The following is a 43,480-nucleotide window of genomic DNA, read 5'->3' on the forward strand; positions in this document are numbered from 1 at the left end:
ATAATCCCCGATAAATCACGACCAATCGCCGGTCTCTTATTTAGTATGGTTAATATAGATCAATCTATATACAATTAAAAAAGGTACTCTACTTGATGAATGATAGGCAAAGGAGATTAAAAATGGCGAAAAGATATCTATTTCTAACCATGTTGTTTTCGATAGGAGTACTCATGGCTTGTAATGAACCGAGAAGGACTCCCGACGGGCATTTGATGGACCGGCCGAAAATGTCGGCGTATGGACCGGATGATATTACAAGGCATGATACGAAAGCATCCGATGCTGACAAGCCGGATGGGGATAAACAGTAATTTCATTGCGAGTGAAGCTGTAAGCTTGCATGGTAAAGCGCTATCGTATTTATTTTTTACCCAGCGCTTTTACCGCATCGAGCCGCGCTGCGCGATTGGCAGGGAAGAGACTGGCCAGAACACCGGTTGCCAGCGCGACCAATATACCTGCAACTGATGCCCAAGCGGGCGCCCATGCGGGAAGTTGCGGGAATGTTAATCGCAGTAACAGGCTGCCGAATTGACCAAGCAAGAATCCCAACACAGCGCCCACCAGCGATAGCCAAACCGCTTCAGCGAAGAACAACCGGCGGATGTCGCCGGAAGTCGCGCCGATAGCTTTCAGCAGACCGATCTCCGCAGTGCGCTGGTTGATTGCAATCAGCATGACATTCATTACCAGAATACCGGCGACGATCAGGCTGATTGCGGCGATACCGGCGACTGCCAAGGTTAATGCTTGCAGAATTTTATCAAAGGTTGCGAGAATCGCGTCCTGGGTGATCACGGTCGTATCTTCCTCGCCATCGTGACTTTGTTTCAGGGTTGCCAAGATCGCCCGCTTAGCGGGCTCGATGTCGCTGTGGTTTTTGGCCTCGATCAGAATTCGAAACAGCGATGTGGTGTTAAATAGGGTTTGCGCGAAATCGATGGGGATGATGACAATTTCATCGGTGTTGAAACCCATCGTTTCCCCTTGCGCGGTCAGGACGCCGGAAACCAGAAAACGGCTATCACCCAGGCGTACACGCTGTCCGATTGCCTGCGTATGGGGAAAGAATTCCCGTGCGATTTTAGCGCCCAAAACGATCTGAGCGTTGTTTTCGGTGCCGGGCGCCATAAAACTTCCTTGCGCCAGTTTCATATGACGAATCGGAATCAGATTGGCGTTGCTGCCGAGCACCGTCACCTCGCGTAAGCGGTTGGCTGCGGATAACTCCGCTTCACCGACATTGAGCGGCGCATAACGCCGCACGTACGGCAACCGGCCGATCAATTGCGCATCTTTCAATGTCAGGTCGCGTGGCGTTTGGCCGAGTACTGCGCCGAGAAACGAACCGGAGGTTTCCGCGCGTCCCGGCAACACCACCAGCAAATTGGTACCGATGGAAGAGAATTGGTTGATGACATAGTTACGCGCGCCGTCGCCGATCGCGGTCAATATCACCACGGCTGCAACGCCAAGCGCCATCGCCAGGATAATCAGCAGTGAGCGTATACGGTAGCTCACGACCGTTTTGAACGAAGTTTGCAGCGTATCAATGAGTGTCATTGTCTTGGTCCGTCAAAATCCGGCCATCGCGCATGCCGATCTGGCGATGCGCGCGTGCGCCCAATTCGCGATCATGCGTGACAACGATCAACGTGGTTCCGCGGTGGTGCAACGCTTCCAGAAGCAGCATGACCTCCGCGCCGATTTGATGGTCCAGGTTGCCGGTCGGTTCGTCGGCCAGAATCACGCTGGGTTGCATGATGGTGGCGCGTGCAATCGCCACGCGTTGACGCTGACCGCCGGAAAGTTCGGCGGGGCGATGGTGGGCGCGTTGCTGCAGTTCGAATGCCTGCAAAGCATCGTTAACGCGTATTTGCCGCTGCTCCGGCGGCATGCCGCTTAAAATAAGCGGCAATTCGATATTCTCCGCCGCGGTTAGACGTGGAATGAGATGAAACGATTGAAATACGAAACCGATTTTTTCCCGGCGGATTTGCGCCAGTTCGTCTTCGGATAAATCGGTAATCAACCGGTCATCCAGTTCGTAACGGCCGCTGTCGGGTTTATCCAGCAATCCGATGATATTGAGCAAGGTCGATTTTCCGGAACCGGAAGGCCCCATGACTGAAACGTACTCGCCGGAAGCAATACGCAAGTCGATATGGTTTAAAGCATGTACCGCTTGATCCCCCATCTGAAAAATCCGGTTAATGTCGGTCAGGCGAATCATGGTTGTTTGGGCTGCACCGCAACACCGGCTTTGATACCATCCTGATCGAATGAAATCAGCACATGATCGCCAGCCTGCAAGCCGCTGCGAATTTCGGTAAAACTCCAATTGCTAAGGCCGGTTTCCACCGATTGTTCAACCAGTTTGTTTTGCGCATCCACCCGCCAGACTTTGTTTTCTTGACGGATGGCTTGCGTCGGAATGCGCACTACATTGTCCTTGCGCTCAAGGATGACTTCCACGTCGGCGCTGTAACCGACCAACAATGGCGTATCGATTGGAATATGCTGAAAATCCACTTCGATGTCGACGGTGCGTGCTTGCTTCTCGATTTCCGTGACATACGGTGCAATGCGCCGGACTTTACCGGGAAAAATGGAATCGGGCATGGCATCCAGCATAATGCGCGCTTCCTGCCCCACTTTGATTTTAGGTGCATCCACTTCGTCCATCGGCGCGGTGACGTATAAGCAACGGTCGTCGATCAAGTCAATGGTCGGTGGAGTCGGAATGCCGGGGGGCGACGGCGTGGTAAACTCGCCCAATTCGCCGGAAATTTTACCGATGACGCCGGAAAATGGCGCGATAATGATGGTGCGATCAATTCCGGCTTGCGATACGTGAATTTGCGCTTCAGCGCGTTTGATGTCGGAAATGGCCGCTTCGCAACTGGCCTGGCGCGAACGGGCGTTCGCATTGGCGTCGTCGGCGCGTTGCGAGCTGACGAAGCCTTGCTCAACCAGTTGCTGCGTACGGTTCGATTCGCGCCGGGCATTCTCGGCCAGAATGCAGGTCTCGCGGCGGCGTTCTTGCGCCATGGTCAATTGCCGCTGCGCCAACTCGCGTTGTGCTTGCAAATCCTGATTCCACAGCTCCAGCAACACTTGATCTTTCTGCACGTGATCGCCTTCCTTTACCCAAATCTTCGCAATCTGCCCTCCGGTAATAGGCGCCAGATTGGAACGCTGACAGGATTTGATGGTGCCGGCGCGCGTATTGACCACCGTGGCCTCGACGTTGCCGATGGTGATGACGGCCAAGTCCACCATTAACGGTTTGGGGTGCGAGTAATGCCATGCAGCGCTGACAAGTCCGCCGGCAATAGCGATTACACCGATCGTACGGAGCGGTTTCTTTACGAATGGCATGATGAAGCGCGATGTATGAGATGAAAATGAGCAGGCATCGAGTTGTGTTTCATGACAAATATGCGTATTTTACACGTTCATCTGTACGGCTTGCCGGCGTATCACAATAAACCATTAACAAACGATTCCTATGATTGATATTTGGCGAAAAAAATTCATTTTGTCCGATTCCGATCGGCCTACAACCGTGGAAGATCTTCGTCCCAGCGAAGCGGATTACGAAGCGCTCGATCTTAAAACTTTCGATGCCATCGAGGCGGAAGCTTTGTTTCGTACCATTGACCGCACGCATACCGAAGCTGGCCGGTTGACATTGTATCGCTCGCTTGCGCGACCAACGCAAGACGCGGCAGTGTTGCAGCAAAAGGTAAATGCACTGCGGGAGATCGCGGAAAATCCAGCGCTGTTCGATGCCTTGGCGAAATATATCGACAGTGCGGCACCCCTGGAGAAATCCTTGAAACACTTACTGTACGGCGAATTTGCCGGGGGGCTGGCAACCGAGGAGCCGAGCAGCCGTGCCGATAAGCTGGAATTCGGTGGCTACGGTTACCGGCAATTTCAAGACGGTACGCAATTCGCAATCGAACTGGTTGAAGGTGCTGCGCAGATCCGCCAACCGCAATCCGCGTATTTACGCACCTTACTCGATGCGATCGGCGGCTTTGGTGAATCACGCATTTTTGCACTGATGAAAGGGCCGGTGTACTCGTCAGGCGGTAAGTTCAGAACTAAAAAAGAAAAAAAACCGTTTGATTTGTTTGCCCGCTTCCGGCCTACGTTGTTCAAGATTCTGCCGACGGTCCTGTTTTTTGCAGCGTCGTACGGCATATTGTTTTTCTTCGAGAATTTTATGCCGCAATTCAGTGCATCCTATATTGGTTACGGCATTCTGGCACTGACCGCACCGGTGTTCCCGATCATTCTGCTGGCAATGGGGGTATCCGACCGCGATTCGATCATTTATCCGTTGCGCAAACAGTTTCGCGAAAGTCCGGAGTTGGCGAAAGCGCTCGATGCGTTTGGCATGATTGATGAATTGCTGTCGTTTTGCCGCTACGGTCAGGCATTGTCCGGCGACAAAACATTGCCTGAAATTGTGGATCACAAAACCCACCATCTGATCGTTCGTAAAGCCAGAAATCCTTTATTGATCAACAATATTCCGGATTATGTGCCAAACGATATCGAGCTTGATGCGGCAGGGCGGGTGCTCATCATCACCGGACCGAATAGCGGCGGTAAAACGGCCTACTGCAAAACGATCGTGCAAATCCAATTACTCGGGCAAATCGGCTGCTATATTCCTGCGACAGAAGGGCGATTGGTGCCGGCGGAGCATCTCTATTATCAAGTGCCCGACCCGGGTCAACTCAGTGCGGCGATGGGGCGTTTCGGCCATGAACTGCAGCGCACCCGCGAAATTTTCTTCAATTCCACGCCACGCAGCCTGGTGGTCCTCGACGAGTTATCCGAAGGCACCACATTCGAGGAAAAAATGACGATTTCGGAATATATCCTGAAAGGTTTCCATAAACTCGGTGCCAGCACATTGTTGGTCACGCACAATCACGAACTGTGCGAACTGCTGCAGCAAGACGGCATTGGCCGCTATCTGCAAGTCGAATTCCTGCAAGGCCCGACGCACCGGCTGATCCCCGGTATTTCCAAAGTCAGCCATGCCGATCGTGTCGCCAGCGCAATTGGGTTTAGCCGCCAAGATGTGGAGGCGCATTTGGATAAGCAGGGGAATGGATTATGAAAACTGAATACGATTTGTCAAAAATGAAATCCCGCAAAAATCCGTGACGATGCGGTTGAGCGAGGATGTCATCGGTTATTTCAAGAAAATGGCTGAAGAGACGGGGGTGCTTTATCAGAGCCTGATTAATTTGTATTTGAGGGATTGCGTTTCCCAACATCGGAAAATCGATATTTCCTGGCAAGACAAATCACAAGTTTCTTGATTGTTTTTTCTGATCGCTAACAAAAAACTTCTCCGTCCGCATTGGTTGATGCGAGCGGAGAAGTTTGCGTTTGACGTAGTGAATCAGTGACGGATTTAATTCACGCGGATGCCGATGTAAGTGGCATTGTTGGTTTCGCTACGTTCGGCAAACGCGCCGTTGTAGTCGATGATTGCGCCGATCCAGTAATTCTGGCCGCTGACCAGGTCGGAAGGAATCACCAGGAAGGTGTTGTTGGTGGTATCCGGGAATCCGCGATACAACGTTACCGTGCCTTCACCAAGGAACCGGTCGCCGGTGCTGATGGTGTCATTGGTCGATAGGTAATAACCGACTTTAGCTGTCATCGGACTGGTTTTGCCGAGGTTTTCGTACGTCATTTCGAGCTTGATGGTTTGTCCTTTACTGACGCGGTATACCGGTTCAGCGGTACCGGCCACCTTCGTCAGTTCTACATTCGAAGTGTTGAAGATGCGGGTGCGGCCGTGCGTGCTGTATTCGCCGCTGCTGCCGATATATCGCCAATGCGATACCGCCAGATCATTCGGGCCGCCAGCCCACAAGCCATACACTGCGACCAAGCCGTTGTTGGCATCTTCGCCGCTGTAAGCTGTTGCGGTCGCGCCGTTGGCATGAATATGCGTCCAATCGGAACCCATGATGTTATATGTATTTGCCGTATGAGCAAGACCGGCGGCATGGCCGAATTCGTGCATGGCAGTGGTTTGGAACGGACGGCTGGCGCCACCGTAGGGCCATAAGCTGGCTTTGTTGGTGGTGTAATGATACGCCACGCTGTTGTTGAAAATAATATCCGCTTCTTTCAACGTACAATCACCTTTGAACCATACGTAAGTGACGGCCGGATAGGTGCCGATGTTCGGGCCGTTATTGGCTTCCCACCAGGCTTCGTTTTCGTTGTTGTTGGCAGCGACGCCGGGTTCATTCCAAACGACGCTGAAGCTTAAGTTGCTGGGATTGCCGTTCCAATGTGAGACCACGGAGGATAATGCATCGCGCCAGGAACCCACCGGAAAGCCGACGGATGAAGCGCGAACAGTGTAATTGTTGCCGCTCCATTTGGTGGCGTTGCCGCCGCATTTGATGGTGGTGTAAGCGAATGCGTGTTGCGTAACGGTTGCCAGAAACAATGTGGCGAGTAATTGGTTTAATCGCGAGAATTTCATTATAAGTCTCCTAATGATTGTTCATAACTTGAATGAGGGTTGCAATTGCAGTGTGAAAACGCGTTTTAGTCCTTGTGAATGGTCATTTCCACGTGAGGCGGCGCTTCCAGATCGAGTTTCTTGAGAACCGGTGCTACAGCCGGAGCGGCAACCGGTTGCGCTTTTCCTATTGCAAATTGTTCGTGCATTTGCACGCTTTGGGCAGGTTTGAGCGTACTGAGCGCCTGCGGGGTGTAGTGTTGATTAACGCTATCGCTGAGGAATTTACGGAATTGCACCGGGGTCAGCTTGGTCGCATCGGCGGGTGGCGTCCATTCGGCTTTGCTTTCGGTTTCAAAAGTGAATTCTTTGACGCCGATGCGAAGCGTTACGCTTTTCTTTTCTTCGTTAAAGTTTCCTTGGTCGATCTGGCCATTGCTGCGCAACCAGATTTCCTGCCAGGCATCGGAGTGTACGGCATCCTTGCCGATGCGGAAGCGGCCGAAATTACCGCCAACCACCGGTGAAATTTCCACACCATTGCCGCGCACGAACACGATATCCTGATCGCCGACTTGGAATAGCGGTACGCCCGGAATAATCAAGGTATTACCGGCGTCGTCAGGGCCGCCGCGGAAACGCAACGTGATCAATTTATCCTGACTTGAGCTGCCCTTGAAGTTCCGGGTGATTTCGTAGGTGACGTAGGTATGCGGCATAGCGACGTCATCCGCTTGCAGAATATCCGAGGTGCGATAGTCGACTTCGACGACTTTGCCTTCAAAAATCAAATCGGCTTTATGCACCAGATCCGAAGTGTTGGTGCCGTCCGAGTGCGATGCATATGTCTGCGGAATAGCGAATGCCAGACCCAAAGTTATAATTGCTGCGGCTAATGTTTTTACTTTCATCATATATCTCCTCTAACGTGGTGGATTACTACATTGATGCGCCGGATTTTCAATAAACCTGGCAAAATCAAAACTGCCGAGCAAAGATAATGTTTTTTGCATGATTGGTCTGTGATAAAACACACAGGACATAGCGCATTGATTCCGAGCGGTTTCAAATCTCATTGCTGCAAATAACAACCATGCAATCGTGCTGCGTGCCTGGATCGGCTGCATGGCGGATGCCGCAATGCTGGAGTTGGCGCATGATCAGCAGGTATTGCTGTCGCAAATGATGGAAATGCAGTGAAGCTTATAAAAGCTAAGTTGGGAAGCTTGGGTTCTTTTGTAAGCAAATCCTTTTCCAAGAACAACCCGACTCATTGTGATTCGGGCGGGATATTTTTCGATGGTGTGTTGTAATTTCTATTAGAGAACTTCTTTAGCAGTATTCGGTTTATAAATCTTCCTGTTACTGCTAATATCGCTCATCATTTAACCTTAGAGCGCACAGCGTGTGCTGATCAATTGCGGAGGCGATGTGACGGGGGAGCAGGGATACGATGTTTTTATCAGCTACGCGCACGCTGATAACGAAGTTCCTCATGGCTCCAAGGCTGAAATGGGTTGGATCGGCGTACTTGCGGCGAATCTGAATATCGGCCCGAACGTTCTCAAGAAACGAATTTTCATCGATTACCAGCTCAAACCGGGCGATGAATTCAGCGATACATTGATCAGCAAAGTCAGAAGCAGCGCACTCTTAGTCATTTTCCTGTCGCAAAATTACGCCAAGTCCGCATGGTGCGGTAAAGAACTGGAACATTTTATCCAGGCGCATTCCGCTAATCAGGAGAAACCGGTCGATGTTTTTGTCGTCGAGCTGTTTCCTTACGAAGAACTGACCGGTTTGCCGGAAAATATTCAGAATATCCGCAAGCACAACATTCATGCAAAATTCTGGTATCAACCCTTCGACAACAGTGACCCCATCCTGGCGGGTTACCCAACGCCCAACGACAACGATGACAAGGTCAGGATCCATTATTGGAACTCACTCAATGCATTGAGAAATGCAATGGATGCACATTTGACTGAGAAAGCGGATTTACCTGGAAATAGCGTATTTTCTGCATCGCCCGATAAACCGTCAGGCGTGGCTTCGCCATCAGTCCCGAAAAATTGGCCTTCTGCACCGCCTGATACCGGCAAAAAAACATCGACTTCCTGTACGGTATTACTAGCGGATGTCACCGACGACCTGGAGCCGAAGCGCAATGAAATCAAATTGGCGCTGGAAGCGGAAAAATTTCTGGTACTGCCGGATGGCGACTGCATTGGTTTGTCGATCGAGGAATTCAATAGCAATTTTCCTAGAGATCTCGAATGCAGTGAACTGTTTGTGCAATTGCTATCGCCAACGGTAGGGCGCAAAGCCAAAGGATATCCCGCGCCGCTGCCGCAACTGCAATTTCAGCTCGCACGCGAGGCCAACAAGCCGATCCTGCAATGGTGCGAGCAATTGCCGCCGGCTGGTCAAATTACCGATCCCGCGCATGCCAAGTTGTTTGAGACGGAATTTCTTCGCGTCACCAATCTAAACAATTTTAAAACTGAAATCATCGAGCGGTTACGGGCGGAAAGAATCAAGCGCGACAAAGCAATTGCGGCATCCAGTCAACCGACAAGGAGATGGAATAAAAAGATTGTTTTCGTTGATGATCTGGCCAGTACCGATGATTTGCGTAACGTATTGCGCACCACCATCAAACAACACCAATACGATATTCGCGCCATTCCTGAAGCAGCGCCGCTCGGTAATAATGGCCTTGATGTGAAAGAATTTTTACGTCCCTGTTTGGCGGGAATCACGGTGTATACCGATCCAAGCAAGTATATGACAGCCTACAGTCGTTTGGTCTTCTTCCTCAATCAAATCGCGGAAGCCGAACTTCCGCTAGTGCGCTGGGGTGTTTATTTGCTCGATGGTGATGTCGCGAGCGTTTTCGGTATCGATTCCGAGGATGTCGTACCGGTGTACGAGCAGGATTTGGCGTCATTTCTGCGAGGGCTGTCGCAGTGAAACGCATCACCCTTTCTTTATCTGCGCCTTATGTCGGTTTGCGGCCATTTGAGGAAGAAGAAGCCCTGCTGTTTTTTGGCCGCGAAACGCATGTGCACGATGTACTTGCGAAACTGGGCCATCAACAGCGTTTCATTGCGGTGATCGGCGCATCCGGATCGGGTAAATCGTCGTTGATACGCGCCGGGTTGATTCCCGCGTTGCATCGCGGATCATTGGCATCCGTCGGTTATCGTTGGCAAGTATGCATCACCAAACCCGGTGATGCGCCATTACAGCATTTGGTGGAAAAACTGACTGACGATGAACGTTGGATCGATGGCGGCGATCGTGCTGCTTCGATGGCATCGTTGCGTGCGCAATTCACCGTCAATCCGCTGGCGCTGGCCGAGCAATTCCAACGGCGCGCCGCATTGTTTGGCGGCGAAGCCTTATTGCTGGTGATCGACCAGTTCGAGGAAATTTTCCGTTATCGCCAGCAGAATATCGACGAAGCGGAAGCATTCATCAAGTTGCTGCTACGCTCGGCTTCCGAAGAAGACGTGCCGATTTATGTCGTGATCACCATGCGCTCCGATTTTCTGGGTAATTGCGTGACATTCTTCGGTCTGCCGGAAGCGATCAACGGCGGATTGTATCTGACGCCACGGCTGCGGCCGGAGCAACTGAAATCGATCATCGCGTCTCCGCTCGCGCTGATCGGCAGTGATATGGATCCGGTCTTGGTTAACCGATTGATCAACACGCTGGAAAGCGACGACGAACTGCCCATTCTCGAACATGCGTTGCTGCGCATGTGGAATCACGCCAAGGATAATGGGCGCAACCGCATCGAAGCACAAGACTTTGCGCTCATTTGCAAACCGCCGGCAACGGGCGAAGGCGAAGCAATGCCCAAACTGGCATTCGCTATCGACAACCATGCCTCGGAAATCTACAACCAACTCACGCCACAGCAACGGCAGATCGCGCAACAACTGTTTCCGGCATTGGTCGAACGCCGTGAAAGCCGCGATGTGCGGCGGCCTCAGACCCTGCAGCAGTTGATTGAGTTGACCGGTGAATCCAATAAAGATGACGTGCTGGCGGTCATCAATGCCTACCGTAAAGGAGGGACAGGGTTTCTGCTGCCGCCTATGGCCGAGAAAATCATGCAGAGCACGCTGATCGACATCAGTCACGAAAGCTTGTTCCGCCAATGGCGGTTATACCAGCAATGGCTCGAAGAAGAAACACTCGACGCCGCCGAGCTGAAGGAATGGTACTACCGCCTGGGACGGCATCAGCAAACCGGTGCCGGTTGGCTGGACGACAACGAATGCCATCGTGCATTGCAATGGTTGAACCGCATTAACAGATACCCTGCACCCCAGCGGTGGGCGACGCGCTATTTGGAACGGCTTGATTTTCAAGCGCTTAAACTCTTTATTCAAGAAAGCCAGCAACGCGTCCAAGAAAAGCAACAAGCCGAAACCAAGCGATTGGAAGCGGAAGCCGCACTGCAACGCCAATTGGCCGAACAGGCCGAGCAACAAAAGTTACAAGCGGAAATGTTTGCCCGCTCCAGCCGCAAGAAAAGTATTTGGGCGATAGGCGCAGCAATGATAGCCATGCTGTTTTCAATCATATCTTGGATGCTATGGAATCAGGCCGAGCAGGAAAAAAACCGTGCTGACCATGCCCGGAAGCACGCCGAGCAGCTGGCGCATGCTGCACATGCCAATGCCTTGATTGCTACGGCGGAAAATTTGGATCTTGTTACTTTGGATCAAAGTATTTTGCTTAGCCTGGCTGCATACCAAATCGACCCTAATGAAAAAGTCGAAAAGCAGTTGCGCAGTGTTTTTGCAGCCCTTACATTCCAAACCGGTTTACGGAATATCGATGGCACGCGATTTTCCCCTGACGGCAAAACAGTGTCGATTATCAGTGAAGGCAAAACTGTACACTTGTGGTCTCGTGATGTTTGCCGTCCGATTGACGAAATCGCCGCGGAATTAAAACGCCGCGTCGGGCGCGATTTGACGGATGAGGAGCGCCGCCGCTTCGGCGTGGCGGATCGCGTTGCGCAGGAGCAGTAATCGAACACATTCGGGAGGCATGGGATGACTGAAAACACAAACAATTTTACAACACCCGCCGGACGCCGCGATGTGCGGCCGGAAGCCAGTCCTATGCTCGATTGGAGTCCGGAGCAACGGCGAAGCTCCATGCATGCGGTTTACTTGCGTGCTGAAGATCATGCATTGAAGGCGATCAATTGGTATTTATGTTCCAAAGTAGACAAGAAAAAATGGGCGCAGCAATTGCGATTCAGTGTCATCGTATTAACCGCGATTGCCGGGTTGTGGCCCATTGTCAGTGAAATGACGAAAATTCCGGCGATATATGCGTCGATTGCGCTCGGATTGGCGGGAACATTGCTGGCCGTTGATAAGTTTTTTGGTTTTTCTTCCGCGTGGATGCGCTATATTGCCGCAGAGCACCAGATCCGCCAATGTCTGCACGAGTTTCAAGTGGATTACGAAATGGAATTGGCCGGATGGGATCATACCCAGCAACCGAGCGTGGAACAAATACAAAGCGCATTGAATCGCTGCAAAGCATTTCTGTTTCAGGTCGACGGCATTATCCGGCAGGAGACCGATAAATGGCTGGCTGAATTCCAGGATGCGATCAAGCAGATCGACAGCGCAGCCGCCGCTAAACCGGAACAGCGCGAGAGCGGCGGTATCAACGTGACATTGAGCAATGCCGGGCAATTTCCGCAAGGATGGAAAATCATTCTGGACGATGGTAACGCCATCGATTGCCGGGGGAAAATTGCCGCGATTCCTGGTTTATCCGCCGGTATCCATAAATTGCGCCTGGAGGCCGAATTGAATCAGCAACCGGTGCGATTAGAGCGTTTGGTCGCTGTAACGGGTGGTCAAATCGCGGAGTTGGCGGTTGAATTGGTTTAAAATCGCAGAATTGTAAACCAGTCATCAACGCGGAAATGTCGATCCCCAATTCTGAACCATCTCATCGGTGCAATCAAAACCCTAAAATCCGATTGTCGGCCAGGGAGATCGAGACCATCCGCGCGACGGTGCATCGTTTGCTGGGAGGTGATGCGCGGATTCGCATCTTCGGCTCCCGTGCGAAAGTGGATGAGAGGGGCGGGGATATTGATATTTTGATCGAAACGGAGCAGATACTGACCGATCGCGTTTCAACCGCATGCCGGTTAACCAGTCAACTGCAAATGCAGCTCGGTGACCAAAAAATAGATGTCATTCTCATTGATCCGGCGACACCGGCGCAGCCGATTCATCAAATAGCACGCCAAACCGGGGTGGTATTATGACAGCGGATATCCTTAAAATAGAATCAGTTCGATTACTGGCGTTACTGAAAATTGTCCGGCGTGAGGGTGTGTTGTTGAAAACGGACGCACGATTGTTCAAGGCGGAACTTGATGCAATTTGGGTGGAACGGCTGGAAAACGATGATGATCTGGCGGAACGTCTGGATGCCTTTGTGTCCCGCTTTGGGCGAATGCAGGATACGATGGGGGATAAATTGATACCCGCGCTGCTCAGGTCGATGGCGGAAAAGACCGGTAGTGCTTTGGATAATCTGAACCGGGCGGAGAAACTCGGCTTGCTGTCGTCCGTTGAGGAATGGTTGGATGCGCCAAATCTACGGAATAAGCTGGTGCACGAATATATGTCCGATTCTGCAGAATTTGCTGCAGCGTTGAACAAAGCGCATTCGATGGTTTCATTACTGGTGTCAGCCTACAATAGCATTAACCGCTATGCTCTTTCGCGCATTTCGGCGGCGGAGTGGCCGGAATTATTACCTTAGGGAGAAGTGAAGCTCATGAAAATCCACGAATACCAAGCCAAGGAAATTTTACGCCAATATGGCGTTGCGACGCCGCAAGGCATTGCGTGTTTCAGCGTTGACGAAGCGGTGAACGCAGCGAAGCAATTGGGCGGCGATGTTTGGGCGGTGAAAGCGCAGATTTATGCCGGCGGGCGCGGCAAGGGCGGCGGCGTGAAAGTGGCAAAGTCGCTGGATGAAGTGCGGCAGCGCGCCGGGGAGATTTTGGGGATGCGGCTGGTGACGCATCAAACCGGGCCGGAAGGACGGATCGTGCACCGCTTGTTCATCGAGCAGGGCGTGAAGATCGACAAAGAATATTACGCCGGCATGGTGGTCGACCGGCGGCAGCAGCGCGTGTGTTTGATGGCGAGTTCCGAAGGTGGCATGGACATCGAAAAAGTTGCTGCGGAGACGCCGGATAAAATTCACAAAGTGTTTATCGATCCGGTTGCGGGGTTGACGCCGCAGCAAGCGCAAGACGTCGCGCAGAAAATCGGCGTTCCACCGCAATGTGTGCCGCAAACGGTGAATTTGTTGCAAGGTTTGTACCGGGCATTCGACGAAACCGATGCATCGTTGCTGGAAATCAATCCGCTCGGATTAGTGAATGGCGATCAAGTGATGGCGTTGGATGCCAAAATGAATTTCGATGATAATGCGTTGTACCGGCATCCCGATATCGTGGCTTTGCGCGATTTGGACGAGGAAGACCCGATCGAGATCGAAGCGGCGAAGCATGAGTTGTCGTACATTCCGCTCGACGGCACGATCGGTTGTCTGGTGAACGGCGCCGGGCTGGCGATGGCGACGATGGATATCATCAAATTGTACGGCGGCAATCCGGCGAATTTTCTCGATGTCGGCGGTGGCGCGACCACCGAGAAAGTGACCGAAGCGTTCAAATTGATGCTGCGCAATCCCAAGTTGCAGGCGATTCTAGTCAATATTTTCGGCGGCATCATGAAATGCGACGTGATCGCCGAAGGGGTCGTCGCTGCGGCGCGCGAGGTGCAATTGAAGGTACCGCTGGTGGTGCGGCTGGAAGGCACCAACGTCGATCTCGGCAAGAAAATTCTGGCCGATTCCGGTTTACCGATCATTTCGGCAACGGATATGGCCGATGCGGCGCAAAAGGCAGTGAATGCGGCGCAATCGAAACCGTCTTCGTGCGGTTGTCAGAGTTAATCATTACAGGAGCGCACTATGTCTATTCTGATCAATCGCAACAGCCGTGTTCTCACCCAAGGCATCACCGGCAAGACCGGGCAATTTCATACCCGCATGTGCCGCGACTATGCCAACGGCAAAGAATGTTTCGTGGCCGGGGTTAATCCGCGCAAACCCGGTGAGGATTTCGAGGGTATTCCGGTGTTTGCCACCGTCAAGGAAGCGAAACAGCAAACCGGCGCGAATGTGTCGGTGATTTACGTGCCGCCGCCGTTCGCCGCCGCAGCGATCGACGAAGCGGTTGAAGCCGAACTGGATTTGGTGATTTGCATCACCGAAGGCATTCCGGTGCGCGACATGATTCGCACGCGTTACAAGATGCAGGGCAAAAAGACCCGGCTGATCGGCCCGAATTGCCCTGGCATTATCACCCCGGACGAACTCAAGATCGGCATCATGCCCGGCTATATCCATAAAAAAGGCCGCATCGGCGTGGTGTCGCGTTCCGGCACGTTGACCTATGAAGCGGTGGCGCAATTGATGGCGCTGGGTCTCGGACAATCGACCTGTATCGGGATCGGCGGTGATCCGGTGAATGGCTTGAAACACCTCGATGTGATGCAGTTATTCAACGACGACGACGAAACCGATGCGGTGCTGATGGTTGGCGAGATCGGCGGCAGCGACGAAGAGGATTGCGCGCGCTGGATCAGGGACAATATGCGCAAGCCGGTGGTTGGTTTTATCGCCGGTGTGACTGCACCACCGGGTAAGCGCATGGGACATGCCGGTGCGATTATTTCAGGCGGCAAGGGCACGGCGCAGGAAAAGCTCGAAGTCATGGAATCCTGCGGCATCAAAGTGACGCGTAATCCGGCGGAAATGGGAAAATTGCTGAAGTCGGTTTTGTAGTTTCTTCAATTATTCAAAGGTAATTTTTATGCGCTTTCGCTTATCGTTTGTCATTATTTCTCTCGCAATCATAGTTTCCGCGTGCAGCACCATACCTGGAAAACCGCTGCCACTACCCGGCAAGAAACCGGAGCGGCCCACCGGTCCGCTGCCGCAAAGCGCCAAGCCCAAATACAACCTGACCGGCTACCCGGCGGAGGTGCAACAAGGTTATATCGACGGTTGCGAAACCGCCAAAAACACCAGTTGGGCGTTCAAGGATCTCAATCGGTACGAGAAAGACGGGCAATACCGCATGGGGTGGGATGATGGTTTCATGATGTGCAAGGGTACGAAATAAATTCTTTCATTTCGATGATCGGTATGCGTCGGCGCTTTGGCTTGCTGATTTGGTTGATGGTATCCGCAATACCGGTTATCGCTGCTGAGTTGCCGCTTACCGTCAAACAAAAGCTGCAACAACTGGCGATTTCCGAGTCGGCGATCGGCGTTTATGTGCATGAGATCGGCGTGCGCGAACCGCTGTTAACAGTCAATGCTGATAGCGGCATGAATCCGGCATCGGTGATGAAATTGCTGACGACGTATGCCGGGTTGGAGTTATTGGGACCGGCGTACACCTGGCCGACGATACTATACGCCGGTGGTCCGATCATTGACGGTGTGCTGCACGGTGATTTGGTGATTAAAGGGTATGGCGATCCGAAGCTGGATCTGGAAAATTTCTGGTTGCTGATTCACCGCTTGCGCCAAACCGGGTTGCACGAGATCAAAGGAAATCTGGTGCTGGATAACAGTCATTATGCGATTCCGGACGACGATCCGGGCGATTTTGACGGCCAACCCTACCGCACGTACAACATTATTCCGGAAGCGTTGCTGGTCAATTACCGTACATCGACGCTTCATCTGTTTCCGCAGCCTGAGAAAAATGCCGTGCGGGTTGTCATCGATCCGCTGCCGGATTCGATTCAAGTGCAGAATCATTTAAAGCTGACTCAGGGTACCTGCGGCGACTGGCAGAATGCGTTGACCATTGATGTGTTGTCCGATAAAAGCCTGGATAATGATTTTACCGTGGTGCTGAAAGGCAATTTTTCCCGGCACTGCGGCAAGCAATCGTACATGCTGAGTTTGCAAAAGAGCGCGATTTACACGCGTGATTTGTTTAAGCGCTTATGGGCGCAGCAAGGCGGGTTGTTCCATGGCGATGTGATCGTGGGACGAGCGCCGTCCGGCTTAACGCAGCTAAAAATCTACCGGTCGCCGCCACTGGCGGAGATTGTTCGCGGCATCAACAAATTCAGTAATAACATTGCCGCGCGCCAGTTGTATTTGGCGCTAGGAACGGGCGATGCCGCGGAACTTAATTCTCCGGCGACACTGGCGAAATCGGATATGGCCATTCGTCAATGGCTGGTGCGAAAACAGTTGGATTTTCCAGAGCTTGTGATTGAAAACGGTTCCGGCTTGTCGCGCAAGGAACGCATCAGCGCCCGGCATATGGGGCAACTGCTCTTGGCTGCTTTCAATAGTCCGGTCATGCCGGAATTTATGTCGTCGATGCCGATTGCGGCGGTTGACGGCACCTTGAGAAACCGCTTTGCCGGCACGGCGGTGAAGGGGTTGGCGCATATGAAAACCGGCGCGCTCAATAATGTGCGGGCGTTGGCGGGGTATATGCTGGATAAATCCGGGCGGCGTCTTGTTATCGTGTTTTTCGTGAATCACGATCAGGCCGGGCAGTCGCGAGTCGCCATGGATGCTTTGGTGCAATGGTTGTATAGTCGGCCTTAAATTCCCTAAGGCGGATAGGTCTATTGATTCTGATTTCTTTTCGGCGTAGAGTGCGCATTCAAGGTAGGTGATCTATTTTGAATTCGGGTGGTTTCCTTCAGTTCTAATTTGAGGAGTACACAAAATGATGAATGAATATAAATCTCTGGCCGTACAATATCTATCCGGAACCGTCCATATTTCCCGTCCTCTGTCACCTAATCCGGTCACATTCGATTCCCCGGCAACGGAAGTGATGACTGATTTGCGGACAATTCAAGCAGCAGTGATCGCACCCAATGTTCCGATGGAAATAGCCAATACGTATATGATGCAGCGCGGTATTCGTACATTGCTGGTCATGCACAATGACAACACGCTCGCCGGGATTATTACCGCAACCGATGTTTTAGGTGAAAAGCCGATGCGTTTTATTCAGGAGCGGGGCATCAAACACAGTGAGATTTTGGTGATGGATATCATGACACCGCTGGATAAGCTGGAAGCCATTTCTCTGGAGGAAGTCATGCATTCCAGGGTTGGCAATGTTGTCGCCAGTTTGCGCGAAAGCGGACGATTGCATGCATTGGTGATCGATAATAACACGATCGGCCTACCGAGGATCTGTGGGATATTCTCCTGGACTCAAATTGAAAAGCAGCTTGGTGCGATGATTCCACAAAACAATGTGGCAAAAAGTTTTGCGGAAATCGAGTCAACATTGATAGCAAGTTGACGAAGAACATCGATCAATCGAATAGCCAGTTCATTGCTTGCGCGTTGGGCTGGTTTTTTTAAGATTACGATGCGGGCGATGGCAATTGCTAATCTTGTGCCACCATTCTAGATTTTACTGTCGAGACCTTTCTCAGCAAGCTCTGCAGCCCGCAAAACAGCTTTGGCTTTATTCTGTGTTTCAACCCACTCATTTTGCGGTACTGAATCGGCGACAATGCCTGCACCTGCTTGTACGTGCAGCATGCCGTCTTTGATGACACCGGTACGGATGGCGATTGCCAAGTCCATGTCGCCGTTAAATCCTAAATACCCCACGGCGCCGGCATAGACACCGCGTTTCGATACTTCCAGCTCATCGATGATCTCCATGGCGCGTACTTTAGGCGCGCCGCTGACGGTTCCCGCCGGGAACGTGGCGCGTAATACGTCAATGGCGCTAAGGCCGGGTTTTAATTTGCCTTCAACGTTCGATACGATGTGCATGACATGCGAGTAGTTTTCAATTTGCATTTTTTCCGTCACTTTCACGGTTCCGGTTTGCGCGACCCGTCCGATGTCGTTGCGGCCCAGGTCCATCAACATCACATGTTCGGCAATTTCTTTCGGATCGGCTAACAGATCGGCTGCCAATTCGGCGTCTTCCTGCGGATTTTTGCCGCGCGGCCGGGTTCCGGCAATCGGTCGCACCGTTACCGCATCACCCTCCAAGCGAACCAATATTTCGGGGGAAGCACCCACCACATGGAAGTCGTTGAAATGATAATAAAACATGTAAGGCGAGGGGTTGAGGCTGCGCAATGCCCGGTATAACGCCAGCGGAGAAGCGCTATAGGGCTTGCTGGTGCGCTGCGATAGGACCACTTGCATGATATCGCCGTCGTAAATGTAACGCTTGGCTCGCTCGACGGCAGCTTTGAAGTCCGCTTCCGGAAATTCGGAGGCCGCTGTTGCCGGTGTTGCAGTTTGTTCGGACGGAATGGCGACCGGTTGGCGCAACTGCGTCAGCAACGCTTTCAGCCGGTTACGGCCTGTTTGATAGGCATTTTCTTGCGCCGGATCGACATACACGATCAAATACAGTTTGCCGGAAAGATTGTCGACAACCGCCAATTCTTCCGATAGCAACAGCAACATATCCGGTGTATTCAAGCAATCCGGCTTGGCATGACCTTTAAGCTTGGATTCGATATAGCGGACGGTATCGTAAGAGAAATAACCGGCCAATCCGCCGCGAAAGCGTGATTTCCCGGCAGGGCATTGCGCCGCTTTGAACCGCGCCAAATACGATTCGACAAAAGCCAACGGATCGGTGGCCGTAACTGTTTCCGATAAATTTTGATGGATCGTGGTTATCAGTTTGTCACGGGCTTCGATACGGGTCGACGCCGGCAGGCCGATAATTGAAAAGCGACCGAACCGTTCGCCACCTTGCACCGACTCCAGCAGGTACGAATAAGGCTGATTGGCTAATTTCAGATAAATCGATAAAGGCGTATCGAGGTCTGCAAAAGTTTCAAGGATAACCGGAATACGGTTAAATCCTTGCTGCGCGAGTTCATCAAATTCTGCTTCGGTCATTTCTAGGATGGTTTTTTAATCAATTTCGCCGCATCCAGCAAGGATTCCACGATCGCGTCGCAATCCAGTTCGTAGACATTGCGTCCTTCATTGTAGCCATAAGTCACGCAGAACACATGGCAACCGGCTGCTCTGGCAGCAATCGCATCGTTCAACGAATCACCGATCAGCAGTGCTTCACTCGGCTGTACATCAAAATGCTTGCAAATATGTGTGAGCGGCATCGGATCGGGTTTTTTCTTGGGTAAGCTGTCGCCCGATAAAACGATTTCAAATTGTTCGTAGAGACCGGTTGCTCGCAATAGCGGAATCGTGAAGGTTTCCGCTTTATTGGTGATGCAAGCCAATCGAAAGCCCGCTTGCTGCAAGACTTTAATGCCTTCGACCACCCCTGGATAGGGGCGTGTACTCAAACTCAAATTGTCCGCATAATGTTTCTCATAGATCGGCAGCGCTTTGGCAAATAAGGCTGCATCCGGCTCACCGTCGAGCTCGCCGGTTAAGGTTCGCTTAACCAGCTTCTGTATGCCCTTACCGATATAAGAACGGATGGTTTCCGTCGATTGTTCCGGCATTCCCAGATCCTTGAGCATCAGATTGGCAGACAAAGCAAGATCGCCTGCGGTGTCCAGCAATGTGCCGTCCAGATCGATCATGATGACTCTGACGGCAATCGGAAAATCAATTTTTTTAGAGGAAGCCACAGTATTGGAAGAAAGACTCTGATTCATTAATGTGTAAATATTAAACAGGAGTGAAGGTTGCTTATACTTTTGCCAATTCGGCGCGGAATGCTGCGACAACGCTGTCGTAACGGTGGGGATCGGTATCTTTGCCGGCATTGTAAATTGCCGATCCGGCGACAAATGTGTCGGCGCCGGCGCGCGCGATTTCAGCGATGTTGTCAACTTTTACGCCGCCATCAATTTCCAACAGAATGTTGCTATTGCCGCTGGCGTCCAAACGTTTTCTGACAGCGCGCAATTTGTTCAATGCTTCGGGAATGAATTTCTGTCCGCCAAAGCCAGGATTGACCGACATGATCAGAATCAGATCCAGCTTGTCGAGTACATGATCCAAATAATAGAGCGGTGTCGCCGGGTTAAATACCAAACCGGCCTTGCAACCTTGTTCTTTGATCAGGCCAATGGTACGGTCGATATGATTGGATGCTTCCGGGTGAAAGGAAATGATATTGGCGCCTGCTTTGGCAAAATCGGGAATAATGCGATCGACCGGTTCGACCATCAAATGCACGTCGATGATGGCGTCGGTGACAGGACGGATTGCTTCACATACCAAAGGACCGATCGTCAAATTGGGTACATAGTGGTTGTCCATTACGTCAAAATGAACGATATCCGCGCCGGAAGCAATGACATCGGTGATTTCCTGACCGAGTTTGGCGAAATTGGCGGACAGAATGCTGGGTGCTAAGCGAAACATGAAAAACCTCTCGAATGAAATCAAATTGCTTATTTTAACCTTAATTAGTCGGTTGCGCGTGAAAGAGTGTAAACGGATATGAATTTCATCCGGTTAATCCGTTTTTTTATTTTTTCTTGGTACACTACTTAAAAGAACCAGTGAATGGCAGGAAAAAAACAAATGTCCGAAGAAGATAAGAAATACGAAATAGATATTACTGTTCGAGCCGTCTACTTACCCGATCAATCGGATGAGGAAGCTGACCGGCACGTGTTTGCGTATACCATTACGATTGCTAACAACGGTACGGTCGCCACACAATTAATCAGCAGGCATTGGATCATCAATAACGGCGATGGCACGACGCAGGAAGTACGCGGACTGGGTGTGGTCGGAGAGCAGCCATTGCTTAAACCCGGCGATAGGTTTGAATATACCAGCGGAACAGTCATTTCAACATCGGTCGGATCAATGAAAGGCAGCTATCAGATGGCGGCAGAAGACGGTGTTCATTTTGATGTGGCAATACCGGAATTCATGCTGAGTGTGCCAAGAACGTTACATTAGAATGATCAATGGCTGATTCTAATACCCTGTTTATAGATCGTTGAATCCTCTTGTTCCAATGAGCGGCAAGCTTTATTTGATTCCATCGCCCATCAGCCAGGAAGATATTGCTTGGGTGTTACCGGCGGCAGTACAGCAATGCGTTGCCGAATTGCGCTACTTTATCGTTGAGCATCCTAAAACCGCGCGGCAATTTCTTAAGCAAATCGGTTGCAAACAGCCATTGCAAACACTGCATATGCAAGCACTCAATGAACACACGTCAAGCAAGGATTTGCCGGAATTGTTAAAACCACTGCTGGAAGGGAACGATGTGGGGTTGTTATCAGAAGCGGGATGTCCGGCGGTGGCGGATCCGGGAGCGGAATTAATCCGCCTGGCGCATGAAAATAATATTACCGTGACGCCTTTGGTTGGACCTTCCTCTATTTTGCTGGCATTGATGGCATCGGGCTTGAATGGTCAGCGATTTGCTTTTCATGGTTATTTGCCGGTCGAAAGTGCCGCAAGGGCCGGTAAGCTCTTGGAGCTGGAAAAGTTTTCGATCAGCCAGCAGCAGACGCAAATATTTATTGAAGCACCATACCGTAATCAGAAATTACTGGAACACCTGGTGAGCGTGTGCCGCGATACCACCGATTTATGTATTGCCAGTCACCTTACTTTTTCCAGCGAGACGATTGCAACCAAGTCGATCAGGGAGTGGCGTAAGCACCTGCCGGATATCAACAAAATACCGGCCATTTTTTTATTGCATGGATAGGTGGATAGCGGGGTAAACGTTGACTGCGCTTGGTTAGCCGGATATTCGGGTTATTGACCCGGAAGTTTTCTCTGTATGAATTCTATCTTATATCCATCCGGGTCTTCGATAAACGCAATCACTGTCGTGCCATGTTTCATCGGCCCAGCTTCACGGGTAACCTTGCCACCGAGTTTTTTGGCGTTCTCACAGGCTTGATAGGCATCATCGACTTCAATAGCGATATGGCCGTAGCCTTCTCCCAGATTGTAGGAAGAAGTATCCCAATTGTGCGTCAATTCCAGAACAGCGCCGTTTGCTTCATCTTGATAACCGACAAAAGCAAGTGTAAATCTGCCATCAGGGTACTCTTTGCGGCGCAATAGCCTCATACCTAACACTTGCGTATAGAAAGCCAGGGATTTTTCAAGGTTGCCGACACGGAGCATGGTATGCAGAATGCGCATTTATATTTTTACCATTTCAAAATCATCTTTACGTGCGCCGCATTCGGGGCAAGTCCAGTTAATCGGTACATCTTCCCAACGCGTACCTGGCGCAATACCCTCATCCGGCGCTCCCGCGGCTTCATCATAAATATAGCCGCAAATTAGACACATATAACGATTGTATTCACGATTCTCATCAGTTGGCATGATAGATAGCAACTTCCTTTTAGGTTAAAATGACATTTTACGGTATTAATGCATGTTACAGCCACCCCCAATTGTACTTTCTTTTGCAGCGAATGATCCCAGTGGTGGAGCAGGTCTTCAAGCGGATTTGTTGGCGATTGCCAGTCTGGGTTGCCATCCATTATCGGTGATGACGGCGATTACCGTTCAAGATACTGCCGGTGTCGAAGATGTCATGCCGCTTGATCCCGAATGGGTTGCCGATCAAGCCAGAGCGGTTCTTGAGGATATGCCCGTTCAAGTTTTTAAGATCGGTTTATTAGGCAGCGTTGAAATTATCGCCACGATTGCAGAAGTTATTTCTGATTATCCGCAGATTCCGCTCGTGATGGACCCTGTTTTGACTTCCGGCCGGGGAGACGAGCTGGCGAGCGAGGAAATGATTGATGCCATGCGGGAATTATTATTGCCGCAAGTGACGGTCTTAACACCCAATAGCCTGGAAGCGCGGCATCTCGCTCAACTGGAAAACGACAGTCATGTCACTAAATTGGATTTAAGCTTATGCGCTCAACGGTTGCTGGATCTGGGATGCGAGTATGTGCTGATAACAGGCACTCACGAAAATACCGCGCAAGTGACCAATACTTTGTTTGCAGCGGATGGTACGGCGCGATCCGATCATTGGGAGCGGCTTCCTAATACCTATCATGGTTCGGGTTGTACTCTTGCATCAGCGATTGCCGCTTTTTTGGCCAACGGATTATCCATCACAGAAAGCGTAAAGGAAGCCCAGGATTACACTTGGCATACGTTGCAAGCAGGTTTCCGTCCGGGGATGGGGCAATATATTCCAAACCGGCTCTATTGGGTGAGGGATGATGAAGATGCCGGCGACGATACAGACATGTCAACTGCTCAAGAAAACGCTGATTGATTCGATGGACGTGATGAAGCGCGAAGCGCGGGCGCGATCAATTGATCAGCATTTCCCCAAGATCAGCGGACTTTACGCGATTACACCGGATCTGACGAATACTGGCGAATTGCTTGCAAAGACGCAGCAAGTATTGATTGGCGGAGTTCAACTCGTTCAATACCGGAGTAAATCGGCTAACGTCGCTTTGCTGAGGGAGCAAGCCGGATTGATGCGGCAACTATGCAGCGAATACCGGGTGCCATTGATCATCAATGATCATATCGATTTGGTAATAGCGGTCGATGCGGATGGTGTTCATGTGGGCCGAGAAGATGCGGGCGTTGCTGCAGCGAGGAAGCATCTCGGGGAAAATAAAATTGTGGGAGCATCGTGCTATAACGATTTGGAGCGGGCGCAGCGAGCAGAGCAAGATGGTGCCGACTACGTGGCATTTGGCGCATTCTTTCCTTCATTGACGAAAACCGATGCTGTTTCCGTCCCCGGACATTTGACCGGGCAAGCGAAACAAAAAATCTCGATTCCAATCGTGGGGATCGGCGGTATCCGGTTGGGCAACGCCAGGCAAGTGATTACAAGCGGCTGTGCCGCGATTGCGGTGTGTGCCGATTTGTTTATGAGCGGCGACATTACAGCACGGGCCAAGCAATTTACACAATTATTTGCAGAGTTTTCAATACCTACCAACAACTAACTAATTTTTAAAGAGCGATCAAATGACTTCACGCAATCATCAACTATTTGAACAATCACAACAATATATACCCGGCGGTGTGAATTCTCCCGTTCGAGCATTTAAATCGGTGGGAGGGGAACCGGTATTTTTTCAACGCGGTGAAGGCGCGTATTTCTGGGATGCGGATGGGAAATCCTATATTGATTATGTGGGGTCATGGGGACCGTTGATTTTGGGTCATGCTCATCCTGAGGTGGTGAAGGCCGTGCAAACCGCCGCTCAAAATGGATTGACTTTTGGCGCTCCTACCGAAGCGGAATTGGAAATCGCCAAGCTGATTTGCCAAATGGTTCCATCCATTGAACAAGTGCGATTGGTGAGTTCCGGCACGGAAGCGGGTATGAGCGTTATCCGCTTGGCGCGTGGTTTTACTGGCAGAAGCAAGATCATTAAATTCGAAGGTTGTTATCACGGTCATGACGATTCCTTGCTGGTCAAAGCGGGCTCGGGTGCCTTAACTTTCGGTAATCCAAGTTCCGCCGGCGTTCCTGCGGAAACAGCCGGGCATACCATTGTCCTGGATTACAACGATATATCCGGTATTGAAGAAGCCTTCAGCAAATGGGGTAATGAAATTGCGGCCGTGATTGTTGAACCGGTTGCGGGAAACATGAATTTGATCGCTCCGAAGGCGGATTTTCTCGCCAAACTGCGGACACTATGCTCGAAGAATGGCAGTGTGCTGATATTTGATGAAGTGATGACGGGGTTTCGTGTTGGATTGGGGTGCGCGCAAGGGCTTTATCAAATCAAACCTGATTTGACAGCTTTGGGGAAAGTTATTGGCGGCGGTATGCCGATGGCCGCATTTGGCGGACGCCGCGAGATCATGCAATGTCTTGCGCCATTGGGACCGGTTTATCAAGCGGGTACGCTTTCCGGAAATCCGGTGGCGGTTGCCGCTGGAATGGCGACGCTCCGATTAATTCAAGTGCCAGGGTTTTACGATAAGCTGTCAAATAGAACCCGGCAGCTTGTTGATGGCATTAGCGCAGCCGCGAAAAAATACGGCATCGATTTTTGCGCACAGTCGGTTGGCGGGATGTTCGGGCTTTATTTCAGCAAGGCTATTCCCACCAGTTTTGCCGAGGTAATGCAATGCGACAAGGCGGCGTTTAATCGATTTTTCCATGCCATGCTGGAGGAAGGCGTTTATTTTGCGCCTTCAGCGTTTGAGGCCGGATTCGTATCGTCAGCGCATGGCGACAGGGAACTTGATCAAACCTTGTCGGCAGCCGATAAAATATTTAAGAATTGGTAGCAGTGGATAACAAAAAAGGCGATCCTTGGATCGCCTTTTTTGTTTGTGCAGAATGTTCGTTAGCGAATCGTTGCAATATAAGCAGAAACGGCTCTCTTTTCATGCGCGCTCATGCGGCTGACAACTTGTTGCATGACCGCATTATCATTGGCGCGGTCGCCTTTGTTAAATTGATCGAGCTGCGACAATGTGTACTCTGCGTGTTGTCCGCCAACAGCAGGGTAATGGGGTGGAAGACCAGAGCCGTTCGGGCCGTGACAGCTTGCGCAGGCAGGAATGCCATTTTCAATATTGCCACCATGGTAAAGAATCTTGCCGACTTCCAGCATGCTCTCATCGACCGGTGCTTGGCTTGGATTGGTTTTTTGTTTGGCATAGTAGGCGCCCAATGCCTTCATGTCTTCTTGGGAAAGCGCCGCAACCATAGCGGACATCACGGGACTGTTACGCTTTGGCGGTTCCTCACCATTTGCCTTGAAATCCATCAACTGCTTGGTGATATACTCCGCATGCTGTCCGGCCAGAATCGGGTTCATTGGGATGACACTATTGCCGTCAGCGTTGTGGCAACCGGCGCAAGTGCCTGCGGCAATTTCTTCAACCGTAGCGGGTGCGGCAGCAGCAGGCGCAGGATCCGTGGAATCGGATTCGGAGGCTGTTTCGGCTGAAATCGGCATAGCGACTAATAATGCTGCAAATAAGACCATATTCTTGAAAATTTTCATGTTTCTTGTTCCGTTTTTAAAGGCATCTAAAAGTTGGTTGGTGTGTTTGTGAAATAACGGCGTATTTTAGCAAGGCAAAAGCGCGTTAACAACAAAATTAATAGGGTTGTTGTTATTTAATATTTTATTTTTCAATGAGAATAATCTTTATTATCCTGCTAATAGTGAACGTTGCATTTTTTGCCAGTCCGCAGTTTCGCTCGGATGTTCGAAATGACAACATTCCAACGCCCGTGAATCCGGAGAAGATTATTTTAGTACCGGCTCATGAAAATTGTTTAATATGGGGCAATTTTTACGAAGAACAAATACAATATGCAGTATCCGTATTATCCGAGCTATTTCCTGATTTGGTTTACAGTTTGGAGGAGGCTGGCGATACCGCCATGTACTGGCTTTATATTCCGCCTTATCCGAATAAAGAATTGGCCAATCGTGAAATCAACAAACTCAGAAATCTGGGGATCGTGAGTTTTCGTGTTAAAGACGACAATCAGTGGGAAAATGCCATATCGCTAGGCATGTTTTATGATCAGAACGACGCGCTCAAACAATTGCGGGAAGTGGAAAAGAAAGGAATCACGGTTGCTAAAATCGATAATCGAACCGTTCTTCTTAAAAAAATTGTTATTCGCGAATCGACGCAAATTATTAAGGATTCGATGCGTAAGTTAGCCGAGCAATTCGAGGATACGCATCTTCATTCCGATCAGTGTGAACGTTGATCCGATCGTTTCAATTTCAATAACAGACCGATAGTGGCATTTTAAAATACTGATATCCAGGACATCATCATATCTGAATGAAAACATTATGAAGGTAACCATTAAAACACCGCAGGAGATCGAGAAAATGCGCATCGCGGGGCGATTGGCCTCGGAGGTTCTGGATTTTATCGCTCCCCATGTCACAACCGGCATTACGACCGAAGAGTTGGATACGTTATGTCATAACTATATGGTGAATGTGCAGAAAACCATTCCGGCGCCGCTGAATTACGCGCCGTCCGGGCACGCGCCTTATCCAAAATCGATTTGCACGTCGGTCAACAATCAAATATGTCACGGTGTTCCAGGTAAGAAAATACTTAAAAACGGCGACATCATCAATGTCGACATCACTGTTATCTACGAAGGCTATCACGGCGATACCAGCCGAATGTTCTATGTCGGCGAACCTTCCATTCAAGCCAAGCGCTTGTGTGAGGTTACTTATGAGGCCATGTGGCGCGGCATTGATCAAATTGCACCGGGCAAGCATCTGGGCGATATCGGCTATGCCATTCAGAAATTGGCGGAAGGCGTCGGTTATAGCGTGGTCAGGGAATTTTGCGGTCATGGTATCGGTGCAAAATTTCACGAAGATCCGCAAGTACTGCATTACGGGCGCCCCGGTAACGGACTGGAACTCAAAACCGGCATGATTTTTACCGTGGAGCCGATGATCAACGCCGGAAAAGCCGCTATCCGTCATTTACCGGATGGCTGGACTGTCACCACCAAAGACGGTAGTTTATCCGCGCAATGGGAGCATACCATTCTAGTGACTGAAAACGGTCACGAAGTGCTGACTGTGTCGGCGGGTGCGCCTGCTAAACCGGCGTATCGTTTCTCTTCTTAATCTCATTACACAAAATTTTATGACACGCAGTTACCAACGCACGCCTACGCAAATCCGTCCGGTCAAAATCACGCGTCATTACATCAAGCACGCCGACGGCTCGGTGTTAATTGAATGCGGCGATACCCGGGTGATCTGCACCGCTACTATCGCCGAACAAGTACCACCTTTCCTTAAAGGACAAGGGCAAGGCTGGCTGACTGCCGAATATGGCATGCTGCCGGGATCGACGCATTCGCGCATGCAGCGAGAAGCCGCCAAAGGCAAGCAATCTGGGCGCACTATGGAGATTCAGCGTTTGATTGGCAGAGCGCTACGCGCTGCGGTGGATCTGGAGAAACTCGGCGAACGCACTATCCACATCGATTGCGATGTCATTCAGGCGGATGGCGGCACGCGCACTGCCAGCATCACCGGCGCGTATGTCGCGCTGCATGATGCTATTCAAAAATTGCTCGATCAACGGCGTGTCGAATTTTCACCAATTTTCGACCACGTCGCAGCGGTCTCGGTGGGTATTTTTGAAGGCACGCCGGTGTTGGATTTGGACTATGTCGAAGACTCCGCCTGTGACACCGATATGAATGTCGTTATGACCGGACGCTCGCACCTGATCGAAGTGCAAGGGACAGCCGAGGGCGCTGCATTCAGCCGCGACGAATTGAACACCATGCTCGATATGGCGCAGCATGGCATTCAAGAGTTAATTGCGATTCAAAAAACGGTATTGGGTCAATCGTGAATGCACTAAAGAAATTGGTCATCGCCAGCAACAATTCCGGCAAATTACGGGAGATCGGCGAATTGCTCGCACCATTGGCGATCGAGGTGATTCCGCAATCGCAATTCGCTGCCGGTGAAGTTGACGAACCGCATCCCGCATTTGTCGAAAATGCATTGGTTAAAGCCCGTCACGCGAGTCGTTGTTCCGGGCTACCCGCGCTGGCGGACGATTCAGGCATCTGCGTCAGCGCGCTGGACGGTTCTCCCGGTGTGAATTCCGCTCGTTATGCTGGGGAACCAAAATCCGATGAGCGGAACAATCAGAAACTTGTAGCGGCATTACAAGGCAAGGTAGATCGCCGTGCTTATTATTATTGCGTGATCGTTCTGGTCCGGCATGCCGATGATCCGCAACCGATCATTGTCGACGGCTCGTGGTATGGAGAAATCATCGATCAACCGCGCGGTGCCGGTGGCTTCGGTTACGATCCGTATTTCTGGGTACCCGAGTTCGGTAAAACTTCCGCTGAATTAACACCTGAACAGAAGAACCGCATCAGCCATCGCGGGCAAGCGCTGATGGAGCTGGCGGAGCAATTGCAAGCCGGAAAATTTTAATCTGTGAAAGGGCATTTGATTTTCCCGAAAAACTCGCAAAGAGCGGTGAGTTAATCGACGGCGTTGGGGGAAAAACGGATCGATACGATACGCAGCAAGATCAACATGGTGATGGCGGCAACATGAAGGCCGACATCAATGAAGGTATATTCTTTATACCAAAGTCCGATCAGTTCACCGATCAATACGACTAATGCGACATCCAAAATAAAGGTCACTTTGACACGCCCCAGCGATAGGTAAGATTGCAAGATTCGAATCAGTTCGAGCATCGCGAGGATCAGCACTATATCCACAATGATATGCTCGGCGATCTGTGCCCAGCCGTTTTTCAGAATCTCCGGCAAATTGAGCAATAAATTCAGCACACCGGCAGTAATCCAAGCATAAAGCGCGAGCATCAAAACACCCACGATGAATTGGATTGTGCGTGCATGCCAATTGCTATCGGTCAATAAAAAAACATTTTTCCTTGTTGCGATTTCTTGGCGAATCATTCGTCTCTCCGGTTATGGTGTGAAAAGAATCACGAAGCGCCATATTAGCGATGCCATATAAAAGTTTCATGACACCGTGCAAAGGTCTCTGCAGAAACACCGTGTTTTATGGGATCGCGGCAATACTGCGTTACACGGCGTAAGCCGAGGGTTGGAGAAAAGGGGGAAGAACGGCGTTATGCGGCGCAGCCAGCTCGATCATCAAGAGTCCCAAGTGCTTCTCAAAAGAATGCGCTTTGGAATATTTTGCGATCAGGCGCCGTGCATCCCGGGCCCAGGACATCTCGCCGGTGAGTTGATGAATCCTGAGTAATGCGAACACCCGGGCTGCCGGATCTTTGGGTTTCTTGGCCAGCAGTGCGCGTGTTTTAAAATGTGGTTGCGCCAAGACATCATGCGCCAGTGACCAGAGCCATACATGGCCTTTTTGCGTTTTATCGAATGTTTCGAGCCGGGCCGCGAATCCGGCTGGAATGGCCGCTACGCCGCATTTGATGAGTGTCAGAGTTGCCATCAGCCAAAGAGACTCTATCGGATCATCAACGGTTTTGTGAGAATGAGCCGCCGTTTGAATTTGTTCCAGGTTATGCAAAGCCCAATTTGCCAAGGGCGTCACATCAATATTGCGAAAATTATTGCCATTGAAAATATCCGCTGCCGCCAGAATGGCAGCCAGAATCCCGGATTTATCCGTCAACAATCCGGCTGCTGACAGGAATTTCTCAATCGCTTGCCGTTCCGTGACGATGTCCGAGCGTGCTCGCGCAATTCGGGCAGCAACCGCATGTGCTTGCCAATGCGGTTCCGCTTGTCCGACTAACACATCGGCAGCGGCTAATAGTTCAGCATTATCCAAGGTTAAAGCGGCTCGCAAGGCAAACCAGGCGCGATGCAGCGGAAGCTCCACGGATGGTTGGAGATTGCGTGTTTCTTCGATCTTCGCGTGGAGGATGGTTTCAGAAGTTGCAGGCCAACGCCGGGGCTTTTTCGATTTCCAATCCGTTGCGGCGAAGGCGTGCGCCATTTCGGCAACGGTCGAGTAACGTTCCTCCGGTTGTTTTGCTAACCCGCGGTTGATGATGGCTTCTACGGCGGGCCAGGCGGCGATGCCGCGAGCGGTAAAAGGCAGAGGAGGGTGCTCCACGATGTTGCGCAGCAGTTCGCTTTGAACCGCCGATGTTTCAATCGGGTGCAAGCCGGTCAGCAGAAGATATGCCATTACGCTGATGGCATACTGTTCGGAAACCGGATCTGCGGCAGGCGGAATTTGTCCGTCCGACAGTGAGCTTGCCATCTGAGGGTCGTAGAATTGCGGGATTCCGGTGCGCAACGGATCAACCGCAGGATTGACATGATCAAGCAGCCGGGCATTGCCAAAATCAAGAATGACGATACGTCCGTTATCACGAACCAAACAGTTGCCGGTATGAATATCGCCATGAAGGATACCATTAGCGTGAAGCCTGCCATAAGCTTCCAGCAGTTTTGTGACGACTGTGTGAAGTTGGCGCTTGTTACGAGCGGCACGAGCCCGTTGCGCGGCGATGGCGATCGATACGCCATCGCACCATTCCATGGCGATAAATGCGCGCCCTTGTTCGATAGCATGTTTCAATAATTGCGGGCTATCCATTCCCTGTAGCCGGTCCAGCGCTTTTGCTTCTCTTTCGAACATGTTGAATATTGCTTGCCGATCCGCCCGGGTAATTTTCAGTGCGACTAATGTGCCGTCGGCTTGCCGTGCGCGGTAGACTTCGGTATCTTCTAAAGAACGCACCAGCATTTCGATTTCAAAGCCTGCGAATTCCTGCCCGGCTCCGAAATTTGGCTCGGGGGACTGTGTGTCGGGGGAATCGTGCGGAACAAGAATTCTTATTTCGACCAATGTCGCGAGTGCGTCAAAAGCCAGATCAAGCATCACCATCGGATCCTGGCCGTGTGCCTGGCTGAAACGTAAAATCGCATCTGTCAGCAGACTGGGCGTGTGAAACTCTCTAATCAGTTCGGTGAGGGGGCGAGGTAAAAGTCTTGTGGTGATGCGAAATCCCGGGCGGGTGATAACGAACTGATCGTCATCAACGTAACCGATTTTAGCCTGCAACCGAGGCGATAACTCGGAAACCGGAAGCAGCTTTGCATCCGGCGGTAATACAAACAGGCTGGTCGTAAAATCAAATGACTCTTGAGTCACGACGGGCTTAGTGTCCAAAAATGTTCGACGATGGGCGCCCAACGGTCGGGGTCGATACCGGAATTGCGAAGATCGGTTAATGCGATAGCCGTGCGATGTGCGCTTTCACCAGGAAAAGATGCGGCCAGACTGGCAGCCAGGCGTTTGGTTATCCAGGATCGCCAGCTGATAGCCGATGCATTCACGGGGGGATCGATTCCGGAAGAAACGAGTCCGTTTCCCGCAATTTCTGCAGTGAAAGGAACGCCTTGCGCCGGGCAGCCTTGCAGTGATTTATCAAGTGCTGTTGCTACCCGCATCATGTGGGATTCGCTGTCGAAGTAAGCAACGATTTTGTCGGGGCGCAATAACCCCTCAATACCTCGCCCGACTTTAAATGATCGTACTTCGTTGCGGGTAAATTGTTCGGCAATGACCGGAAATGCATCGCTTAAGGCTTCCGGTTTCGGGCTGACATACAGTTTGCAAGCCGTGGAAATTTGTTCGGGCAGCGCCGTTCTTGCGAAAGAATACCATCCGGCGAGCGCATGAGCATCATAAGCAGTTTCGAGCTGACGGCGAACATGCGCGCCTTTTGTTAAACCGAGGATAGCCATCGGATCGTCATCGGGACCAAAGTCGCGTTCGATGGCAGGTCCGCACGGTGCGATTCCGAAACGATAAAGCCAACGTGCAATAACCGCGGTTTCTTCGCAAGGCCCGGTGGCGGCCATGCGGATGGCAGTCAGTGACAATGCCGCGATACGACTGCTCACCGCTATGACCGGGCCTGATTAACCCAGGCTCTTCAATGCTTCTTGCAATTGCGCGCGAACGGTTGCAACCTCGGTGCCTTGAGGCGCTTGAGCCGCCGCTACTTTATCGACATAGGCCACTGTCTGTGCAAGTTGTTTTCTGAGTCGGGGCAGTTCCGTTACCCTGTGAACCGAAATACCGACATGAACCACCGGTGTTAAAGTTGGCGGTATCGTTTCGTAGGACGTACCTCCGCAATCAGGATTGGGTAATCCGACGCTGCCGCCACCGCCTAGCGATGCAAAGGCTGCGCTGGCAACCACGGCGGCGCCGATGTCATGAATCGCTGAACGGATAATAGGGTTACCGCCGGCATCGTTTTGCACAAATGCGCGCGCGACCTCGTCAAATTTTTTAGCTTTGACAGCCTCTGCGATCGTGCCGCGAACGGCTTCGATCAGTCCGAGATTCACTAACACGCTGGCAATCGGCGAAATCGGTGTTGGCGGTGTTTCATCATCCGGTCCGGGTAACCATGTTCCGCCACGACCTCCGCTGCTGATACTGATTGCTAAATCTCTGATGAGAAAATCTTGTTTGACAAACTTCTTGTTCATGACAACCTCCCTTGAATGGTTACATGTACCTAAAGCTTCAGATAGGACGGGAGAAAGCTCTCCCGGTTATTGAACATACTGAAAGTCTTTTGTATTGTCAAATGATTGGCGTGATAAATGAATAATTTCCTTGAACTGCTGTTAGCTGCATCAATCCACCCATGATACGATGCGCAAGTTTTGACAACGATTGATCAACCATGGCCATCAATCCAGAGATACTCGCATTGCACGCCGAGATGCAGCGTTGGCGCAGACAAATCCATCAGCATCCGGAAACCGCTTTTGAGGAAGACGCGACGGCGCAGTTGATCATGCAGCAACTGCGACAAGCGGGGATCGAAGTGCATCAGGGATTGGCGGAAACCGGCGTGGTCGGCGTGTTACGCCGTGGCCGGAGCAACAACAGCATTGCGCTGCGCGCCGACATGGATGCGTTGTATATCCAGGAACAAAACAGTTTTGCGCACGCATCGTGCCATCAAGGCAAAATGCACGCTTGCGGTCACGACGGCCATTGCGCCATGCTGCTTGGTGCCGCCTGTCATCTCGCCAAACATGGTGGTTTCGACGGTACTGTGTATTTCATTTTTCAACCGGCGGAAGAATGCCGTGCCGGTGCGCATCAGATGATCAGCGAGGGATTGTTCGAACAATTTCCGGCGCAGCGCGTATTCGGCATGCATAACTTTCCGGATGTTCCGGTTGGTCATTTCGCCGTCAAAACCGGACCGATGATGGCATCGTTCGATTGTTTTGAAATTACCTTCCACGGTCAAGCCACGCATGCCGCCATGCCGCATCTGGGCAATGATGTACTGGTCGCCGCAGCGCACCTGGTTACGCAACTGCAAACCATCGTCAGCCGCCGGATCGATCCCGCCGATGCCGCGGTAGTGAGCGTTACGCAAATCCATGGCGGCAATACCTGGAATGCGTTGCCGGATTCTGCGGTGGTGCGTGGTACTTTTCGCAGTTTTAAAAAAGCTGTGCGCGAGCAACTGGAACAAGGTATCCGCCAACTGACGCAAAGTGTCGCGCAGGGTTTTGGCATTCATGCCGACATCCTTTTCAATCCCGAAAACCCCGGTTATCCGGTCACCATCAACAGTTCCGTTGAAACCGCCAGCGCCATTCGCGCCGCAGTGGCAATTGCCGGCGAACATCGTGTCAATACCGCGCCTATCCCCAGCATGGGTGCCGAAGATTTTGCATTCATGCTGGAACAAAAACCGGGTTGCTATATCTGGATCGGGAATGGCAACTCGAGCGGCAATTGTTTGCTGCATAATCCCCATTATGACTTCAACGATGAGATATTACCGCTCGGCGCTGCGTACTGGGTGAAGCTGGTGGAGAACGAATTGCCGAAGTAGTCTTTGCGAGGTCCGTTAAAAAACCTGCAATCAGGTCTTTTTAAAAAGTTTCTAAAAGATTAATGATGACGCATCGAATTCTTGCGGAGGTATCCGTCAGCATTGCTGAATTGAAGACAAATTCCATGAAAATCGTGGCCAGCGGCAACGGCATACCGATAAATACCCGCAAGATCAAGTTGCGCCAACTCGGTTACCGGCTTGTTTATTGTAAACAACGCTAAAAATTCTTATAGCGCTAAGGAAACGCTGATTAATTGATTGCACGAGCGAATCACTTCGTTGCGCGGTACTCGCTCCCTCACCTATCTTGTTGATATGTCTCGGTTGCTCCGTTCCGTGCGCCTCGTGCTTCATCTCGTTCGTCGAATTAATCAGTGTTCCCTAAATTAAATCCTGAATTGTTCGTTTCTAAAAAAAGTATAGGAATATTCCGATAGCTTTTTTCTATACTTTGAGAAGTTCATTCTATATAAATGGAGCAAGTGATATGAAAAATAGATTCAAATTTTCAGCGGCAATCGTGTCGTTTGTGTTATGCAGCAGCGCAAATGCCAGTTTGATTACGATTGAAACCGGTTTTTCCGCCGCTGGCGCGCAAGTTGATGCTTTGGCGTATCAGGCCCTGGTGAATAGCGCCGTTGCCATCCCGTCGCCTGGTTATGGCAGTACAACCGTTCCGGTGTACGACAACATAGCCAATCACAGTTTATTTCCAGGCGGTTCGTTTACCGACATTGCTTTCAAATCGACTGTTGATTTTTATGTGTCCCCGGCAGACGCTGGCGCATGGCAAATTCGGGCAGGCGTTGATTTCGGTCACGGCGGGGCCATTTTTGTCGACGGCGTCGCGTATGACTTTAAGACTAACGACATGTGGTGGGCTGGCAGCTACAGCGATTCATCGCAATATCTGAGTATCAATTCACTGACACTTGCGGCCGGTCACCATACGCTCAACCTCTATGGTCTTGAAGGTTGTTGCGATGGCTTCCAGCAAGCGCAATTCAGGATTGGCGGCAGTGGCGATTTTGTAACATTCAGCGCGGATGATAATTTATCCCCCGTTCCGGAACCTGAAACGCATGCCATGCTGTTAGTTGGATTGGGACTGCTGTTTTTCTCGGTTCGCCGGAAGAAATAAGGTTTTTACTTAACTTAAGAAACTTTAGAAGCCCGTCTGATGACGGGTTTTTTCTTGTTCTTGGTTCTAATAACAAACCATAAGGAAAACGAGGAGGAAGCGCGCGATGCCCTTTAGGGATAACTTCTGCATAAAGCAGGAGTTTCTGTTCCGGGCGTTTCAGCTTGTAACTCGATAGCAACAACAAATTCTTCGCCAAATTCAGGATTCTGCGTTTCATACCACATACGCCCCACGAGCGGCATTTTTCCGATATGATGCGCCTCCTTGCGGTCGGCACATCCTACCGGACTTTTCTGGCAGAGTAAGTTCGGATTTTTGCTGTCATTCTAATTTACCGTATTGGCCAACGCCGAAGCTCAGCCTTGGCGGAGCCGTCGGCTGCAGCGCCCAGTTAGGCAGCTCACTCTTTCTGTCCAACGTGCGATAACCACCTCATCTACACATTTGGATCCCATTGGTCGACAGCGATTGCTGTACATTCGGCGACGAGCAGATCGAGTACTGACTCGATCTTACTAACGTCATACGCTCCTTCGGCCAAGGTTTCGGAGGTTTGTTTCAAAAATTCCTTGCTATAAGATTCCTTGTACTCCAGCGCTCCCTGATAGGTGTCGAGGCTCTTTTTGTAGTTGGTCCAGAGCACCTTGGCCGGTGGGTGACCGCCGACGTCGAGGTCGAGATAGCACTCGATCGCCGCCGCGCGCCTGTTAATGTCCGAGTCGCGGAGTCCCTCGGGACCTTGCGCCGGAAACTGGCGGAATTCCTCGAGCTCGGGCAACATGATCCCGCGCATGTTCGCAGGCAGGGTGAGAGTGGACAGACGCTGATGGGCGTCGAGCCCCTCAGCGTCATTGTCGAATACGAAAATCACCTGATTCTGGACGTCTATCTTAGCAAGCCCTTCGGCGAACTTAACTAGGTTGCCTGTACCCGAAAATGGATGGCTTTCGCTCACGTCGATGAATCGAAAGAAATCCTCGATCCCTGGCCGCAACAGTGCGAGCGCATGCTTTAAGATATGAACATCCGAGCTACCTTCGGTCGCGATCAGGAATGTCTCGGTTCGCCGGGCGTGAGGCACGAACTCCCGCTCTGTTGCCCATCCGGCCTGTACCAACGGTCCATATTGCCAAACAACAGGAGCGTCCTCGTTCGCCTCCGCAAAGAGGCGCAGGAGCGAGTACGGGTGAAGGATATCTACTAATCCGCCGAAAAAGCTTCGCTCCGAATATGCATGGATATCATAAGATCGGTAGCCGGGAATTCGCTCAAACTGCATCCCATCGAATCGCCCTCGGATCTTCTTTTCGCTTGCATTGTCCGCGCCCGAGATAAAAGTGTCATCGAGACTATCAATCGAGTGCGAGGTAACAAATGTGCAAAACTCCGCAAAGCTCATCAGGTCAAGAATGGACTCATCATCGTCTTGAAGAGATTGTCTCTCTTCTAACCAGTCTTTCGCGACGGCATCATATTCACGGCGGACGCGCTCCAGATTGAAACCTAGTAGTTCGAGGCGTGGAACGACATGCTTAAGTGGGCGCGTGAATGCCATCTCGGAAAGTGTTGGATCCTCGCCCTCCGCTTCATACCAATCGTAGTCGAGCTGGTTATTTTCTATCACTTTTCGATCTTTTTCCTGAAAAATAGATCCGTGATCAATTCCACGATGGTTCTTGCTGTACGTGACCGATACCCCGGCCACATCGAGCGTTATCTCTGTACCCACGTTTCCCTCTGCCCGTAAATAGACGACCACAACTGCCGCGCCACCCATACTCCCGTGGATGGCGGTCTTTTACCACGGCCCAGATGGCTAATGCAGGCGCTTTCCGCATGTATGCCTAACTAGAATTAGACGTCCAGAATGACGCAATATAATGAGTCAATTTGATTTTTAATATATCACACCTACTAAATTCATAAGCCGACGAAGAAAGCTATTCTCACCCCTTTACCCCAACTTATTCATCAATTCCTTAATCCGCATTACCCGCTTATTCACGTCCTCGATCTTCACCAGAATTTTCAACCGATCCTGACCGGAGAGCGAGTATTCGCGGCTGCTTTGGATCAGTTGGATGATTTTGAGCGGGTCGATCGGCGGGTTGGGGATGAATTGCACTTGGATGCTGTCGGCGCTGGCGTCGATGCGGGTGATGCCGAGCGGTTTGGCGATGATGCGCAGGCGGTGGCAGTCGAGCAGGGCGCGCGCCGGGTTGGGCAGCAGGCCGAAGCGGTCGATCAGTTCGCGTTGCATGTCGTCGAGCTGGTCGTTGTCGGTGCAGTTGGCCATGCGCTTGTACAGCACCAGGCGTTCGTGGATGTCATGGCAGTAGTCGTCCGGCAGCAGCGCGGGGACGTGCAGGTTGATTTCGGTGGCGACGCCGAGCGGGTGCTGCATGTCGGGTTCTTTGCCTTGTTTGAGCGACTGGATCGCGGTATCCAGCATTGTACTGTACAGGCTGAAGCCGATTTCCTGCATTTCGCCGCTCTGCGATTCGCTTAAGACAGCACCGGCGCCACGGATTTCCAGGTCGTGCATCGCCAAATAAAACCCGGAGCCGAGTTCTTCCATCGCTTGAATCGCTTCCAGGCGTTTTTTCGCTTGCGCGCCGAGCGCTTCTTCCGGTGGCGTGAGCAAATACGCGTAAGCTTGATGGTGTGAGCGTCCGACCCTTCCGCGCAGTTGATGCAATTGCGCCAGACCGAACTTGTGCGCTTCGTTGATGATGATGGTGTTGGCGCTGGGGATGTCGATGCCGGTTTCGATGATCGTGGTGCACAGCAGAATGTTGAAACGCTGCTGGTAAAAGTCGCGCATGACGTGTTCCAGTTCGCGTTCCGGCATTTGGCCGTGGGCGATATTGATGCGCGCCTCCGGCAGCAGTCCGGACAGTTTCTCGTACATCAATTGAATGCTGCTGACTTCGTTGTGCAGGAAATAAATTTGCCCGCCGCGTTTCAGTTCGCGCAGGCACGCTTCGCGGATGATGCCCATCGAGAAACTGGTGACGAAGGTGCGGATCGCCAGGCGGCGCTGCGGTGCGGTGGCGATGATGGAAAAATCGCGCAGCCCTTCCAGCGACATCGCCAAGGTGCGCGGGATCGGCGTCGCGGTCAGCGTCAGCACGTCGACTTCGGCGCGGAGTTTTTTGAGCTGTTCTTTTTGCCGTACGCCGAAACGATGTTCCTCGTCGATAATGACCAGTCCGAGATTTTTGAAGTGCACGTCCTTCTGAATCAGCTTGTGCGTACCAATGATGATGTCGATCTCGCCTTTGGCCAGACCGGCAATCGCTTGCGTTTGCTCCTTGGCGGAGCGGAAGCGCGACAGTTCGGCGATTCTGACCGGCCATTGATCGGCGATCAAGCCGAAACGGTCGGAAAAATTCTGGAAATGCTGCTCGGCGAGCAGCGTGGTCGGCACCAGTACCGCGACTTGCTTGCCGTCGGCCACGGCGATAAATGCGGCACGCAATGCCACTTCGGTTTTGCCGAAGCCGACGTCGCCGCAGATCAACCGGTCCATCGGTTTGCCGGATGTCAAATCCTCGATCACCGCTTTGATCGCCGCCGCCTGATCGGGTGTTTCCTCGAAGCCGAAACCTTCAGCAAAGGCATCGTAATCGTGTTGCTGCAGCGAGAATTGATGACCTTCGCGCGCGGCGCGTTGGGCGTAAAGATTCAGCAACTCCGCCGCGGTGTCGCGCACTTGTTGCATCGCTTTGCGTTTGGCTTTGTCCCACTGGCTGCTGCCGAGCTTGTGCAACGGCGCCGATTCCGGCGCGCCGCCGCTGTAGCGCCCGATCAAATACAGTTGCGACACCGGCACGTACAATTTGTCGCCGCCGTCGTATTCCAACGCCAGAAATTCGCTCATTTCGCCGGGTCCGCCTTCGCCGACGTCCATGCTGACCAGGCCGAGGTAGCGGCCGATGCCGTGCTGCTCGTGAACGACCGGGTCACCCGGTTTGATTTCAGACAAATCGCGCAGGATGTTGTCGGTCGATGTCGTCGATTTGCGCGATTCGCGCTCGCGGCGGCCGTGCACATGCGTGGCGTACAATTCGCTTTCGGTGATGAAAGTGATTTTTGCAGCGTTCTCGATAAAACCGGTATACAACGGCGCAACGCTAAGCATGAAAGCTTCGTTGCTGTTTAGGAACGCGTCGAAATCCAGGCAAACTACCGGATGCAGGTCGTATTGCTGCAAATACTCGGCGACCAATTCGCGCCGCCCCAAGCTTTCCGCCAATAGCAGCACCCGTCCGCCGGTCATTTTGAATTGCGCGATGAATACGGCTAGTTTTTCCAATGGATTTTCCGCGTGCCGGTTAACTTGGACCGACGGTAGCGGCTGGCTGGTTTTGACGTCAGCGACTTTAACGTCCTGTGGATTCACCAATAATTCAATGCGCGCGTAAGGTTTGATCGAACCGAAGAACTGATCGCCGGTGAGAAACAACTCGGTCGGCGGCAGTAGTGGCCGGTCGCTGTCGCCGCGCAATAATTGATAACGCGATTGCGTGTCGCGCCAGAATTCGTCGAGGATCGGGCGCACATCGTGATGCAAGCAGAGCAGGGTGTTGTCCGGCAGATAATCGAATAGCGTCGCGGTTTGCTCGAAAAACAGCGGCAAATAATATTCGATACCGGCGGGGGTGCCGCCCTTGCTGATGTCTTTGTAAATTTGTTTTTTCGACGGATCGCCTTCGAATTGCTCGCGGAATTTGCCGCGGAAAAACGTGCGTCCGGCTTCGTCGAGCGGAAACTCGCGCGCCGGTAGCAGTCGGATTTCCTTGACCGGATAGATACTGCGTTGCGTATCGACATCGAAGGTGCGGATGGTGTCGATGTCGTTGTCCATCAGGTCGATACGGTACGGCAGTGGACTGCCCATCGGGTACAAATCGATCAGGCCGCCGCGCACGCTGTATTCGCCGGGTGAAAATACTTGCGTGACATGCGAATAGCCGGCCAAGGTTAATTGGCTGCGCAATGCGGCGACATCGAGCGTTTCGCCTTGCTTGAGAAAGAACGTGTGCGCGGCGAGATATTCGCGCGGCAGCATGCGGTACAGCGCGGTGGTCAGCGGTGCGATCAACACGTCGCACGCGCCGGTCATCACTTGATAGAGCGTTGCCAGTCGTTCCGAGACTAAATCGTGATGCGGTGAGAAGGTGTCGTACGGCAGCGTTTCCCAGTCCGGCAGCAGATGCGTTCGTAAGCCGGGAGCAAAGTAAGGGATCTCTTCCAGCAATCGCTGCGCATCAAGCGCGTTAGCAGTGATGATTGTAAGCGGTTTCGCTTGCTGTCCGAGCTGCGCCAGAAAAAGCGCATCACTGGAGCCGGAAAAATCAGCATAACGGAGGATAGTGCCGAGTGCAGGTAGATTGTATGGTTGTTGCATGCTTAGAACGTGATTGTCCGGCGATGCCGGGAAAAAGATTCCGGCAAAACCGATCATGAATCAAAATCCATATATTATATGCCAGTTCGAAGCTGCTTTATTAATTGCAGGCGCTGTTAGATTACGATGGACCCACACTATAAACAATGCATAAATTCCCACGTTATTTTTAGTTTTAAATTGCCCCAAATAGCGCTATTCTTAATGCATGTGATTTAACTGTTTGTATTTGTCTTAGAATATGTAAATAGCTTTTCCGACGGAATAGAGATGAGTGCTTTCATGAAAAAAAACCTATTGCAACTTAAAGAAAAAGTAACACGATCTGCTTGCAGAATGGTTGTGGTTGCTTGCTTTGCAACACCGGTTTTTGCACAGAATGTCTCTTCCGTAGTATTAACCGATGAGAATCAAAAAAGAATCGAACTGGCGGTGTGGAAATATGCTATTGATACTCCTTTTTTGATGGAAACCATCGCGTGGATTCACGATTTGACCAAAAATACCCGCGAATCGGCCGCTATCGCCGAACTTTCACGTTTGGAATTTATGCGCGCGCAACTTGAATTCGACAGGGATTACCGGATTCAGCTATTTGAGCGCAGTATTGTGACTGCGGATAGAGCGTTGATGATGAATCCCAATGATGTGCGCGGTCTTTTCTGGAAAGCCGCGGCGATGGGAAAAATGGCGGAAAGCAGCGGTATATTGAATGCGTTGCGAATGCTTCGACCCATGGAAGAATTGCTGTTAAAAGTGGTTGAGCTGGATGAAAGATACGAAAATGCAGGCGCACATCGGGCATTGGGCCGCATGTATCATAAACTGCCCGGTTTTCCGGTAAGCTTTGGCAGTAACCAGAAAGCGTTAGCGCACCTCAAGCGAGCGCATGAGCTTTTTCCTGAAGATGTCATCACCCGTGCATTTTATGCCGAGTTGTTGTATGACATTGGCAGAAAACATGAAGCACGCGAGCATGCGGATTTTGTGCTCACAACGCCGATTGCTGAAGAAGACGCGCTGGAGTTTGCGGAGTATGTCAACATTGCGCTCGGAGTCGTCAAGAAAACCAGCGGGTCGAATATCCGGCTGGGAAATTACTAAAACTTTGGTGAATACCTATCAATCTCGGCGTGTGAAAACACGCTGCTCGTAAACTCAAAATCCTTTTTTGGTTATCTCACGTTTCCCCGTCGATCAAATCGGATAAACTATTCAATCCCGATTTTTCTTAGCCAAGTTTTTATGACAGAAACGGTTATCGATTTAATCCGCCACGGTGAACCGGCCGGCGGGCGCCGCTATCGCGGGCATGGTGTGGACGATCCGCTTACGGAAAAAGGATGGACGCAAATGTGGAGCGCAGTGGGCGATTATCGTCAATGGAATCATATCGTCAGCTCACCGCTGTTGCGCTGTCATACATTTGCAACGGCGCTTGGGGAGCGTTACGGTATCCCCGTCACCATCGAACCGCGTTTCAAGGAAGTTGGCTTCGGAACTTGGGAAGGACTCGATCACGATGAAATCAAAATTGCTCGCGTAACCGAATATCAGGCGTTTTTGCAGGATCCGGTCAATTGTCGCCCTGACGGCGCCGAGCCGCTCGATGACTTTGTTCAGCGTGTTAATGACGCTTATGATGAAGTCATCGCACGTCATACTGGCGAACGGATTTTGATTGTTGCGCATGCCGGCGTGCTGCGTGCGATTATCGCCAAAACCATCTATGCCGCGCCGACCGGGCTTTACCGGATCAAGATCCGCAACGGCGGTGTAACGCGCATACGTCATTCATCCGAAGGTGGCATTCTGGAGTTTCTGAACGGGAAATTATCCTAGAAAAGAAATTGCTTGTAGAAATACACTTTATCGTCAAAGCGCAAGCAAGTAACCGCCTGACTGAATGATAGCTCGATTCATTGTTAAGCAAATGAAAAGCTGGATTGTTTTAGTCTTCCTTCAGTAGTTTTTCATC

At 51.3% G+C, this 43,480-nt stretch carries 43 protein-coding genes; 26 read left to right on the top strand and 17 right to left on the bottom strand.

Annotated features, from left to right (window positions below):
- The first annotated feature begins 122 nt into the window (after positions 1-122).
- Positions 123-314, top strand: coding sequence for a hypothetical protein (locus KF839_RS05295; RefSeq protein WP_292916796.1), 192 nt, complete (start codon positions 123-125; stop codon positions 312-314).
- A gap of 49 nt (positions 315-363) precedes the next feature.
- Here the strand turns inward: KF839_RS05295 and KF839_RS05300 are convergent, their stop codons facing one another.
- Genes KF839_RS05300 through KF839_RS05310 form a run of 3 tightly spaced genes read right to left on the bottom strand, consistent with a single transcriptional unit; the run spans position 364 to position 3,384 of the window.
- Entirely contained in the window at positions 364-1,566 is a 1,203-nt protein-coding gene (locus KF839_RS05300; RefSeq protein WP_292916797.1) for an ABC transporter permease, read from the bottom strand.
- Positions 1,553-2,236, bottom strand: coding sequence for an ABC transporter ATP-binding protein (locus KF839_RS05305; RefSeq protein WP_292916798.1), 684 nt, complete (start codon positions 2,234-2,236; stop codon positions 1,553-1,555). Before KF839_RS05305 ends, KF839_RS05300 begins: the two co-directional genes overlap by 14 nt.
- A complete protein-coding gene (locus tag KF839_RS05310; protein WP_292916799.1) occupies positions 2,233-3,384 on the bottom strand; it encodes an efflux RND transporter periplasmic adaptor subunit in 1,152 nt (383 codons plus the stop codon). The genes KF839_RS05305 and KF839_RS05310 overlap by 4 nt, the downstream gene beginning before the upstream one ends.
- A 130-nt stretch (positions 3,385-3,514) precedes the next feature.
- Here KF839_RS05310 and KF839_RS05315 point away from each other — a divergent pair, with 130 nt between their 5' ends.
- Together KF839_RS05315 and KF839_RS05320 are read left to right on the top strand one after the other, a co-directional pair.
- Entirely contained in the window at positions 3,515-5,146 is a 1,632-nt protein-coding gene (locus KF839_RS05315) for a MutS-related protein (protein ID WP_292916800.1), read from the top strand.
- Positions 5,147-5,195: 49 nt separating this feature from the next.
- Positions 5,196-5,351, top strand: a complete 156-nt coding sequence (locus tag KF839_RS05320; RefSeq protein WP_292916838.1) for a hypothetical protein — start codon at positions 5,196-5,198, stop codon at positions 5,349-5,351.
- 95 nt (positions 5,352-5,446) lie between these two features.
- On the opposite strand, the gene KF839_RS05325 is transcribed toward KF839_RS05320, so the two are convergent.
- Both KF839_RS05325 and KF839_RS05330 read right to left on the bottom strand, forming a co-directional pair.
- Positions 5,447-6,538 (bottom strand): zinc metalloprotease, encoded by a 1,092-nt coding sequence (locus tag KF839_RS05325; protein ID WP_292916801.1) that lies wholly within the window; start codon positions 6,536-6,538, stop codon positions 5,447-5,449.
- A 65-nt stretch (positions 6,539-6,603) separates the two neighbouring features.
- Positions 6,604-7,428 carry a hypothetical protein gene (locus tag KF839_RS05330; RefSeq protein WP_292916802.1) on the bottom strand — a complete coding sequence of 275 codons (825 nt, stop codon included), beginning with the start codon at positions 7,426-7,428 and terminating at the stop codon, positions 6,604-6,606.
- A 496-nt stretch (positions 7,429-7,924) separates the two neighbouring features.
- On the opposite strand from KF839_RS05330, the gene KF839_RS05335 reads away from it, so the two are divergent.
- From KF839_RS05335 to KF839_RS05380, 10 genes are all read left to right on the top strand, one after another.
- Positions 7,925-9,490 carry a toll/interleukin-1 receptor domain-containing protein gene (locus KF839_RS05335; RefSeq protein WP_292916803.1) on the top strand — a complete coding sequence of 522 codons (1,566 nt, stop codon included), beginning with the start codon at positions 7,925-7,927 and terminating at the stop codon, positions 9,488-9,490.
- Positions 9,487-11,571, top strand: coding sequence for an ATP-binding protein (locus tag KF839_RS05340; RefSeq protein WP_292916804.1), 2,085 nt, complete (start codon positions 9,487-9,489; stop codon positions 11,569-11,571). Before KF839_RS05335 ends, KF839_RS05340 begins: the two co-directional genes overlap by 4 nt.
- 24 nt (positions 11,572-11,595) lie before the next feature.
- On the top strand, positions 11,596-12,453 hold the full coding sequence (locus KF839_RS05345) for an SLATT domain-containing protein (protein WP_292916805.1): 858 nt from the start codon (positions 11,596-11,598) through the stop codon (positions 12,451-12,453).
- Between the two features lie 92 nt (positions 12,454-12,545).
- Positions 12,546-12,839 carry a nucleotidyltransferase domain-containing protein gene (locus tag KF839_RS05350; RefSeq protein WP_292916806.1) on the top strand — a complete coding sequence of 98 codons (294 nt, stop codon included), beginning with the start codon at positions 12,546-12,548 and terminating at the stop codon, positions 12,837-12,839.
- Positions 12,836-13,342 carry a hypothetical protein gene (locus tag KF839_RS05355; protein WP_292916807.1) on the top strand — a complete coding sequence of 169 codons (507 nt, stop codon included), beginning with the start codon at positions 12,836-12,838 and terminating at the stop codon, positions 13,340-13,342. The genes KF839_RS05350 and KF839_RS05355 overlap by 4 nt, the downstream gene beginning before the upstream one ends.
- A 15-nt stretch (positions 13,343-13,357) precedes the next feature.
- Positions 13,358-14,548, top strand: a complete 1,191-nt coding sequence (gene sucC / locus KF839_RS05360) for an ADP-forming succinate--CoA ligase subunit beta (protein WP_292916808.1) — start codon at positions 13,358-13,360, stop codon at positions 14,546-14,548.
- 18 nt (positions 14,549-14,566) lie between these two features.
- Entirely contained in the window at positions 14,567-15,442 is an 876-nt protein-coding gene (sucD, locus tag KF839_RS05365) for a succinate--CoA ligase subunit alpha (protein ID WP_292916809.1), read from the top strand.
- A 28-nt stretch (positions 15,443-15,470) separates the two neighbouring features.
- On the top strand, positions 15,471-15,782 hold the full coding sequence (locus tag KF839_RS05370; RefSeq protein WP_292916810.1) for a hypothetical protein: 312 nt from the start codon (positions 15,471-15,473) through the stop codon (positions 15,780-15,782).
- Between the two features lie 23 nt (positions 15,783-15,805).
- Positions 15,806-17,239, top strand: a complete 1,434-nt coding sequence (gene dacB, locus KF839_RS05375) for a D-alanyl-D-alanine carboxypeptidase/D-alanyl-D-alanine endopeptidase (protein WP_292916811.1) — start codon at positions 15,806-15,808, stop codon at positions 17,237-17,239.
- 124 nt (positions 17,240-17,363) lie between these two features.
- Positions 17,364-17,954 carry a CBS domain-containing protein gene (locus KF839_RS05380; RefSeq protein ID WP_292916812.1) on the top strand — a complete coding sequence of 197 codons (591 nt, stop codon included), beginning with the start codon at positions 17,364-17,366 and terminating at the stop codon, positions 17,952-17,954.
- 107 nt (positions 17,955-18,061) lie between these two features.
- Here KF839_RS05380 and trpE read toward each other — a convergent pair whose 3' ends face one another.
- Genes trpE through rpe form a run of 3 tightly spaced genes read right to left on the bottom strand, consistent with a single transcriptional unit; the run spans position 18,062 to position 20,980 of the window.
- Positions 18,062-19,534 carry an anthranilate synthase component I gene (trpE, locus tag KF839_RS05385; RefSeq protein WP_292916813.1) on the bottom strand — a complete coding sequence of 491 codons (1,473 nt, stop codon included), beginning with the start codon at positions 19,532-19,534 and terminating at the stop codon, positions 18,062-18,064.
- 2 nt (positions 19,535-19,536) lie between these two features.
- Entirely contained in the window at positions 19,537-20,265 is a 729-nt protein-coding gene (locus KF839_RS05390; protein ID WP_292916814.1) for a phosphoglycolate phosphatase, read from the bottom strand.
- Positions 20,266-20,299: 34 nt separating this feature from the next.
- Positions 20,300-20,980 (bottom strand): ribulose-phosphate 3-epimerase, encoded by a 681-nt coding sequence (rpe, locus tag KF839_RS05395; RefSeq protein ID WP_292916815.1) that lies wholly within the window; start codon positions 20,978-20,980, stop codon positions 20,300-20,302.
- A 162-nt stretch (positions 20,981-21,142) separates the two neighbouring features.
- On the opposite strand from rpe, the gene apaG reads away from it, so the two are divergent.
- Positions 21,143-21,529, top strand: coding sequence for a Co2+/Mg2+ efflux protein ApaG (gene apaG, locus KF839_RS05400; protein WP_292916816.1), 387 nt, complete (start codon positions 21,143-21,145; stop codon positions 21,527-21,529).
- Positions 21,530-21,587: 58 nt separating this feature from the next.
- Complete coding sequence (locus tag KF839_RS05405; protein WP_292916817.1) at positions 21,588-22,292, top strand: SAM-dependent methyltransferase; 705 nt, start codon at positions 21,588-21,590, stop codon at positions 22,290-22,292.
- Positions 22,293-22,342: 50 nt separating this feature from the next.
- On the opposite strand, the gene gloA is transcribed toward KF839_RS05405, so the two are convergent.
- Both gloA and KF839_RS05415 read right to left on the bottom strand, forming a co-directional pair.
- Positions 22,343-22,738: a lactoylglutathione lyase gene (gloA, locus tag KF839_RS05410; RefSeq protein ID WP_292916818.1), complete on the bottom strand. Its 396-nt coding sequence runs from the start codon at positions 22,736-22,738 to the stop codon at positions 22,343-22,345.
- Positions 22,739-22,927 (bottom strand): rubredoxin, encoded by a 189-nt coding sequence (locus KF839_RS05415; protein WP_292916819.1) that lies wholly within the window; start codon positions 22,925-22,927, stop codon positions 22,739-22,741.
- Between the two features lie 52 nt (positions 22,928-22,979).
- Between KF839_RS05415 and thiD the strand changes: the two genes are divergently transcribed.
- From thiD to hemL, 3 genes are read left to right on the top strand one after another with little or no spacing between them, the layout of a single operon-like run.
- Positions 22,980-23,843 carry a bifunctional hydroxymethylpyrimidine kinase/phosphomethylpyrimidine kinase gene (gene thiD / locus KF839_RS05420; protein ID WP_292916820.1) on the top strand — a complete coding sequence of 288 codons (864 nt, stop codon included), beginning with the start codon at positions 22,980-22,982 and terminating at the stop codon, positions 23,841-23,843.
- A complete protein-coding gene (gene thiE / locus KF839_RS05425) occupies positions 23,794-24,537 on the top strand; it encodes a thiamine phosphate synthase (protein ID WP_323802046.1) in 744 nt (247 codons plus the stop codon). The genes thiD and thiE overlap by 50 nt, the downstream gene beginning before the upstream one ends.
- 22 nt (positions 24,538-24,559) lie before the next feature.
- Positions 24,560-25,840, top strand: coding sequence for a glutamate-1-semialdehyde 2,1-aminomutase (gene hemL, locus KF839_RS05430; protein WP_292916821.1), 1,281 nt, complete (start codon positions 24,560-24,562; stop codon positions 25,838-25,840).
- 59 nt (positions 25,841-25,899) lie between these two features.
- On the opposite strand, the gene KF839_RS05435 is transcribed toward hemL, so the two are convergent.
- Positions 25,900-26,565: a c-type cytochrome gene (locus KF839_RS05435; protein WP_292916822.1), complete on the bottom strand. Its 666-nt coding sequence runs from the start codon at positions 26,563-26,565 to the stop codon at positions 25,900-25,902.
- A gap of 164 nt (positions 26,566-26,729) precedes the next feature.
- On the opposite strand from KF839_RS05435, the gene KF839_RS05440 reads away from it, so the two are divergent.
- The 4 genes from KF839_RS05440 to rdgB all read left to right on the top strand — a co-directional run bounded on the left by KF839_RS05440 (position 26,730) and on the right by rdgB (position 29,526).
- Positions 26,730-27,290 carry an SPOR domain-containing protein gene (locus tag KF839_RS05440; RefSeq protein WP_292916823.1) on the top strand — a complete coding sequence of 187 codons (561 nt, stop codon included), beginning with the start codon at positions 26,730-26,732 and terminating at the stop codon, positions 27,288-27,290.
- Between the two features lie 88 nt (positions 27,291-27,378).
- Positions 27,379-28,185 (top strand): type I methionyl aminopeptidase, encoded by an 807-nt coding sequence (gene map, locus KF839_RS05445; RefSeq protein ID WP_292916824.1) that lies wholly within the window; start codon positions 27,379-27,381, stop codon positions 28,183-28,185.
- Positions 28,186-28,204: 19 nt separating this feature from the next.
- A complete protein-coding gene (gene rph / locus KF839_RS05450; RefSeq protein WP_292916825.1) occupies positions 28,205-28,927 on the top strand; it encodes a ribonuclease PH in 723 nt (240 codons plus the stop codon).
- Positions 28,924-29,526, top strand: a complete 603-nt coding sequence (gene rdgB, locus KF839_RS05455) for an RdgB/HAM1 family non-canonical purine NTP pyrophosphatase (protein WP_292916826.1) — start codon at positions 28,924-28,926, stop codon at positions 29,524-29,526. The genes rph and rdgB overlap by 4 nt, the downstream gene beginning before the upstream one ends.
- A 50-nt stretch (positions 29,527-29,576) precedes the next feature.
- Here the strand turns inward: rdgB and KF839_RS05460 are convergent, their stop codons facing one another.
- The 4 genes from KF839_RS05460 to KF839_RS05475 form a co-directional block, all read right to left on the bottom strand.
- On the bottom strand, positions 29,577-30,023 hold the full coding sequence (locus KF839_RS05460) for a phosphate-starvation-inducible PsiE family protein (protein WP_292916827.1): 447 nt from the start codon (positions 30,021-30,023) through the stop codon (positions 29,577-29,579).
- Between the two features lie 130 nt (positions 30,024-30,153).
- Complete coding sequence (locus KF839_RS05465) at positions 30,154-32,232, bottom strand: serine/threonine-protein kinase (RefSeq protein WP_292916828.1); 2,079 nt, start codon at positions 32,230-32,232, stop codon at positions 30,154-30,156.
- Positions 32,211-32,969: a hypothetical protein gene (locus KF839_RS05470; RefSeq protein ID WP_292916829.1), complete on the bottom strand. Its 759-nt coding sequence runs from the start codon at positions 32,967-32,969 to the stop codon at positions 32,211-32,213. Before KF839_RS05470 ends, KF839_RS05465 begins: the two co-directional genes overlap by 22 nt.
- A gap of 18 nt (positions 32,970-32,987) precedes the next feature.
- Entirely contained in the window at positions 32,988-33,566 is a 579-nt protein-coding gene (locus KF839_RS05475) for a hypothetical protein (protein WP_292916830.1), read from the bottom strand.
- Positions 33,567-33,766: 200 nt separating this feature from the next.
- Here KF839_RS05475 and KF839_RS05480 point away from each other — a divergent pair, with 200 nt between their 5' ends.
- Together KF839_RS05480 and KF839_RS05485 are read left to right on the top strand one after the other, a co-directional pair.
- Complete coding sequence (locus tag KF839_RS05480) at positions 33,767-34,942, top strand: M20 aminoacylase family protein (protein ID WP_292916831.1); 1,176 nt, start codon at positions 33,767-33,769, stop codon at positions 34,940-34,942.
- Positions 34,943-35,432: 490 nt separating this feature from the next.
- Positions 35,433-36,086, top strand: a complete 654-nt coding sequence (locus tag KF839_RS05485; protein ID WP_292916832.1) for a CCXG family PEP-CTERM protein — start codon at positions 35,433-35,435, stop codon at positions 36,084-36,086.
- A gap of 439 nt (positions 36,087-36,525) precedes the next feature.
- Here the strand turns inward: KF839_RS05485 and KF839_RS05490 are convergent, their stop codons facing one another.
- Positions 36,526-37,866, bottom strand: a complete 1,341-nt coding sequence (locus tag KF839_RS05490) for a HEPN/Toprim-associated domain-containing protein (protein WP_292916833.1) — start codon at positions 37,864-37,866, stop codon at positions 36,526-36,528.
- Positions 37,867-38,043: 177 nt separating this feature from the next.
- Positions 38,044-41,502 (bottom strand): transcription-repair coupling factor, encoded by a 3,459-nt coding sequence (mfd, locus tag KF839_RS05495; protein WP_292916840.1) that lies wholly within the window; start codon positions 41,500-41,502, stop codon positions 38,044-38,046.
- 282 nt (positions 41,503-41,784) lie between these two features.
- On the opposite strand from mfd, the gene KF839_RS05500 reads away from it, so the two are divergent.
- Together KF839_RS05500 and KF839_RS05505 are read left to right on the top strand one after the other, a co-directional pair.
- Entirely contained in the window at positions 41,785-42,606 is an 822-nt protein-coding gene (locus KF839_RS05500; RefSeq protein WP_292916834.1) for a TRAP transporter TatT component family protein, read from the top strand.
- 141 nt (positions 42,607-42,747) lie between these two features.
- A complete protein-coding gene (locus KF839_RS05505) occupies positions 42,748-43,344 on the top strand; it encodes a histidine phosphatase family protein (RefSeq protein ID WP_292916835.1) in 597 nt (198 codons plus the stop codon).
- Positions 43,345-43,480: the final 136 nt, after the last annotated feature.

Source organism: Nitrosomonas sp., assembly GCF_019635155.1.
In the GTDB taxonomy this organism is placed as follows: domain Bacteria; phylum Pseudomonadota; class Gammaproteobacteria; order Burkholderiales; family Nitrosomonadaceae; genus Nitrosomonas.

What these genes read in the sequence shown, in the direction of transcription:
- KF839_RS05295 (WP_292916796.1), top strand. Translation starts at nt 123, where the DNA reads ATGGCGAAAAGATATCTATTTCTAACCATGTTGTTTTCGATAGGAGTA.
- KF839_RS05300 (WP_292916797.1), bottom strand. Translation starts at nt 1,566, where the DNA reads ATGACACTCATTGATACGCTGCAAACTTCGTTCAAAACGGTCGTGAGC.
- KF839_RS05305 (WP_292916798.1), bottom strand. Translation starts at nt 2,236, where the DNA reads ATGATTCGCCTGACCGACATTAACCGGATTTTTCAGATGGGGGATCAA.
- KF839_RS05310 (WP_292916799.1), bottom strand. Translation starts at nt 3,384, where the DNA reads ATGCCATTCGTAAAGAAACCGCTCCGTACGATCGGTGTAATCGCTATT.
- KF839_RS05315 (WP_292916800.1), top strand. Translation starts at nt 3,515, where the DNA reads ATGATTGATATTTGGCGAAAAAAATTCATTTTGTCCGATTCCGATCGG.
- KF839_RS05320 (WP_292916838.1), top strand. Translation starts at nt 5,196, where the DNA reads ATGCGGTTGAGCGAGGATGTCATCGGTTATTTCAAGAAAATGGCTGAA.
- KF839_RS05325 (WP_292916801.1), bottom strand. Translation starts at nt 6,538, where the DNA reads ATGAAATTCTCGCGATTAAACCAATTACTCGCCACATTGTTTCTGGCA.
- KF839_RS05330 (WP_292916802.1), bottom strand. Translation starts at nt 7,428, where the DNA reads ATGAAAGTAAAAACATTAGCCGCAGCAATTATAACTTTGGGTCTGGCA.
- KF839_RS05345 (WP_292916805.1), top strand. Translation starts at nt 11,596, where the DNA reads ATGACTGAAAACACAAACAATTTTACAACACCCGCCGGACGCCGCGAT.
- KF839_RS05355 (WP_292916807.1), top strand. Translation starts at nt 12,836, where the DNA reads ATGACAGCGGATATCCTTAAAATAGAATCAGTTCGATTACTGGCGTTA.
- sucC (WP_292916808.1), top strand. Translation starts at nt 13,358, where the DNA reads ATGAAAATCCACGAATACCAAGCCAAGGAAATTTTACGCCAATATGGC.
- sucD (WP_292916809.1), top strand. Translation starts at nt 14,567, where the DNA reads ATGTCTATTCTGATCAATCGCAACAGCCGTGTTCTCACCCAAGGCATC.
- KF839_RS05370 (WP_292916810.1), top strand. Translation starts at nt 15,471, where the DNA reads ATGCGCTTTCGCTTATCGTTTGTCATTATTTCTCTCGCAATCATAGTT.
- dacB (WP_292916811.1), top strand. Translation starts at nt 15,806, where the DNA reads ATGCGTCGGCGCTTTGGCTTGCTGATTTGGTTGATGGTATCCGCAATA.
- KF839_RS05380 (WP_292916812.1), top strand. Translation starts at nt 17,364, where the DNA reads ATGATGAATGAATATAAATCTCTGGCCGTACAATATCTATCCGGAACC.
- trpE (WP_292916813.1), bottom strand. Translation starts at nt 19,534, where the DNA reads ATGACCGAAGCAGAATTTGATGAACTCGCGCAGCAAGGATTTAACCGT.
- KF839_RS05390 (WP_292916814.1), bottom strand. Translation starts at nt 20,265, where the DNA reads ATGAATCAGAGTCTTTCTTCCAATACTGTGGCTTCCTCTAAAAAAATT.
- rpe (WP_292916815.1), bottom strand. Translation starts at nt 20,980, where the DNA reads ATGTTTCGCTTAGCACCCAGCATTCTGTCCGCCAATTTCGCCAAACTC.
- apaG (WP_292916816.1), top strand. Translation starts at nt 21,143, where the DNA reads ATGTCCGAAGAAGATAAGAAATACGAAATAGATATTACTGTTCGAGCC.
- KF839_RS05405 (WP_292916817.1), top strand. Translation starts at nt 21,588, where the DNA reads ATGAGCGGCAAGCTTTATTTGATTCCATCGCCCATCAGCCAGGAAGAT.
- gloA (WP_292916818.1), bottom strand. Translation starts at nt 22,738, where the DNA reads ATGCGCATTCTGCATACCATGCTCCGTGTCGGCAACCTTGAAAAATCC.
- KF839_RS05415 (WP_292916819.1), bottom strand. Translation starts at nt 22,927, where the DNA reads ATGCCAACTGATGAGAATCGTGAATACAATCGTTATATGTGTCTAATT.
- thiD (WP_292916820.1), top strand. Translation starts at nt 22,980, where the DNA reads ATGTTACAGCCACCCCCAATTGTACTTTCTTTTGCAGCGAATGATCCC.
- thiE (WP_323802046.1), top strand. Translation starts at nt 23,794, where the DNA reads ATGCCGGCGACGATACAGACATGTCAACTGCTCAAGAAAACGCTGATT.
- hemL (WP_292916821.1), top strand. Translation starts at nt 24,560, where the DNA reads ATGACTTCACGCAATCATCAACTATTTGAACAATCACAACAATATATA.
- KF839_RS05435 (WP_292916822.1), bottom strand. Translation starts at nt 26,565, where the DNA reads ATGAAAATTTTCAAGAATATGGTCTTATTTGCAGCATTATTAGTCGCT.
- map (WP_292916824.1), top strand. Translation starts at nt 27,379, where the DNA reads ATGAAGGTAACCATTAAAACACCGCAGGAGATCGAGAAAATGCGCATC.
- rph (WP_292916825.1), top strand. Translation starts at nt 28,205, where the DNA reads ATGACACGCAGTTACCAACGCACGCCTACGCAAATCCGTCCGGTCAAA.
- KF839_RS05460 (WP_292916827.1), bottom strand. Translation starts at nt 30,023, where the DNA reads ATGATTCGCCAAGAAATCGCAACAAGGAAAAATGTTTTTTTATTGACC.
- KF839_RS05475 (WP_292916830.1), bottom strand. Translation starts at nt 33,566, where the DNA reads ATGAACAAGAAGTTTGTCAAACAAGATTTTCTCATCAGAGATTTAGCA.
- KF839_RS05480 (WP_292916831.1), top strand. Translation starts at nt 33,767, where the DNA reads ATGGCCATCAATCCAGAGATACTCGCATTGCACGCCGAGATGCAGCGT.
- KF839_RS05485 (WP_292916832.1), top strand. Translation starts at nt 35,433, where the DNA reads ATGAAAAATAGATTCAAATTTTCAGCGGCAATCGTGTCGTTTGTGTTA.
- KF839_RS05490 (WP_292916833.1), bottom strand. Translation starts at nt 37,866, where the DNA reads ATGGGTGGCGCGGCAGTTGTGGTCGTCTATTTACGGGCAGAGGGAAAC.
- mfd (WP_292916840.1), bottom strand. Translation starts at nt 41,502, where the DNA reads ATGCAACAACCATACAATCTACCTGCACTCGGCACTATCCTCCGTTAT.
- KF839_RS05500 (WP_292916834.1), top strand. Translation starts at nt 41,785, where the DNA reads ATGAAAAAAAACCTATTGCAACTTAAAGAAAAAGTAACACGATCTGCT.
- KF839_RS05505 (WP_292916835.1), top strand. Translation starts at nt 42,748, where the DNA reads ATGACAGAAACGGTTATCGATTTAATCCGCCACGGTGAACCGGCCGGC.